At 63.8% G+C, this 48,130-nt stretch carries 47 protein-coding genes, 8 tRNA genes, 1 other RNA gene and 1 pseudogene (1 of these 57 running past the window's edge); 11 read left to right on the plus strand and 46 right to left on the minus strand.

Going from position 1 to position 48,130, the window contains the following annotated elements; all coding sequences use genetic code 11:
• The 40 genes from F4Z81_12060 to F4Z81_12255 form a co-directional block, all read right to left on the minus strand.
• On the minus strand, positions 1-179 hold the 5' portion of the coding sequence (locus F4Z81_12060) for a hypothetical protein (GenBank protein ID MXW05790.1). The gene continues 163 nt to the left of window position 1, outside the view; only the first 179 of its 342 coding nucleotides appear in the window; the start codon lies at positions 177-179; its stop codon lies beyond the left edge, outside the window.
• Positions 180-221: 42 nt separating this feature from the next.
• A complete protein-coding gene (locus tag F4Z81_12065; GenBank protein ID MXW05791.1) occupies positions 222-413 on the minus strand; it encodes a hypothetical protein in 192 nt (63 codons plus the stop codon).
• Between the two features lie 202 nt (positions 414-615).
• On the minus strand, positions 616-1,689 hold the full coding sequence (gene ychF, locus F4Z81_12070) for a redox-regulated ATPase YchF (GenBank protein ID MXW05792.1): 1,074 nt from the start codon (positions 1,687-1,689) through the stop codon (positions 616-618).
• Positions 1,690-1,704: 15 nt separating this feature from the next.
• The gene (locus tag F4Z81_12075; protein ID MXW05793.1) at positions 1,705-2,820 is read right to left on the minus strand and encodes a M20 family metallopeptidase; all 1,116 of its coding nucleotides are present in this window, start codon (positions 2,818-2,820) and stop codon (positions 1,705-1,707) included.
• Positions 2,821-2,865: 45 nt separating this feature from the next.
• Positions 2,866-2,949: transfer RNA gene (locus tag F4Z81_12080), tRNA-Leu, on the minus strand.
• A gap of 59 nt (positions 2,950-3,008) precedes the next feature.
• A tRNA-Asp gene (locus F4Z81_12085) sits at positions 3,009-3,083 on the minus strand.
• Positions 3,084-3,094: 11 nt separating this feature from the next.
• Positions 3,095-3,169: transfer RNA gene (locus F4Z81_12090), tRNA-Val, on the minus strand.
• Between the two features lie 15 nt (positions 3,170-3,184).
• A complete protein-coding gene (locus F4Z81_12095) occupies positions 3,185-3,475 on the minus strand; it encodes a hypothetical protein (GenBank protein MXW05794.1) in 291 nt (96 codons plus the stop codon).
• A gap of 78 nt (positions 3,476-3,553) precedes the next feature.
• Positions 3,554-3,997, minus strand: a complete 444-nt coding sequence (locus F4Z81_12100) for a 50S ribosomal protein L9 (protein ID MXW05795.1) — start codon at positions 3,995-3,997, stop codon at positions 3,554-3,556.
• A 32-nt stretch (positions 3,998-4,029) separates the two neighbouring features.
• Positions 4,030-4,263, minus strand: a complete 234-nt coding sequence (gene rpsR, locus F4Z81_12105; GenBank protein ID MXW05796.1) for a 30S ribosomal protein S18 — start codon at positions 4,261-4,263, stop codon at positions 4,030-4,032.
• Positions 4,260-4,649, minus strand: coding sequence for a 30S ribosomal protein S6 (gene rpsF, locus F4Z81_12110; protein MXW05797.1), 390 nt, complete (start codon positions 4,647-4,649; stop codon positions 4,260-4,262). Before rpsF ends, rpsR begins: the two co-directional genes overlap by 4 nt.
• 104 nt (positions 4,650-4,753) lie before the next feature.
• Positions 4,754-5,380, minus strand: a complete 627-nt coding sequence (locus tag F4Z81_12115) for an aminoacyl-tRNA hydrolase (protein MXW05798.1) — start codon at positions 5,378-5,380, stop codon at positions 4,754-4,756.
• Positions 5,381-5,392: 12 nt separating this feature from the next.
• Entirely contained in the window at positions 5,393-6,064 is a 672-nt protein-coding gene (locus F4Z81_12120; protein ID MXW05799.1) for a 50S ribosomal protein L25, read from the minus strand.
• A 14-nt stretch (positions 6,065-6,078) separates the two neighbouring features.
• Positions 6,079-7,032: a ribose-phosphate pyrophosphokinase gene (locus F4Z81_12125; GenBank protein MXW05800.1), complete on the minus strand. Its 954-nt coding sequence runs from the start codon at positions 7,030-7,032 to the stop codon at positions 6,079-6,081.
• A gap of 25 nt (positions 7,033-7,057) precedes the next feature.
• Positions 7,058-7,933, minus strand: a complete 876-nt coding sequence (ispE, locus tag F4Z81_12130; protein MXW05801.1) for a 4-(cytidine 5'-diphospho)-2-C-methyl-D-erythritol kinase — start codon at positions 7,931-7,933, stop codon at positions 7,058-7,060.
• Positions 7,930-8,496, minus strand: a complete 567-nt coding sequence (locus tag F4Z81_12135; GenBank protein ID MXW05802.1) for an SIS domain-containing protein — start codon at positions 8,494-8,496, stop codon at positions 7,930-7,932. The genes ispE and F4Z81_12135 overlap by 4 nt, the downstream gene beginning before the upstream one ends.
• Positions 8,493-9,479, minus strand: coding sequence for a GHMP kinase (locus F4Z81_12140; protein MXW05803.1), 987 nt, complete (start codon positions 9,477-9,479; stop codon positions 8,493-8,495). Before F4Z81_12140 ends, F4Z81_12135 begins: the two co-directional genes overlap by 4 nt.
• The gene (gene rfbD, locus F4Z81_12145; GenBank protein MXW05804.1) at positions 9,476-10,504 is read right to left on the minus strand and encodes a dTDP-4-dehydrorhamnose reductase; all 1,029 of its coding nucleotides are present in this window, start codon (positions 10,502-10,504) and stop codon (positions 9,476-9,478) included. Before rfbD ends, F4Z81_12140 begins: the two co-directional genes overlap by 4 nt.
• 133 nt (positions 10,505-10,637) lie before the next feature.
• Positions 10,638-13,259 (minus strand): alanine--tRNA ligase, encoded by a 2,622-nt coding sequence (gene alaS, locus F4Z81_12150; GenBank protein ID MXW05805.1) that lies wholly within the window; start codon positions 13,257-13,259, stop codon positions 10,638-10,640.
• Positions 13,256-13,912: a regulatory protein RecX gene (locus F4Z81_12155; protein MXW05806.1), complete on the minus strand. Its 657-nt coding sequence runs from the start codon at positions 13,910-13,912 to the stop codon at positions 13,256-13,258. Before F4Z81_12155 ends, alaS begins: the two co-directional genes overlap by 4 nt.
• Positions 13,913-13,921: 9 nt before the next feature.
• Positions 13,922-14,476: an RNA 2',3'-cyclic phosphodiesterase gene (gene thpR, locus F4Z81_12160; GenBank protein ID MXW05807.1), complete on the minus strand. Its 555-nt coding sequence runs from the start codon at positions 14,474-14,476 to the stop codon at positions 13,922-13,924.
• Between the two features lie 31 nt (positions 14,477-14,507).
• Positions 14,508-15,794, minus strand: coding sequence for a competence/damage-inducible protein A (locus F4Z81_12165; GenBank protein MXW05808.1), 1,287 nt, complete (start codon positions 15,792-15,794; stop codon positions 14,508-14,510).
• Positions 15,791-16,246, minus strand: coding sequence for a phosphatidylglycerophosphatase A (locus F4Z81_12170; GenBank protein ID MXW05809.1), 456 nt, complete (start codon positions 16,244-16,246; stop codon positions 15,791-15,793). Before F4Z81_12170 ends, F4Z81_12165 begins: the two co-directional genes overlap by 4 nt.
• Before the next feature lie 2 nt (positions 16,247-16,248).
• Positions 16,249-16,833 carry a CDP-diacylglycerol--glycerol-3-phosphate 3-phosphatidyltransferase gene (pgsA, locus tag F4Z81_12175; GenBank protein MXW05810.1) on the minus strand — a complete coding sequence of 195 codons (585 nt, stop codon included), beginning with the start codon at positions 16,831-16,833 and terminating at the stop codon, positions 16,249-16,251.
• A 51-nt stretch (positions 16,834-16,884) separates the two neighbouring features.
• Positions 16,885-17,487 (minus strand): recombination protein RecR, encoded by a 603-nt coding sequence (recR, locus tag F4Z81_12180; protein MXW05811.1) that lies wholly within the window; start codon positions 17,485-17,487, stop codon positions 16,885-16,887.
• 82 nt (positions 17,488-17,569) lie between these two features.
• Positions 17,570-17,887 (minus strand): YbaB/EbfC family nucleoid-associated protein, encoded by a 318-nt coding sequence (locus F4Z81_12185; protein ID MXW05812.1) that lies wholly within the window; start codon positions 17,885-17,887, stop codon positions 17,570-17,572.
• A gap of 44 nt (positions 17,888-17,931) precedes the next feature.
• Positions 17,932-20,022, minus strand: coding sequence for a DNA polymerase III subunit gamma/tau (gene dnaX / locus F4Z81_12190; GenBank protein MXW05813.1), 2,091 nt, complete (start codon positions 20,020-20,022; stop codon positions 17,932-17,934).
• Between the two features lie 55 nt (positions 20,023-20,077).
• Positions 20,078-20,345, minus strand: an RNA gene (ffs, locus tag F4Z81_12195) — signal recognition particle sRNA large type.
• An 84-nt stretch (positions 20,346-20,429) separates the two neighbouring features.
• A tRNA-Ala gene (locus F4Z81_12200) sits at positions 20,430-20,502 on the minus strand.
• A 10-nt stretch (positions 20,503-20,512) separates the two neighbouring features.
• Positions 20,513-20,598, minus strand: a tRNA-Ser gene (locus F4Z81_12205).
• Positions 20,599-20,669: 71 nt separating this feature from the next.
• Positions 20,670-20,754 (minus strand) — tRNA-Ser (locus F4Z81_12210).
• The gene (tadA, locus tag F4Z81_12215; GenBank protein MXW05814.1) at positions 20,733-21,248 is read right to left on the minus strand and encodes a tRNA adenosine(34) deaminase TadA; all 516 of its coding nucleotides are present in this window, start codon (positions 21,246-21,248) and stop codon (positions 20,733-20,735) included. The genes F4Z81_12210 and tadA overlap by 22 nt, the downstream gene beginning before the upstream one ends.
• 21 nt (positions 21,249-21,269) lie before the next feature.
• Positions 21,270-21,343: transfer RNA gene (locus F4Z81_12220), tRNA-Arg, on the minus strand.
• Positions 21,344-21,447: 104 nt separating this feature from the next.
• Positions 21,448-21,975, minus strand: coding sequence for a gamma carbonic anhydrase family protein (locus F4Z81_12225; protein ID MXW05815.1), 528 nt, complete (start codon positions 21,973-21,975; stop codon positions 21,448-21,450).
• Positions 21,976-22,015: 40 nt separating this feature from the next.
• On the minus strand, positions 22,016-23,308 hold the full coding sequence (gene larA / locus F4Z81_12230; protein MXW05816.1) for a nickel-dependent lactate racemase: 1,293 nt from the start codon (positions 23,306-23,308) through the stop codon (positions 22,016-22,018).
• 9 nt (positions 23,309-23,317) lie between these two features.
• Positions 23,318-24,301, minus strand: coding sequence for a hypothetical protein (locus F4Z81_12235; protein ID MXW05817.1), 984 nt, complete (start codon positions 24,299-24,301; stop codon positions 23,318-23,320).
• Positions 24,302-24,425: 124 nt separating this feature from the next.
• Positions 24,426-25,472 carry an NTP transferase domain-containing protein gene (locus tag F4Z81_12240; protein MXW05818.1) on the minus strand — a complete coding sequence of 349 codons (1,047 nt, stop codon included), beginning with the start codon at positions 25,470-25,472 and terminating at the stop codon, positions 24,426-24,428.
• Positions 25,397-26,056, minus strand: a complete 660-nt coding sequence (gene eda, locus F4Z81_12245; protein ID MXW05819.1) for a bifunctional 4-hydroxy-2-oxoglutarate aldolase/2-dehydro-3-deoxy-phosphogluconate aldolase — start codon at positions 26,054-26,056, stop codon at positions 25,397-25,399. The genes F4Z81_12240 and eda overlap by 76 nt, the downstream gene beginning before the upstream one ends.
• 19 nt (positions 26,057-26,075) lie before the next feature.
• The gene (locus F4Z81_12250; GenBank protein ID MXW05820.1) at positions 26,076-26,477 is read right to left on the minus strand and encodes a cupin domain-containing protein; all 402 of its coding nucleotides are present in this window, start codon (positions 26,475-26,477) and stop codon (positions 26,076-26,078) included.
• A gap of 26 nt (positions 26,478-26,503) precedes the next feature.
• Entirely contained in the window at positions 26,504-27,619 is a 1,116-nt protein-coding gene (locus tag F4Z81_12255; protein MXW05821.1) for a mandelate racemase/muconate lactonizing enzyme family protein, read from the minus strand.
• Positions 27,620-28,047: 428 nt separating this feature from the next.
• On the opposite strand from F4Z81_12255, the gene F4Z81_12260 reads away from it, so the two are divergent.
• The 5 genes from F4Z81_12260 to F4Z81_12280 all read left to right on the plus strand — a co-directional run bounded on the left by F4Z81_12260 (position 28,048) and on the right by F4Z81_12280 (position 34,031).
• A complete protein-coding gene (locus tag F4Z81_12260) occupies positions 28,048-28,980 on the plus strand; it encodes an ABC transporter permease (GenBank protein ID MXW05822.1) in 933 nt (310 codons plus the stop codon).
• Positions 28,980-29,888 (plus strand): DUF368 domain-containing protein, encoded by a 909-nt coding sequence (locus tag F4Z81_12265; protein ID MXW05823.1) that lies wholly within the window; start codon positions 28,980-28,982, stop codon positions 29,886-29,888. The genes F4Z81_12260 and F4Z81_12265 overlap by 1 nt, the downstream gene beginning before the upstream one ends.
• Before the next feature lie 37 nt (positions 29,889-29,925).
• On the plus strand, positions 29,926-30,801 hold the full coding sequence (locus tag F4Z81_12270) for an ABC transporter permease (GenBank protein MXW05824.1): 876 nt from the start codon (positions 29,926-29,928) through the stop codon (positions 30,799-30,801).
• A gap of 27 nt (positions 30,802-30,828) precedes the next feature.
• Positions 30,829-32,568 (plus strand): peptide ABC transporter substrate-binding protein, encoded by a 1,740-nt coding sequence (locus tag F4Z81_12275; GenBank protein ID MXW05825.1) that lies wholly within the window; start codon positions 30,829-30,831, stop codon positions 32,566-32,568.
• A 68-nt stretch (positions 32,569-32,636) separates the two neighbouring features.
• Positions 32,637-34,031: an MBL fold metallo-hydrolase gene (locus tag F4Z81_12280; protein MXW05826.1), complete on the plus strand. Its 1,395-nt coding sequence runs from the start codon at positions 32,637-32,639 to the stop codon at positions 34,029-34,031.
• 19 nt (positions 34,032-34,050) lie between these two features.
• Here the strand turns inward: F4Z81_12280 and rnz are convergent, their stop codons facing one another.
• The 6 genes from rnz to F4Z81_12310 all read right to left on the minus strand — a co-directional run bounded on the left by rnz (position 34,051) and on the right by F4Z81_12310 (position 40,091).
• Positions 34,051-34,968, minus strand: coding sequence for a ribonuclease Z (rnz, locus tag F4Z81_12285; GenBank protein MXW05827.1), 918 nt, complete (start codon positions 34,966-34,968; stop codon positions 34,051-34,053).
• Between the two features lie 35 nt (positions 34,969-35,003).
• A complete protein-coding gene (gene folP / locus F4Z81_12290; GenBank protein MXW05828.1) occupies positions 35,004-35,792 on the minus strand; it encodes a dihydropteroate synthase in 789 nt (262 codons plus the stop codon).
• Between the two features lie 68 nt (positions 35,793-35,860).
• Positions 35,861-37,795, minus strand: a complete 1,935-nt coding sequence (gene hflB, locus F4Z81_12295) for an ATP-dependent zinc metalloprotease FtsH (protein MXW05829.1) — start codon at positions 37,793-37,795, stop codon at positions 35,861-35,863.
• Between the two features lie 236 nt (positions 37,796-38,031).
• Positions 38,032-38,547 carry a hypoxanthine phosphoribosyltransferase gene (gene hpt, locus F4Z81_12300; protein MXW05830.1) on the minus strand — a complete coding sequence of 172 codons (516 nt, stop codon included), beginning with the start codon at positions 38,545-38,547 and terminating at the stop codon, positions 38,032-38,034.
• Positions 38,547-39,977, minus strand: a complete 1,431-nt coding sequence (tilS, locus tag F4Z81_12305) for a tRNA lysidine(34) synthetase TilS (protein MXW05831.1) — start codon at positions 39,975-39,977, stop codon at positions 38,547-38,549. Before tilS ends, hpt begins: the two co-directional genes overlap by 1 nt.
• Before the next feature lie 40 nt (positions 39,978-40,017).
• Positions 40,018-40,091 (minus strand) — tRNA-Met (locus tag F4Z81_12310).
• Between the two features lie 158 nt (positions 40,092-40,249).
• On the opposite strand from F4Z81_12310, the gene F4Z81_12315 reads away from it, so the two are divergent.
• The 6 genes and pseudogenes from F4Z81_12315 (at position 40,250) to F4Z81_12340 (ending at position 48,005) form a co-directional block, all read left to right on the plus strand.
• Positions 40,250-41,674, plus strand: coding sequence for an amino acid permease (locus F4Z81_12315; GenBank protein ID MXW05832.1), 1,425 nt, complete (start codon positions 40,250-40,252; stop codon positions 41,672-41,674).
• An 8-nt stretch (positions 41,675-41,682) separates the two neighbouring features.
• Positions 41,683-42,615 (plus strand): hypothetical protein, encoded by a 933-nt coding sequence (locus tag F4Z81_12320; protein MXW05833.1) that lies wholly within the window; start codon positions 41,683-41,685, stop codon positions 42,613-42,615.
• 25 nt (positions 42,616-42,640) lie between these two features.
• Complete coding sequence (locus F4Z81_12325; protein ID MXW05834.1) at positions 42,641-44,089, plus strand: extracellular solute-binding protein; 1,449 nt, start codon at positions 42,641-42,643, stop codon at positions 44,087-44,089.
• Between the two features lie 64 nt (positions 44,090-44,153).
• A pseudogene (locus tag F4Z81_12330) lies at positions 44,154-44,867 on the plus strand (ABC transporter ATP-binding protein).
• Between the two features lie 424 nt (positions 44,868-45,291).
• Complete coding sequence (locus F4Z81_12335; protein MXW05835.1) at positions 45,292-46,992, plus strand: iron ABC transporter permease; 1,701 nt, start codon at positions 45,292-45,294, stop codon at positions 46,990-46,992.
• Between the two features lie 176 nt (positions 46,993-47,168).
• Positions 47,169-48,005 carry a DUF502 domain-containing protein gene (locus F4Z81_12340; GenBank protein ID MXW05836.1) on the plus strand — a complete coding sequence of 279 codons (837 nt, stop codon included), beginning with the start codon at positions 47,169-47,171 and terminating at the stop codon, positions 48,003-48,005.
• Positions 48,006-48,130 lie beyond the last annotated feature (125 nt).

Genomic DNA, 48,130 nt, shown 5'->3' on the forward strand with positions numbered 1-48,130 from the left:
AGTTCCCCCGACTTCTTGTACCAGAATCCCAGTGCGTTCGCGGGGTCCCACATCTGGCTGACCCGTTTGTCGCTGAACACCTGCTCCGCCGCGATCTTGGCCGTATTGACCGCGTCGTTTCGGAGTATACGCTGCCAGACCACGTAGACCCGGAGGTCATCGGAGGGAAACTTATTCAATATCTCTTGCTGCACCGCCCCGGCGCCGCTTATGCAGTGGCCTCAGGTAGGCGAGAACATCACGACGAGGCGGACTTTTCCGGTATCGCCGTTGAACGCCTTCTTGAAATCCACGAGGCTGAGCGGTTCCGGGTTGAAGCTAGTGTTGGTGTTGAGTTGAGCGCCGGCCTGCGAAGCCCACGACAGGGCTCCGGCCAGGATCAGCGCGGTGACCAAGCGAATTCGGTTTGTCATTTGCATCGATCCATTTTCAGGTGGTGGACTAAAACCCCGGTCGTCCCGGGCCGGTCGGGTTAACTATGATATCGACTATGCGTATAGATTGACAAGTGAAATCTTAAGCCTTTTGGACGGCGCAACTAGACCGGGACGATGCGACTAGACCGGGACGGCGTGGTCAGATCAGGTCCGCGCAGTCAGACGTTGAAGCGTGCTTTCAGACGCTGAACCGCACGTTGATCACGTCCCCGTCCGCGACGACGTACTGCTTGCCTTCCACGCGAAGCGTGCCTTTCTCCTTCGCGGCCTGCCATCCACCGAGTTCGAGCATCGCCTGCCAGTCCAGCGTTTCCGCCCGGATGAATCCCCGTTCCATGTCCGAGTGCACCGTCCCGGCCGCTTCGGGCGCCGTAACGCCCCTTGTGACGGTCCAGGCCCTGACTTCGTTTTCGCCCACGGTAAAGAACGAGATCAGGTTAAGGAGCCGGTACGATGCGGTGATCATGCGGTTCAGGGCCGATTCCTCGATGCCCAGATCGTCCAAGAAAGCGCCGGCGTCGTCCTCGTCGAGCTGGGCGATCTCCATTTCGACCTTCGCACAGAACGCCAGCGAATCCAGCCCTTCGGTAATTTCATCCAACTCATCCAGTCTGCTCGCTTCCTTGCCCAGATCTTCTTCGGGGATATTCAGCGCAAGTAGCACCGGCTTCTGCGAGAGGAACCGGTAGCCTCGAAGTCTCTTCTCGTCCTCCGGCGAAAACTGGAGATTCCGGATCAACCCACCGCCCTCGATCTCCTGCTTGCACTGTTCGAGCAACTCCCATTCCCGCACCAGGTCGGGCTGTTTCGTGGACCGGGCCTCCTTGGATAGTCGGGTCAGCCGGCGCTCGATGATCTCGAGGTCGGCGATGGCGAGTTCCAACTCAACCGTCTCGAAATCCGCGCCCGGTGTAACGGACGTACCGGCCAGATCCGGGAAGCCACGGAGGACGTGCACGAGTACGTCCATAGTGCGCAGGTCGGCGAGTCCACCGGCACCCTGCTGCTCCTCCTGCCTTCCCGACCCGGACGTGATGCCGCCTATATCGAGGTATTCAACGGTGGCGAAAGTGGTCTTGCGTGGATTGAACAGACTGGAAAGGCGTTCCAGTCGCGGGTCCGGGACCCGGATCGTCCCCCGGTTGGCCGTGTTCTGCCCTCCGTAACCGCCGGTATCCGCGTTGGCCCTGACCAGCGCGTTGAACAACGTGGTCTTCCCGGAACCGGGCAGCCCGACTAGGCCGATCTGCAATTCGGTGTCCTCCCCTCAAACACAAAACGCGCGGATCATCGACTTGTACGCGTCGATCGCAAGGTCGAACTGGTCCAGGGCCATCCATTCGTCCACCGTGTGGGCCTGGCGGATGTCCCCGGGACCGAGCAGGATCAGCTCCATTGTCCTGCCAAAGACCAGTCCGTCGGTGCCGTAGGGAACCGTGTGGGCCTTCTCCGTTCCGGTGATCCCCAGGGCCGTCCGGACAAGCTCCGAGTCCGCGGGCGTACTGAAGGGGTCCCCGATCTTCTGGATCGTCAGTTCAACGCCGTTCCGTTCTGCCGCTTTTCGGGTGCGGTCCAGGAGGGCTTCCTGATCCTGCCCGGGCATCGGCCGGTAGTAGACCGTGCATGTGCTTTTGGGCGCCGTCATGTTCAGGGCGATGCCGCCGTCGTTGACCCCGATGTTCCAGTCGGAAAAGGGCGGATCGAACTCGTCATTCAGATGCCTGGAGTCCGACCTGAGCTCGTCGTGGATGGCCTTCATCTCCACGAGAAAGGGGATCATGGCGTGATGGGCGTTGACGCCTCTGCCGGTGCTACTGTGGGCTGCCCGCCCCTCCGTCTCGCCCCGCATGAAAACCGCGCCCTTGTGCGCTCGTACGACCTCCATGCGCGTCGGCTCGCAGATGATCCCGTAGCGCAGCCCGCTGCCGTTCAGGAGTTCGGACCGCTCGCTGACTTCGGCCGCGCCCCAGCACCCGACTTCCTCGTCGGCGGTGAACACGAGATAGATCGGCGCGGAGAGTTCCGACGCCTCGAAGGCCGCCCCCGCCGCGAGCATGGTGGACAGGGCGCCCTTCATGTCGCAGCTTCCGCGGCCGTATATCCGGTTGTCCCGGATCTCCGCCGTAAAAGGGTCCGTTTCCCAACCGTCTACCGGGACGGTGTCCGAATGGCCCAGCAGCGCGAGGCCGCCCTTCCCCTCGCCCTTGCGGCCGACGAGGTTGACCTTCTCCACGCCGTTGTCGTCATGGTACGTAATGCGTTCGACCTGAAAACCCACGCGGTCGACCTGGTCCTGGAGGTAATCGGATACGGCGGCGTTGCTGTTGGCGCTGATCGAATTGAACGCGATCAACTCCCTGGTGACCTGGAGGGGATCGAACATCGCTTAAAGCCTGCTTTCTTTGGTTGGAGGATGCCAATGGGAGGATGCCGGAGGTCGGACTCGAACCGACACGACCTTGCGGTCAAGGGATTTTGAGTCCCTCGCGTCTACCAATTCCACCACTCCGGCACAATCAAGATAGCCCGCCGGAGACATGCGCGTCAGGCGGGCTATCGGTCAATATAAAACGGGGACGACGGGACTCGAACCCGCAACTTCTGCCGTGACAGGGCAGTGCTCTAACCAGATTGAACTACGCCCCCGATTTGATGCATGGGCGATACTGGATTCGAACCAGTGACCTCATGCTTGTAAGGCATGCGCTCTGAACCAACTGAGCTAATCGCCCGCAGGTGTATCCACGCTACGGTCGACGCGATTCCCGGTCGCTGGCCGAACCGGTCCGCGGGAACTTCCCTCTCCAGATCAGGATCACGGGAATGCCCACGCAGTAACCGGATACCATCAACAGCGGCGCCAGGGTAATCGATTCGTAAGCCAGCGCGATGAAACCCGCCAGTATGACGCCGAGTACGATGGCGAGGAGACGAAGGTGACTTCCACGGAACGGCAGGCCATAGGCCTGGGCCGTCGTGGCGCGCCGCCGTCCGGAAGACCGGTTTGAACCGGACGCTGACTGCGATCTTCTCGCCATTTCTCATCCACCTCCACGACCGGCCAATATAGGTAAAATGGCGCTTCGCGTCAAGTCCAAATCAAGGCGGGAAGGCCGTTATTCCTTGACCACCCAGAGCTTCACGCCGGCCTCTACCTGGGCGTGCAGCGCGATGGGAATCGTGTATATGCCCAGCGCCTTGATGGGCTCGTCGAGATGGATCTTGCGCCGGTCGATATCGTAGCCCTTCTCCTTCAGCAGATCGGCGACGTGCTGATGGGTGACGGAACCGAACATGCGGTCTTCTTCGCCGACCTGGACGACGGCGGTGAGGGAGACCTCTTCCAGGACGCCTGCGAGTTCTTCGGCCTGTTCCCGCGTCCTGGCTTCCAGGGCCAGTTGCCGTTTCAATTTGCCCTGGAGCATCTTCAGGTTTCCGGGCGTTGCCGGAATGGCCTTCTTCGTCAGCATCAGGTAGTTCCTGCCGAACCCGTTGGAAACGTCCACGATTTCACCGACGCTTCCCACGTTCCGCACCGACTCGGTCAAAATGAGCTTCACGTCCGACTCCTCGGCTACTTGTAGGTTTCTGGCTACTTGTAGGTTTCTTCGATAAAGGGGAGCAGGCCGATGGCCCGGGCCCGCTTGATGGCCTTTGCCAGCCGTCGCTGGCAAAGCGCGCTCGCGCCGGAAATCCGGCTCGGCACGATCTTGCCCCGTTCGGTGACGAAGCGCCGGAGCGCCTTCGGGTCCTTGTAATCGATGTTCTTGATGCGGCCCGGTATGCGCTTCTGCTTTCTCCCCCTGGTCATCCTGGATTGGTTCATGCTTCCGCTCCCGTTTTCTTATCGGCCTGTTCCGCCTTCTCGGCCTGCTCGTTTTTTTCGGCCTGTTCCGCCTTCTCGTACACGTGGGCCGGATGCTTCCTGACCCGCTTCGTCATGTGCCTGAGCACGCGATCATTCAACTTGAACGACCGGTCCAGCACGTCCACCAGGGCCGGCTCACCGTCAAAACGGATCAACGTGAAATTGCCCTGGTGGGCGTCGTTGATCTCGTAGCTGAGCTTCCGGCTTCCCCAGCGTTCCGTGTCGACGACTTCCCCCTGGTTCGACGCGATAAGCCCCTCGATGGCGGAGATTTCTTCCTCGAGCGGCTCTTCTTCGAGCTTGGAATCGATAATCACTACAGTTTCATATGACCGCACGTGCATGCTCCTTAGTTGTTTGCGGATTCGTTCGGGCCGGACGGCCTTCGCTCGGGGCCCGGTCGGCCTTCAGTCCGGTCGGCCTTCAGTCCGGTCGGCCTTCAGTCCGGTCACGACGGGCCGTTATACCTGTTCGCCGCCTCGCCGCAACCTTCGCTTACGAACACCTCCAACTGGTCACAGGCCCGGTCGAGGACGATGGGCAGATCCGTTGCTTCCTCTTTGGTAAACACCTCCAGCACATAATCGACCAGCGTATCGGCGTCCCTGGGGACATCGATGCCAATGCGCTGGCGGGCGAATGCTTCCGTGCCTAGCGCATCGATAATGGATTCCAGGCCCCGGTGGCCGCCATGACTGCCCTTCGACCTGAGACGCAACGTACCGAAGGGCAGGTTGACGTCGTCGCAAACGACCACGATACGATCGACGTCGAGTTCGTAATGTCCCACCGCCTCCCGGACCGCGTAACCGCTGCGGTTCATGAAGGTCACCGGCTTGACCAGCGCCACGGGCAGTCCGCCGATCTCCGCGATGGTACCGTGAAACCGCTCGCTGACCGGGGCGAGCGCAAGGTCGAGGCGCCGAAGCCAGGTGTCAATCACGTCGAAACCGGCGTTGTGGCGCGTGTCCGCGTACCGGACACCGGGATTGCCAAGGCCGATGAAGGCATGCATGGACGGATCGTCAGGCCGCTCTGCGGGCCACAAGGAACCGGAATCGGCATGCTGACACATATCCGGGCTGCCTTAGTCTTCTTGCTCGTCCTCGGTCCCGTCTTCTTCCTCGCCGTCTTCCCGGGCCTGGCCGATGATCTCCGGCTCTTCCTGCTCCAGGTCGACTTCCTCTTCCTCCGGCTCCTCCGCCATCGGCGTGAGTACCGATACCACGGCGACCTCTCCGTCGGTTACGATTTCGACGTTCTCGAAGGTAAGATCGCTGATGTGGATCGTATCGCCCATGCTCAATTCGCTGATATCCACTTCCAGATGCTCCGGAATCTCGGAAGCGACGCAGCTGATTTCGACCACCCGCAGGGACTGGTCGAGCACGCCGCCGTCTCTCGTCACGCCGATGGGCTCACCGATCATCACCAGCGAAACCTCCGTGGTGATCCGGTCGCTCATCCTGATCTGCTGGAAATCGGCGTGGAGCAACTGGTTTCTCAGGTAGTCCCGCTGGATATCCCGCAACAGGGCTTTCTTGTCCTCCATGCCTTCGATTTCCAGGTTGATGACGACGCTTTCGCCCCGGGTCTTTCTGAGGAAGCCCTCGAACTCGCGATAGTCGAGGGTCAGCGGCGTGGAGGATTCCCCGCTGCCGTAGACCACGGCGGGCAGCGCGCCGTCCCGCCGAAGCGCCTTGGCGACCTGCTTTCCGGTGTCCGTCCGCTGACGGGCCTTTAACGATACCTGGTTCATCTACTTCTCCTGTTTCAAGTCTGATCCGACGATTCGAAGAGCGAGCTGACGGATTTTTCTTCGTGTATGCGCTTGATCGCCTCGCCGAACAGGGACGCCACGGACAACTGCTCCAGCTTGCCCCGACACATGTCCTCGTTCAGGCGTATCGAGTCCGAGACGATCAGGCAGTCCAGTACGGAATCCTCCACCTTCTGCATGGCGTTTCCGGAGAGCAGGGCGTGGGTACACGCCGCGTAGATCGTCTCCGCGCCGTTCTTCTTCAGGGCCTCGGCCGCGCCGGTCAGGCTCCCTCCGGTGTCGATCATGTCGTCGCGGATGATCACGTTCTTTCCTTCCACTTCGCCGATCACGTTGACGACCTCGGACACGTTGGGTCTCGGCCGACGCTTGTCCACCAGGGCCAGCGGGCAGTTCAGCCGCCTGCCATAGGACCGGGCCATGGCCATGCCCCCGGCGTCCGGGGACGCGATCACCAGGTCATCCGAAGTCCCCAGTTCCCTGAGCCGGCGGGTAAATACCGGCGCCGAATACAGGTGGTCCAGGGGGATGTCGAAGAACCCCTGGATCTGGGGCGCGTGCAGGTCCATGGTGAGCACGCGGTCCGCTCCAGCCGCGGCGATCAGGTTCGCCATGACCTTGGCCGAAATGGGTACCCGGGGCCCCGCCTTGCGGTCCTGGCGGGCGTAGCCGTAGTAGGGGATCACCGCGGTGGCCCTTCGCGCCGATGCCCGTTTGGCCGCGTCCAGCAAAAGCAGCAGTTCGACGAGGTTCTCCGCCGGCGAGTTGGTCGACTGGACCACGAACACGTCGGTGCCGCGGATGTCCTCGTTGATGTGAATCCGGATCTCGTCGTCGCTGAAACGGGAAACGGCGGCGTTGCCCAGGGGTACGCCGAGATATTCGCAGATGTCTTGTGCAAGCGGTGCGTTTGAATTCCCACTCAGAATCTTCAAACCGACCGCCACGAGCAGCCCTCCTCTGGTACCTCGATTAAACCGCGGCATCCCGCCGGGATGACGAGGAGACCGCGAAGACCCGCCAGGACGGTTCGACCCGTCCCCGCAAGTCCTGTGCTATCCGTTCCGCCTCCGCCCTGCCGGGCGCCAGTCCGAAGACCGATGGGCCGCTGCCAGACATCAGCATACCCTTCAGTCCGGCATCCGCAAGCAGGTCCCTCGCCCTGTCGATTTCGGGGTGGGCCGCCCGGACCGCCGGTTCCAGGTCGTTATGCAGACAGGAGGCCAGTCTATCGGCATCCCCGGCCTGCATGACAGAAGAGATTAAGTTAATGCAGGACGCGTCTTTTGTCAATTCCATTTTCCATTGGCTGTAGGCCCATCCGCTCGCGACTTCGAGGGGCGGGCTGACCAGGACGTAGTGGCGCGGTCCGGGCGCATCCAGCCAGGCGACCTTTTCCCCCCGTCCGGAAGCTACGGCCACGCCGCCATGGAGACAGAAGGGCACGTCGGATCCGAGCTCCGCGGCGAGGTCCGCCAGGTCTTCTTCTCCCAACCCCAGCGACCAGAGCGCGTTGAGCCCGTGCAGTGTCATGGCCGCGTTGCCGCTCCCGCCGGCGAGTCCCGCGGCCACGGGGATGCGCTTATCGATGTGGATCCGCGCGCCCCGATCGCCGAGTCCGCAACGCTCACGCACGAGTCCGGCCGCCCTGTGGACCAGGTTGCGCCCGTCCGTCGGCACGGCCGGATCGGAGCAGGTGACGGTCGTTCCCTGCTCCTGTGCGGACACTTTCAGTTCATCGGCCAGGTCCACGGTCTCCATCAGCGTGACGATCTCGTGGTAACCGTCGGTCCGCTTGCCGAGCAGATGAATGGCGAGATTGATCTTGGCAAAGGAACGAAGGGTCATTCGCCATCCGCAACGCGGGAGGTGGTCTGCGTGATGATGATGTGGACGATGATCATGTGCATGTTTTCCGCCATGCCGTAGTCGTCCACGGGGACGTGGACCGAATGCTCCGCCGATGCCTTCATCGCGCCGCCGGAGAACCCCGTCACCGCGACCGTTATCATCCCGGCGGAACGGGCGAACTCCATGGCGCGGATCACGTTGGGGCTGTTCCCCGACGCGCTGATGCCGATGACCACGTCGCCGGGCGCGCCGAGATTGCGCAGCTGCTGCTCGTAGACCAGGTCGTAGTCGAAGTCGTTGGCCCAGGCCGTCACGTAGGGCAGGTTGTCTGTGAGGCTGTTGACCCGGAAGCGGGGCGCGTCCTCCGTGCCTCGGAGCGTGCCCTTGCCCAGGTCCACGGCGAAGTGGGAAGCCGTGGCCGCGCTGCCGCCGTTGCCGATGACGAAGATCCCCCGCCCGTTCTTCCGCGCGTCCATCAGGAGGTCGATGAGCGCCTGCACTTCGCCGGGTTCGATCCGGCCGAGGACCTCCTTCGTCCATTCGAGGTATTCGCGGATCATTTCGATACCTGCCTTCGCATGTTGAAGATCACCTTGGTGCCGTCGCGTTCCAGGTTGAAAGGCAGTTCCCGGTAGTCGGACAGCGCGTCGCGCACCCGGGACCGGGAAGACTCCGGGCAGCACAGGAGCAGGAAGCCGCCGCCGCCCGCGCCGCAGACTTTGCCGCCCGTGGCGCCGGCGTCCCTGGCTTTCCGGTACATGGTGTCGATCTCGTCGTTGCTCACGAGTCCGGACATCTTGTACTTCCAGGTCCAGCCCCGGTCAAGTAGTTCGCCCATGCGGTCGATCTCCCCGGCCGCGAGGGCTGACCGCGCGCTTTGCGCCACGGACTTGATCTCTTTCACCAGGGCGAACTTGCCGGTCATGTTCGCTTTCTGCTCGCGCAGGATGGTCTCCGCCTTGCGGGTCTTGTTGGTGTAGAACAGCATCAGGCTTTCGCTCAACCGTTCCGCGTGGCCGTCGGCGAGGCCGAGGCGTTCCACCTCCACGCCGCCGGGTCGGAACGTAAACCCGCACAGTCCGCCGTAGGCCGCGATGTACTGGTCCTGCTTCCCGATGGGCTGGCCGCACCGTTCGATCTCGATTTCGCAGGCGTCCTGTGCCAGTTTCTCGGTAGGCTGCGGGTTGCCGCAATAGGTATACAGGGCATTCAGCAGGCCGACCGTGATGCTGCTCGAGGACCCCAGGCCCGATCCCTCGGAAGGGATGTCCGTCAGCGTCGTGATTTCCACGCCCCGGGTCACGCCGGTGAGCCGCAGTGCCTCCCGGATCAGGTCGTGCTCGATCTCATCGGGATGATCGACGGCCTCCCGCTTCGAGTAGTTGATGTAGATGCGGTCGTCGAACCGTTCGTTGATGATGACGAAGATGTACTTGTCGATGGCCGCGCTGACGACCAGGCCGTCCTCCCGTTCGTAGAAATCGGTGAAATCCGTGAGGCCGCCGGCGAAGCTGATGCGCAGGGGCGTCTGGGTGATGATCATGGATTCCCGCCGGTGGTTTCGTCGGTGGGGCCTGCCCGCCCTTTGTCGCTGGGGTTCGCCGACCGCGCGTCGGTGGGACCAGCCTTCGGTGCGTCGCCGCGGCCTGCCTGCCCTTTGTCGCTGGGGTGCGCCGCCCGCACGCCGGTGGGGCCTGCCTTTGGTGCGTCGCCGCGGCCGGCCCGCCGCGCCAGGTAGTCGTCCAGGGCGTCCTCCCAGGAAGGCATTTCCGCGATGCCCAGGGACCGGATCCGGTCGTTGTCCAGCACCGTGTACAGGGGCCGGGCGGCGGGTGCGCCGTATGCTTCGGTGGTCGTGGGTTTCACGGCCGCTTCGATGCCTGTCTTACTAAATATGGTCCGTGCAAAGTCATAGTAGGAACACGCGCCGCCGTTGGTCACATGGTACGTCCCGAAGGCATCGGTGGCCACCAGTTCCGCAAGCGCGCTTGCCAAATCGGCCGTCCCCGTGGGCGACATCACCTGGTCGCTCACCACGACCACTTCCCGTCTTTCCGTGCCGGCCCGGATCATGGCCTCGACGAAATTGTATCCTTTCCCGCCCCCGCCGGAGTGGCCGAACAGGCCGGTGGTGCGGATGATGAAATGGCGGTCCCAGGTCGAACGCACCAGGTGTTCGCCGGATAGCTTGGCTGTGCCGTAGACGTTCAGGGGCAAGGGCAGGTCATCCTCCCGGTAAGGCCGGTCCGCCGTGCCGTCGAAGACGAAATTCGTACTGACGTGCACCAGTTTCGCCCCGTACATGCGGCAGGCCATGGCCAGGTGCCAAGGACCGAAGGCATTGACGGCGAAAGTCTGGTCGGGATGGGACTCGCACTCGTCGACCCGGTGGTACGCCGCGGTATTGATCACCGCATCCGGCCGGTGGTCCTTCAGCAGGCCGTAAACGCGGTGTTTCTCGGTGACGTCGAGTTCGCCGTGGGTACACGGAATCAGTTCGTGCTCCGCCAGCGATCGCTGCAGGTCCGTACCCAGTTGGCCCCGGGCCCCGGTTATGAGGATGCGCATCTGATCCTGTTGTTCATCTGGTCCGGGTCGTCGTCGACGGTAACGGCCGGGCTACGCGGAACCCTTGCGGCCGGGCTACGCGGAACCCGGGCGGCCTGAGCGCCCGCAGGCGCCCTCGTCGTCGCCCCCGAGGTTACGCGTTCCGCAGATGTTGCTCGACGACACCCGGTGCCTGGCCCACGGCTTCGTCGATCCGGGACGCGTCCTTCCCACCTGCCTGTGCCATATGGGCCTTCCCACCTCCGCCGCCGCCGATGAAGGCGGCCACATCCCGCGCCAACTTGCCCGCGTGGAGGCCGCGCCCGGAAATTGCGCCGTCGGTCACCACGACGATGCAGACGGGGCGTTCCTCGAAGCTGGCGAACAGCACGCCGACCGCTGCGCCGGAAAGGCGCTCGCGCAGCGTGTCTCCCATGGCGCGGAGGGTGTCCATGTCCGGGCAATCCACCCGGCCCGCGGCGACGGCGACGCCGTCCGCGTCCACGGCGCCGTCTATGAGTTCATCGGCCCAGTTCTGCGACGAGGACCGGCCCATTTCCCGGATGTGCCGTTCCAGCTCGCGGACCCGCGCAGTCAGGTCCCCGGCCCTTTTCGCCAGGTCATCCGGCTCGCTCTTGAGGGCCTCCGCGGCCCCCGCGACGAGTCCTTCGTCCCGCTTGACGGCTTCGTACGCGCCGGCGCCGGTCAGGGCCTCCACCCGCCGCACGCCGGCGGCGATGCCCGATTCACGGACTAGCCGGAACAACCCGATCTCGCCCGTGGCGCCGAGGTGGGTGCCGCCGCACAGCTCCAGGCTCACCTCGCCGATGCGCACCACGCGCACCCGGTCCTCGTACTTTTCGGTGAAAAGCGCCATGGCGCCCTGATGCTTCGCGTCTTCCAGGTCGGTTTCGAACGGCTCGACGCGGATGTTCTCCCATACGAGCTCGTTGACCCGGCGTTCGATCGCGTTCTGTTCTTCGGGCGTGACGGCGCTGAAATGCGAGAAATCGAAACGCAACCGGTCGGGCGCGACCACGGAGCCTCGCTGTTCCACGTGGGCGCCCAGGGTCTCCCGAAGCACGGCGTGCAGGAGGTGGGTCGCCGTATGGTTCCGCATGATGGACTGCCTGCGGTCCGCGTCGACCCGCGCGGTGACGGTCATGCCGGGCTTGAGATCGGCGGCGCTGTCCGGGTCGCAGTGGTGGATGATGGTGTCGCCGTCTCGCGTGGTGTCCAGCACGGCGATCCGCCCGCCCGATTCCGTCTCAAGCCAGCCGGCGTCGCCCACCTGTCCGCCCGATTCGGCGTAGAAGGGGGTTTGGGTGAGGACGACGGCACCGCCCTCGGCCGTTACCACCTCGGCATCTTCGACGGCGAGCGTATCGTATCCGAGGAATACAGTAGGGTTTTCAACCTGAACATCAGTGGTGACTGATGGCGTGCCAGCCGTAACCCTCGCTTTGGTGGATCTTTCCCGCTGCTGCCCCATCTCCACCTCGAAGCCGGCCATATCCACTTTCATGTCCTTCTCACCGGCCATCAACTGCGTCAGATCCACGGGGAAACCGTAGGTATCGTACAGTTTGAAGGCCTCTTCGCCCCGGATTTCATTTCGTCCTTCGGCGCCTGCCCGTTCGACGATATTCTCGAAGAGTTCGATGCCGTGATCGAGCGTGCGCCCGAAGCTCTCCTCTTCGGACCGGATCACCTTCTCCACCTTTTCCTGCGCGGCGGAGAGTTCCGGGTAGGCCGCGCCCATCTCTTCGGTGAGCGTCGGCACGAGCCGGTAGAGGAAGGGATCGGCCAGGCCGAGATTGCGGCCATACCGCGCCGCGCGGCGGAGGATGCGCCTGAGGACGTAGCCCCGTCCTTCGTTGGAAGGCTGGGCGCCGTCGGCTATGGCGAAGGCCAGGGCCCGGACGTGGTCGGCGAGCACGCGGTAGGCCACGGCCGTATCCCCTTCCGCGTAGGGATGTTGCGACAGTTCTCCGATGTGGTCCATCAGCGGGCGAAACACGTCGGTTTCGTAGTTCGAATCCACGCCCTGGAGGATGCTGAGCATCCGTTCGAAGCCCATGCCCGTGTCGACGTGTCGGGAGGGCAGGGGCGTCAACGCGCCGTCGGCGCTCCGGTCGTACTGGATGAAGACCAGGTTCCAGATTTCCACGTATCGTGTGCAGTCTCCGTTGACCCCGCAGACGTGGCCGGGATCATCCTTCCGGCCGCACCGCTCCGGACCCAGGTCGTAGTGGATTTCCGAGTTGGGACCGCAGGGTCCGGTCTCGCCCATTTCCCAGAAGTTGTCCTTCTCGTCGAATCTCAGGACCCGGTCGCCTGCGATGCCGGTATGTTGTTTCCAGATGGACTCGGCCTCGTCATCCTCACGGAACACGGTCGCCCACAGCCGTTCGGCGGGGAGTTCCCACCGTTCCGTGAGCAGCTCCCAGGCCCATCCGATGGCTTCTTCCTTGTAGTAGTCGCCGAAGGACCAGTTCCCGAGCATTTCGAAGAAGGTCTGGTGGACGGGCGATCGGCCCACGTCCTCCAGGTCGTTGTGCTTGCCGCCGGCGCGAATGCACTTCTGGAAATCCGTCGCGCGCACGTATTCGCGGGTGCTTTTCCCCAGGAAAACGTCCTTGAACTGGTTCATCCCCGCGTTGGTGAAGAGCAACGTGGGATCGTCCCAGGGCACGACGCTGGCGCTCGGCACGATCGAGTGATCGCGGTCGGCGAAAAAGCCGGTAAAGGACTTTCGCAGTTCGGCTCCGGTCAATTTCGGAACTCCTCTATCTCGTCCAGTACGCGATGGACGACCTGGTAAATGACGGCCTGCCCGAACCCCCGTCTGCCCAGGAAGGCGACCATGCGGCGGTGCGCCGCGTCGCGGTCGAGCCGGGCATATCGATGGGACTGGCGGCGCAGCACCTCGTAGGCCCGTTCGGTCTCCCCCTCGCCGGATGCACTTTCCTCGAGGGCGGTTTCGACGACTTCGGCGTCAATCCCCTTCTGACGCAACTCGCGGCGCAGCAGGGACAGGCCGGCCGGTCTTCTCCGAAGCCGTTCGTCGATCCACAGCTGGGCGAAACGCCCGTCGTCGATCAGTCCCGCATGCTCCAGCCGGTCCAGCACCTGGTCGATCACCTCGTCCGGCCGGCCCCTGGACTTGAGCTTCACCGCCAGCTCGCGTCGCGTACGCATGCGGTGGTCGATGAGCCGGTGGGCTTCCGTCATGGCCCGGGAGACGCCGTCGGCCAGTTCCACTTCCTGCAGCCGCTCCGGGTCCATCGCCTGTCCGTCGAAGAGTCCGAACCGGAGGAAGGTCTCTTCGGTGATCGTCAGAATGCGCTCGCCGTCGATCGTGACCTTGCGTTCCCGTCGCCCTCCGCTCCCCCGCGGCGTGATATCCGTTATGGTCGGCATGATCATTCCAGTTGGTCAATCCAGTTCGACATGATCGATGACCGTGTACAACGGCCCGTCGGGTTTCAGGTCGCTCTTCACCACGGCCGCGCGTTTCACCGTAAACGGTTCCGTCTCGAAGGCCATGTCCCCGATCAGATCCGTCAGCTTGGCCAGGCCCCGCGGCGATCGTACCCGGCCGATGGTCAGGTGCGGCGAAAAGGGCCTTTCCTCCCGAACGAAGCCGCGGGCGTGCAGTTCGTTCTCGATGCGCTGCTGCATGGCGACCAGTTCGCTCCGTCCTTCTTCGATCGAAATCCAGAAGACGCGCGGGCGGTTCATATCCGGGAACGCGCCGATGCGTCCCAGCTTCAGGTCGAAGGCGCCCGCCGAATCGAGCGCCGCGCCCAGCCCATCGCGAATGACCGCCGGCTGGTCCGTCTCGATGTTGCCGAGGAACTTCAGCGTGACGTGGATGTTGTCCGGTTCGACCCACTTGATGTCGGTGCCCGTCGACTTAAGGTGATTGATCAGTTGTGCGATCCGGTCCCTGGCGGAATCCGGGACTTCCACGGCGATGAACGTACGCATCGAATACCTTTCTACGTGGCCTGTGGGTTGTCTACGTGACCTGTGGGTTGAGGATCCCGGGGACCCGGTTCGTGCCGGACGCGTGGGTGAGTGCCTGCCGCAGCAGGTTCAGGGCGGCCAGCGCGGCCCGGGTCTTGTTGACCTGCCGGTCCGGCCCCAGCATGAGTTTTCGCGTCTCGACACCGTCCGCCGAGGCGAGACCCAGGTAGACCAGTCCCACCGGCTTCTCGGGCGTCCCGCCTCCGGGCCCGGCGACGCCGGTAGTGGACAGTCCGTAGGTGGCGCCGCTGGTATGCCGGATGCCCTGGGCCATGGCTGCCGCGGTTTCCTCGCTCACCGCGCCGTGGCGATCGATCGTGCTCACCGGTACTTCCAGGCGCGCCATTTTCGCGGCGTTGCTGTAGGACACGACCCCTTCCAGCAGGTAGTCGGAACTGCCCGGCACGTCGGTCATGCGGGAGGACACGAGGCCGCCGGTGCAGGATTCGGCGATCGCCACGGTCGCGTCCGCCTCCCGGAGCAGGCGTCCCACCACCTCTTCGAGGGTATCGTCGTCCACGCCGTAGATATGCTCGCCGGCCCGGTCGATCATCCTTGTTTCGACGGCTTCGATGCGCCGCCGGGCTTCCTCCCCGGTGCGGCCCTCGGCCGTAAGCCGCAGGTTTACCCCGGACTCCTGGGGCAGGGAGGCGATCTTGACGTCCTCGGCCGCTTCGATGACATCGCCGATGATCTGGGAGAGATTCGATTCGCCGATGCCCGTGGTGCGGATCCACCGGTGCAGGATGACCCTCCCCGCGCCCTGGTCCTTCAGCCGCGGCAGCACCTGTTCGTTCAGCATCTTCTTCATCTCGCGAGGCACGCCCGGCATGACGAACACGGCGGCGTCGTGGTGGCGTACCAGGAAGCCGGGCGCCGTCCCCACGGGATTGTCGAGCACCTCGGCGTGCCGGGGCATATAGGCCTGGATGCGGTTCGATTCCGGCATGACCATGCCCCGCTGGGTGAACATCCGCTCCACGGTCTCCATGATTTCGGGATGAAAGACCAGGTCCTGTCCAATCGCCTCGGCGATGACGGTCTTGGTCACGTCGTCGTGCGTCGGTCCGAGCCCGCCCGTGACGAGCACCACGTCTGCCTGCCGGCACACGGTTTCCAGGGCCCGGCCGATGCCTGGTCCCTCGTCGCCCACGGTCATGGAACAGACCGGCTCGATACCCGTTTCCGTCAAGCGCCGGCCGATATAGGCGGCGTTGGTATCGACCACGGAACCGTAGAGCAGTTCGTCGCCGATCGTGATGATCGCGGCGGACTTCATGACAAGAACCCCGTTATGATCCGCAGGAGGAGATGGGCGTAGACCGCGGCCACGACATCGTCCATCATGACCCCCAGCCCACCGGGTAGGCGCTGCACCCGGTCGCAGGGAAAGGGTTTCCAGATATCCAGGACGCGAAACAGGACGAACCCCGCGATCACGGTCAACAGGTCGAAGGGCATGCCGGCGAAGACGATCAGGACGCCGGCGATTTCATCGATGACGATCCTGGGCCCGTCGTGGCCGAAGAGGGGTTCCGCCCGGCTTGATACCCAGACGCCGAGGACGAAAAAGAGCACGGTGACCAGCAGGTAATAGGGCAAGCTCAGCCCGAGCGGACCGGTCAGCGCCCAGACCAGCCCCAGCCCCAGAACGCTGCCCGCCGTGCCGGGCGCGTGGGGCGTGTAGCCGACATAACATCCGGTCGACAGCAAGGTGATCAAAGCGCGCATGCCTACCTCAGCAGACTGGTGAATATGGACCGGTTCTTGACCACGTAATCCAGGCCGGAACTGACCGTGAGCACCATGGAGACGAAGACCATGCCGTTGAGGACCCACCAGGCGATATCATCGAATTCCCCGTTCCACTGGCCGAAGGCGATCATGGTCGTCTGGACGTTGATATAGAGCAGGATGATCACGATGACCACCATCTGCGAGGCGGTCTTCCACTTGGCCACCTGGGTCGGCAGGATGAGCAGGCCACGGTACGCCGCGATACACCGCAGGCCGGTCACGATGAAGTCCCTTCCGATGATGACCAGGACCATCCACGTATAGATGTAACCGAGGGACGCGAAGCAGATCAGCGCGGTGGACGTGAGGATCTTGTCCGCGAGAGGGTCCATGAACTTGCCGAAACTGGTGATCACCCCGGTCTTGCGCGCCAGGTAGCCGTCGTAGAGGTCCGTCAGCGCCGCGATCATGAAGATGACCAGCGCGATATATCGTGTATACAATGTATCTACCAAGAAGAAGACCATGAAGATGGGACTCAGGATGATGCGGAATATGGTCAGCTTGTTGGGCAGGTTCATGGCGGCAAGGGGATCGACGGTTCGGTCCGGCGGACTCGATTCGGTTCCGGGTTACAACTCCGTGCGGCCTTCCAGGGCGCGGGCGAGGGTCACTTCGTCGGCGTACTCCAGGTCGCCGCCCATGGGAAGACCCCTGGCGAGACGGGTAACCCGCACGCCCAGGGGCTTAATCAGGCGGCTGAGGTAGAGCGCGGTGGCTTCTCCCTCGATATTGGGATTGGTCGCGATGATGACCTCTTCCACCGAATCGCCCATCCTGTCCACGAGCTCCCGGGCGCGTATGTCGTCCGGAGTGATGTTGTCGAGGGGCGAAAGCGCGCCGTGGAGCACGTGGTACAGGCCGCGGTATTCTCCCGTGCTTTCGAGCGTGATCACATCGCGGGGCTCTTCCACCACGCAGATGGTCTCCGGTTTACGCCGGGCGTCGTGACAGATCTCACACGTTGCGGACTCGGTGATGTTCCAGCACACGCTGCAGTACCGGACCTTCTCCTTCACCGCGCGGATGGCGTCGGACAACGAAAAGGCGCGTTCGGCGGGCCCCTTCAGTATATGGAAGGCCAGCCGCTGGGCCGTCACCCTGCCGATGTTGGGCAGGCGGCTCAACTCGTCCACCAGGATTGCCAGGGCCTCGGAACTGTATTTGCGCACCATGGGTTTACATCCAGTACGACCGGGCAGCAAGACCGGACGGTAAGACCGGACCGGGACCGGCGAAACGTCTCGCGACGGAGTGTTACGGACCCAGGCCGGGGATGTTCAGTCCGCCGGTGATCTGGCCCATTTCCTGGTTCACCAGTTCCTGCGCCTTCTGCTGGCCCTGGTTGACGGCGGCCAGTATGAGATCTTCGAGCATTTCCACGTCATCGGCGTCCACCACGGCCGGATCGATCCTGATCTCCACGACGCTCAGCCTGCCGTCGACCACCGCGGTAACCATCCCGCCGCCCGCAGTGCCTTCGACCCGCTTCCCGGCCATTTCTTCCTGTATCTGCATCATCTTCTTCTGCATCCGCTGGACGCGCTTCATCATGCCCGACATGCCCTTGGCCATGTTATTTTCCTTTCCTGCCCGCCTTCGCTGGCCGCGACCCGGACTCAGTCCGTCACGATCTGGCCGTCGAAGGCCTCCACAATTTTCCGGACGGCCGGATCCTTCGCGGCGCCCGCGCGGGTGTTTGCCGCCTGGCCGCCTGTTTTGCCGGCCGTAGTGGTGTCCGGTGTTTCGCTGACGATTTCTTCGGCCGAACCGGGATATTCGTCCAGACCGGCCCCGGCGTCATCGGCCCCGGCGTCATCGGCCGGGTCGTCGTCACCGGACATACTCGCTGCTGCGTCATCGGTTTTCTGTGTGGTGATTTCCGCCGCCGTGCTTCCGCCTCCACCTGTCATTTCCGCACCGGCGTCATCGGTTTTCGGTTTGGTGACATACGCCGCGGCGCTTTCGTCGATCTCGCATTCGATCCGGACCGGTATGCCCAGTACCCTGGTGCTTTCCGATTGTATCAGCGATTTGTTTTCACGTTTTTCCATCTGCTGCATATGAAACACATGGCCGGATTCGAACCTCAGGGTAAGCCTGAAGGGAGCTTCCGGACCGGCGTCATCGGGAAGCGAGCAGTCCGAAAGCACGGCTTCTGCCAACAGGATGCCCAGGCCGTTTCTTTGCCGGGTGATCTCATCCACGATGGCGGGCCATCGGTTGCGGGCTTCGCGGAGATCCAGTTTCGGGGAAGTCGGTGTGGCCGCCGATGATTCGGTGGATGCCGCCGCCGACTCGGTGGACTCCGGCGATGACTCGGAGGATGCCGCGGGTAACTCGGTGACCGTCGATGGCTCAGTGGATGTCGCGGAGCTTTGGTCCGCATTAGCGTCTGGTGCGGGTGATGGCGCAGGTGCGGTGCCTGCCGTTGAATCGACAGTCTGAGAGGACGGGGTTTCGGGAGCCTCAGTGCCGGAAACCTCTGTCCCGGAAGCCTCTCCACCGTCTCCCGCTCCTCCCTCTTCCGCTCCTCCCTCTTCCGTTTCCACGCGCCGGGCCATTTCGGACAGGCGGGCCATGACGTCGGTCAACTGCACCGATCGGGCTATGCGTATCATGCGCACGACACCGGTCTCGAGCTGCACCCGGGGAAGCGCACTGGTCTTTACCGACTGTTCCATCTGCGTGGCCAGCTGCGAGAGTCTGAGCAGGTCTTCCGTCTCGAATCGTCCGGCCTGTTCCCGGAAGCGGTCCAACGCGAGGGCGGCGTCTCCGATCAGCACTTCCGCTTCGGGCGCCGCCTTGACGACGAGCAGGTTGCGCAGGTGTTCCAGGATGCCCAGGACGATCTCCTCGAGATCGTGTCCCTGGCCGAAGATCCGGTCGACCAGTTCCAGCCCTTTGGGCACGTCCTGTTCCGCCACGATGTCCAGCAACTCGAAGTAGACGTCCTGGTCCACGATGCCCAGGACCTCCGCCGCCTCGCCGGCGGTCAGCGCCTCGCCGCCGAAGGCGACGACCTGGTCCAGCAGGCTTTCGGCGTCCCGCATGCTGCCGTCCACCCGGCGCGCGATGAGGGCGAGGGCCTCGCGCTGGACGTCGTACCCGCTCTTCTCGCTGATCATGGCCAGGTGATCCACGATGGTGGGCCCCGATATGCGCCTGAAGTCGAAGCGCTGGCACCGGGAGAGCACGGTGGGGATTACCTTCCGGGGGTCCGTCGTCGCGAAGATGAAGTACACGTGGGCAGGGGGCTCTTCAAGCGTCTTCAACAGGGCGTTGAAGGCCTCCTTGGTCAGCATGTGCACTTCATCGATGATGTAGATCTTGTGCTTGCCCTGGCTGGGCGTGTACTTGACGCTCTCGAGCAGATGCGTCCGGACCTGTTCGACCCGGTTGTTGGACGCGCCGTCGATTTCCAGCACGTCGACGCTGCGTCCTTCCGAGATTTCCCGGCAGAACGTGCAGACGTTGCAGGGCGTCACCGTGGGACCGTCGACGCAGTTCAGGGCCTTGGCCAGGATGCGGGCCGTGGTCGTCTTGCCCACGCCGCGGGGTCCGGCGAAGAGGTAGGCATGGGCGATCTGGCCCGCCTGAATGGCGTTTTTCAGCGTGGTGGTTACGTGTTCCTGCCCGATCACGCCGTCGAATTCCTGGGGGCGCCATTTTCGGGCGGTGACTTCGTAGGCCAATGCCCAACCCTCCATGCCTGGGTTACTCGGGACAAGAGGCAGGCGGAACGAAGGGGAAAAGATAAAGCGGTCGTGCACCCACCCTCGAATCTACTCGTATCGAGGCATCCGTGCCGCCGGCTCCGGCCAGGCGCTCCCGCGGCACACGCTTCATGCGCTTACCGCTGCTACCTTCCGGTCCTGACGGGGTTGGGCGTTGTCACGTTGCGCGGGACCTGACTTTCAATACCGGATGCAGCGCATACCGGCGACGCAAGTGCGATCCTCGGGATGGGAATTCGATCCCGCTGTAGCGGGTTGCGGGTTACAGGGCACCGCTAACTCCCCATCTAGCACGACCGTAATCGATCCAAGCCTGTAATACGGATGGCGGGGACACCGGCTGCCTTGAACACCGACTGCCTGGCGCCCGGCCTTCCGAGTGGAGCAGAGCGGAATCGAACCGCCGACCTCCAGATTGCGATTCTGGCGCTCTCCCAACTGAGCTACTGCCCCAAAACAATTACGGAGAGGGTGGGATTCGAACCCACGGTCCACATGGTGAACACACGCTCTCCAGGCGTGCCGATTCAACCGCTCTCGCACCTCTCCCAGGTCAATGTCTGAAGCCATTGCCGTGGCCGGTAGCCATCCTCCGGGATTCCGTTCAGCAGGCTGTAGAACGGAGAGGGTGGGATTCGAACCCACGGTGCCCGAAGGCACAACGGTTTTCGAGACCGTCCGATTCAACCACTCTCGCACCTCTCCGGCAACCTCGGTTCGTCAACTGTATCGCCCGCTCCCCTTTTCGCCCTGAAGAATTCTTTCAACAGCCCTGAACAGGTTTCCGCCAGCACCCCTCGCGTTACAGCCACCTGGTGATTCAACCGGGTGTCCCGCACGATATCGCGCAGGGACCCACAGGCCCCGGTCTTGGGATCGTCTGCCCCGTACACGATTTCGTCCAGTCGAGCCAGTACGATCGCGCCCGCGCACATGGCGCAGGGTTCCAGCGTAACGTAGAGCGTGGCACCGGCCAGCCGTTCATAGCCCTGCGTTGAACTGGCTTCCCGGATCGCGAGCATCTCGGCATGAGCCGTGGGATCGCGCAACCGTTCCACGCGATTCTGGCCCCGGCCGATGATCACGCCATCGTGAACGATCACGGCTCCGACGGGCACATCACCGGCGGCTCCCGCCGACCGGGCTTCTTCCAGCGCCAGCCTGAGCCATTCTTCGTGTTCGCCCTCGTTCGTTCTCATGCTCCCGCGTCCCACGGAAAATACGCCCGGAGGGAGTCGAACCCCCAACCTCCTGATCCGTAGTCAGGTGCTCTATCCAATTGAGCTACAGGCGCTCAGGACCAGCATAACAGAGCACCGCAAACTACAGAACAGACCCGTCAAAGTCAAGTGGATTCTGACGCCTGATCCGTAGTCCGGAGCGCCACGAATCAGGCTGTCAGAAAGCGTCGTGAACCCGCCGTTCCAGATAGATTCTTCCCCGTTCGACGTATCCTTCCGCGGTCCGGTGTATGCGTTCGATCTGCTCGTCCGTGACGGAACGTATCACACGTCCGGGAACGCCTACGACCAGGGAGCCCGGAGGTACTTCCGTGTTTTCGAGCACCAGTGCGCCGGCGCCGATGATGCTGTGCCTGCCGATCCGCGCGCCGCTGAGGATCACGGCGCCCATGGAAATCAGCACGTGGTCCTCCACCACCGCGCCGTGGACGATGGCGCGGTGCCCCACGGTTACGCCCTTGCCCAGTTCGGTGGGCATGCCGGCGTCGATGTGGAGGACGCTGCCGTCCTGCACGTTAGTTCCCTCGCCGATGGTTACGGGCTCGTCGTCCGCCCGGATCACCACCTGGAACCAGACGCTCGCGTCCTTGCCGATGTCGACGGCGCCGATCAGGTCGGCGCTTTCTGCCACGAAGACGGACGGATGGATGCGGGGAGCGTGGTGGACGTACTGGTTGGAAGTCATGTGAGGCTCGAAATCTGTCGGCGGCGTGGCCGGCCGTGCGCTAACCGGCTGCGTCCTGTCCGGGCACTACCCTGGGGATCACATAAGGCCCTCTTGGAACGACCGCTATGGTGGCGCCGGCGCCGTGACGCTTCAGTGCCCGTGTAATGCCGGCCTCGACGGACGGTACCGGCTCGACCAGGCAGTCCCGGACGTCGTCGTCACTCAGCCCGTCCGTGTAAAGATACACCCGGCCCTTCTTAAGCGCCTTGACCAGTTCCTCGATCTCCCACTGGTCGATGGTGAACACGCCCGGTTGCTGAATCCAGTGGATGAAGGCGTCGATGTCCGTCGTCTTCCGAAGCAGTTCTTCGAACTCCGCGCTTCCGATCCCGTCGGCGCATCCCGCGGCGATGACGATGGAACCGTCTTCTTTCAGGATGTCGAGCACGCCGACCATGCCCTTCACCGCCTGGTAGAAGGTGGTGTCCAGGGGATAGCCGGCCGACGAGGTCACGACGATGTCCACCGGTTCTTCGACGGAGGCCACGACCATGCCGTCCACGTGGCGGACGCCTTGCCGGTGCGCCCGGTCGAGCTCGCCGGCAAACACCCCGGTGATCTGGCGGTCTTCGTCCATGGCCACGTTGAGGATGAAATCCACCCCGGCCCGCCGGGCGATTTCCAGCGCGGCCTCGTGGAGCGGGTTGCCGTCGAGCACGCCCGTCGTGGCGTTGGGATGCTCCAGGATACCGGGTCCGTGAAGATGCTCGATCGTCTCCACGCCCACGAGTCCGGGCGCGACCAGCTTGCGTCCGCCCGAGTACCCGGCCATGAAGTGCGCCTCGATCAGCCCGGTCAGCACCTTGAGGTCGCTTTCCACGTATCTGCGGTCCACGCGGATAGGGATCCCTGTGCTGGTGGCGCCCAGGTCGGCCTGTTCGTTCCCGTTGCGGGAGACGTGGTTGACGACGGGATACCGGTCCACCACGTCGCCGGTCAGGGTCTCGCGAAGCTGTTCCTCGTCCATGGGGGCGTGCAGTCCCGTGGCGACCAGCAGGGTGACATCCGCCGGTCTGATCCCGCTTTGCTCCAGGCATTCAAGGAGCGGCGGCAGGATAATGTCGTGGGGGACGGGACGCGTTATGTCGGAGACGACCACGCACGCGTCGCGGCGGCCCCGGGCGATTTCCGCAAGGGGCGGACCGGCCACGGGCCGCTGCAGGGCCTCCCGGGTCGAGGTCACCGGATCATCCAGCGGGGGCGTCTCCCGCATATTGAGGACAGCGGCCAGGTTCTCGTCCGGGACGCTTACCTCGAGGCCGGATTTATGGTAGTCGAGGGTGATGTTCACGGGGGCTCCCTACGGATCATCTAGCTCGATTTCGAGTCCGGGTCCCGGCGAAGGTTCGAGTATGCCCGCAGCGCCGGCATCCATCATGACCGGCGCCAGTTCATCGGGGTTGTCGTGGAGCGCCACGATGGCTCCGCTGCTGCCCGCCAGCTTGGCGCCGGACGCGCCTGCACGCCGGGCGAGTTCGATGAACCGGTCGTCCTCGGGATTGGATCCGCCGAGTGACTGCGTCAGCGCCTGGTTCTCGTTCATCAATTCTCCCAGCGCGTCGATCCGGTTATCGAGGATCGCTTTCTTGCCTTCCCGGGCCAGGGCCGCGATGGCGCTATATGCTTCGACCACTTCGGTTTCCCCGGCAAGCCAGCGTTCCCGCAAGGGGGTGTGCACGCCTCCGGAGACGCGCTGGCCTCCCGTGATGACTACGACAAGCGGCAGGGCCGGGTCGGGAGCCATCTGTTCCATGGTGGCGAAAGGATCGGTCCCGTATTCCAGGTGGAATTCCTTTCCCCTGAAATCCATGTAATGAAGCCCGCCGAAGGTGCACATGTAGGCGTCCTGGTACCCGCAGAAAGTCAGGTTCTGGTACTCGATCCCGCGAACGAGCTCCGCCTGGTGGTACGGATTGTGGCGGATACCGCGGTAGGCGAGCAGCCCGGCGACCATCGATACGAGTAGCGCGGTCGATCCCGACAGGCCGGCGCGGAAGGGGATGCCGGTCGACCACGAGATCCTGGCGAGCAGATCCGTAGATTCGGTTCCGGTCAACGCGACCCGGGCGATATCGAAAATGTCCTCACGTAGGGCCAGGTCGTCGGACGACGCAATGACGCGCTGCTCGGTGCCGGCGTCCAGGACCAGGCGGTCCGCCGGCTGGATCCTGACCCGCGCCCGCTCCTTGGTCGAGCACGAAATCACGCTGCCGCCGTACATGTCCGTAGGATTTCCCACTATGCCGACACGGCCGGGTGCGGATGCGGTTAGGGTCCCGTTCATTTGGACTCCACCCGGCGCGTATCTAGCAGACCATGCAGCCCGTGCGGACCATGCAGCCCGTGCGGACCATGCGGACCACCTGATCGACAATCGCGCCGAAACGCACGCAGTATGCACTCGGTAATCATGATTCGTTCAACCGCCCTCGGAGAAGATCGCGGAAAGCCGGTCCGTCGGTCTCGTCCTCCACGGCGTAATCGGCAAAGGCTTCCCAGTAGGTCAAAGGCGTACCGATGTCGTAGCGCCGGTCGGCGGACCCCAGGGGTACGCACCAGACATTTCCACCGGGGCCGGCCGGTCCGCGCGCGCCGACGTCGCCCCCCGGACCGCCCAAGCCACCTGGGTTGCCCGCCCTTAGCAGGCCGCGGATGGCGTCGGCGAGCCAGAGTTCGCCGTTTGTTCCACGCGGCGTCGCCTCGAGCGCGGGGAAGATGCCGGGACCACAGATGTATCGGGCCGATACGGCGTAACGGCTGGGTGCGCTATCCGCAGGCGGTTTCTCCACGATATCGTCGATGGAGAAGGCCGCGTCCGATACGTACCTGGGCTTTACGATACCGTACCGCGACACCTTGTCTTCGGGCACGTGCTCCACCGCGATGGTGCACGCGGCGTCTTCCTTCCCGTGGGTCGCCATCATGCGACGCAGGACGCTGTCTTTCCCCGTCGACCGGATGACAGCGTCGCCCCAGGCCACGACGAAGGCGTCCGATCCCGCAAAGGCCTCACCCAGGCGCACGGCGTCGCCGTTTCCGGCCGGAACCTCCTGGCGCACGAATGAATAGTTCAGTGCGGGCAGCCCGTTCTCATCTACGTTACCCGGCTCCCGCCGTGCATCGGGCGGCCCATCGGAAGGTCCGCCGGGCGATTTTGCCGCCCCGTCCGAAGGTCCACCATGCACGAAGTATTCCTCGATCGCCTTTTTGCGGCTGGAGGTCACGAAGAGGATGCGCTCGATCCCCGCGGCCGCCAGTTCATCCACAACGTGGTGAATGGCCGGTTTGCGCCCGAGGGGCAACATTTCCTTGGGGACAGATCGCGTAAGCGGCAGCATCCGCGTGCCCAGGCCCGCGACGGGCACGACGGCCTTGCGGATCATCCCCCACCTTCCTGTCGCGCGTTCCGAACCGCCTCGACGTATTTCCGGGCCGTATCGGTGAGCACATGCCATTCGCCCGCGGCCACGGCGGCCTTGTCGACCAGGTTTCCGCCCACGGCCACGGCGCAGGCGCCTGCCCGGATGAAGTCGCCCGTGTTGTCCAGGTCCACTCCGCCCGTGGGCATGAGATCGATCTGGGGGAGCGGCGCCTTGACGTCCTTGAAATAGCGGGGTCCCACCGCCGTTGCGGGAAACACCTTCACGATGTCTGCGCCACATTCCCAGGCCGTCAGGATCTCGGTCGGGGTCAATGCACCGGGAATGATGACCTTGTCGTACCGTCGGCAGAGGGTGATGACGTCCGGGTTCAGCGTAGGCGTCACGATGTATTCGGCGCCGGCCAGGATCGCCGCACGGGCCGTTTCGGGGTCCAGCACGGTGCCCGCGCCGAGGAGGATCTCGTCCCCCAGCCGGTTCGCGCATTCGCCGATGGCGTCCAGGGCCCCGGGCGTCGTCATGGTGATCTCGACGGCTCCGATGCCGCCCCTGCCGATGGCCTGGGCGACCTGGACCAGCGCGTCGGGCCGGTCCGCCCTCAGTACCGCGACCACGCCACAGGCCTTGATGGAAGCGAGGTTTTCAGATCTCGAAGACATGGATATTCTCCAACGGATGTTACTCCAGGGTGACCTTCACCTTGCGCTCCGGCCGCTCGTGCAGGTGCCCGTGTCCCGTCAGCGCCACGCCGAGACGGATGGACGGCTTGCCGCCCACTGGGAAAATGTGATGGAACGTCAGGGCCGGTACGAAGATGAAATCTCCCGCCTTCGCGTGGACGGTCTCGTCACGGCCCTCGATCACCCAGTCGATCTCGCCCTCCAGCACCAGCCACCACTCGTCGTAATCGTGGCAGTGATTGTCGTTGATCGTGCCCGATTCCTGCCAGATGAACGCCGCGGTCACGTGGTCCGCGGCAACGACGGCGCAGGAGGCGGGCGGTGGGCCGATCCGTTCCTTGATCTCCTCGATATTGATACGGTTGAGCGTAGCGTGCATGATCGGATTCGGCGGGGCCATCGGGGTGCTCCTTTGGTGAACCGGGCCTACGCGACCCGGTACTTCGATACGGTTTCCTCGTCTACCGTGACGCCCAGCCCGGGTCCGTCGGGCACCGCCACGAATCCTTCGTCATCGATGGCAAAGCGTTCATGGGTCAGTTCGTGTCGCAGCGGCGAATCGGACATGCAGAACTCGAAGACGGACGCGTTGGGCAGGGCAGCCAGGGCGTGCAGCGACGCCGCCATGGTAATGCCGCTCTTGTAACTGTGGTTGACGACCTTGCGGCCGTGCCGGTGGGCGGTCCGGCCGGCTTCGGCCATGGTCGTAATTCCGCAGCGCCCCGGGTCGGGCTGGATCCAGTCGAGCCCGCCCTCGGTGACCAGACGTTCGAAGTCTTCGAGCCGGGACTCCGCTTCCCCGGTGGCGATGGGCACCGGACTCTCCGCGGTCAGCGCGGCATATCCTTCGATGTCGTCCGGATGCAGCGGCTCTTCGATCCAGAAGGGCCGGTACTCGGCGAACTGCCGGGACCGGGTGAGCGCGGTCTTCCAGTCCCATACCTGGCCGGCGTCGATGAGCACGTCCACCTCGTCGCCCGTGCCTCGCCGGGCCTCCCGAACCAGGGCGACGTCCTGCCTTTCGTCCTTCCCCATAGGGCCCCAGCCGAACTTCACAGCCGTGAATCCCTGGTCGGCGAATTTCCGGCCGATCGCCCGGGTCTGCTTCGGCGTGTCTCCGAACAGTACGGAGGCATAGGCCCGGAACCTGAGCCGGTGCGCGCCGCCCAGGAGTTCGTAGACGGGCTGTCCGCTCGCTTTCCCCGCGATGTCCCAGAGCGCCAGGTTGATCCCAGCCATGGCGTGTCGCCCCACGCCGACCCGGCCATAATAGTTTGCCGACGCCATCATCCGATCCGTGCAGGCGTCGATGTCCAGGGGATCGGCGCCGGCCAGCGCGTTGGCCAGGCCGTTGCAGATCTGGTGCGACAGCGGCGCGTCGATGACGGCCTTGACCACGGTGGGACACGAGTCGACTTCGCCCCAGCCCTTGATGCCTTCGTCGGTTTCGATGCTGATCAGGCAGGTATCCTGCGTCCCGTCACAGGCTTCCGTCACCCGGGGCAGCCGCAGGACCAGGGCGGAAACCTCGACGATCCGCACGTAAACGACCTCCTCTACCCTCATCCCGGCGATGTGGAATCACGTCGGTAATGTGTGGAACGGCACGGGGGGTGTCAAGGGGAGATGGCCCTGGATCGGGGGTGGGACGCAGGCCCTCGGGCAACCGGCCCGATCACAGGTTTCATGCGGTCTGAATCCGCTCCCGGAAGCGCCCCGGAACCGCCTCCGGAACCGTGCCGGTGACGCCCCGGAATCGGTAAATAAACCTTGACACCTCCGAGCGTCCGCTTGCACTTTGGAGGCTGGATTGACGGCATTCCCGCTCGTTGCACAGAACGGCGGATTCGCCCGGATTCGCTCCCATTTGCCTGGATTCGCCTGGCCTCAAACGGACTCGACCGGACACGCCTGAATCGGCCCGGACTCGCCCCGTTTTGCCGCCGTGGCGCGTCAGAAAACCCAAATCTATGTTCCGATACATCGTATACCGCATCGTAGGCCTGGTCGGCGTCCTGTTCCTGGTCACGGTCATCACCTTCAGCCTGATGCACGCAGTACCGGGCGGCCCCTTCGACGAGGAGAAGATGCCCCTGTCGGCCGAGGCCAAGGCGAATATCCTACGCAAGTACGGACTGGACCGTCCCCTCTACGAGCAATACGGACGGTACATGTGGAACGCGCTCCAATTCGATTTCGGCATCCCCTTCCAGAGTCCGGGAGAGACGGTGACGGACCTGATTGCGCGGACGTGGCCCATCAGCATGCAGCTGGGCGGCATGGGCCTGGCCGTGGCCTTCTCCTTCGGCATCCTCCTGGGCATCCTGTCCGCAATACGCCAGAACACCTGGGTGGACTACGGGACCACGGTTATCGCCACCCTGGGGATCACTGTGCCCAGTTTCGCCATTTCCATACTGTTCATCGTCCTTTTCGCGACCATCTGGAGGGTCCTGCCCACGGGCGGATGGGGCGGGCCGGAGACCTGGATCATGCCGGTGATCGTCTATGCCCTGGGTCCCATGGCCATCGTCGCCCGGTACACCCGTTCGAGCATCCTCGAGAACCTCCGCATGGACTACGTGCGCACGGCGCGGGCAAAGGGACTTAAGGAGCGCAGCGTCCTGTTCATCCACGTGCTGAAGAACTCGCTGATCCCGCTGCTCACCATCATGGGGCCCATGCTGCCCGGGGTGATGACCGGGTCGCTCTTCGTCGAAGGCATCTTCCGCATCCCCGGCCTTGGGCAGTTCTTCGTCACGAGCATCTTCGAGCGGGACTACCCCATGATCATGGCCCTGACCCTGCTCGTCGCGGTGCTGATCGGTATCGTCTACCTGATAACGGATATCCTGTACGCGCTTGTGGATCCCCGGGTCAGATACGTTCGCGGGAGCAAGTAATGGACCACGGTACCGCGCATACGAAACGGACGTTCCGGGATTACCTGGGCATCTCGGCCCGCGGTTTCTGCATGGGGGTGGCCGATGTCGTGCCCGGCGTGTCCGGGGGCACGATGGCCTTCATACTGGGCGTATACGAAGAGTTGCTCGACGCCGTGCACGCCGTCAACGCGAGGTTTCTGCGTTCGCTGGTGACCTTCCGGTTCGGCGATGCCTTCGACGGTTTCCCCCACCGGTTCCTGATCGCCCTGGTAACTGGCATCTTCGTGGCCATATTCAGCCTGGCCCAGTTCTTCGCATGGGCGCTCGATCACCATCCCGTCCACGTCTGGGCCTTTTTCTTCGGGCTGGTGCTGGCGTCGATCATCACGGTGCGGGGGAAGGTGTCTCGCTGGACCGTGAAGGAAGCACTTGCTTTACTGCTGGCGGCCGCGGGTGCCTTCGTCCTGGTGGGCGCCGTTCCGGTCGAGACGCCCTCGGCAGCCTGGTTCGTCTTCCTGAGCGGAGCGATCGCGATCTGCGCGATGATCCTGCCCGGCATATCGGGCTCGTTCATCCTGGTCATCCTGGGGAAATACCAGTACATGCTCACCGCCGTGGTCGAGCGGAATTTCGTGCCCATCCTCATTTTCGGGTGCGGCGGGATCCTGGGACTGGTCTTCTTCGCGCGAGCGCTCAGGTGGCTGTTGCGCCGCTACCATGACGTGACCGTGGCGGCCCTCATCGGCCTCATGGCCGGCTCGTTGCGCAAGATCTGGCCGTGGAAGGAAGTCGAGGAGAACGTCCTGCCCGCGTCGCTTTCGGGAGAAGTCCTGCTGTCCATCGGCCTTGGTATCGCGGGCTGCGCGATCGTGGTCATCATAGAGCGGCTCGCGTCGAGGCGACCCGCAGGACACACGGTAGACTAGCACAAGGTAGACCAGCACACGGAAGGCCAGCACACGTATGACCAGCACCTTGACCGAAATCACCTCATCTTCCGGCGGCCTCTGGCGCGACGCCCTGCGCCGCTACATGAAGAACAAGCTGTCCGTCGCCGCGGGCATCATCATCATCGTCATCACCTTCATGGCCGTCTTCGCGCCCTGGGTCTCGCCGTCCCACTATTCCGAGGCCAATTTCGACGAAGCCTGGCAGTTCCCGTCCTGGACCCACCCCATGGGCACGGACAGCATCGGCCGGGATTACTTCAGCCGGATCGTGTACGGCGCCCGGATCTCGCTCATCGTGGGATTCGTCGCGCAGATGATTTCCCTGCTGATCGGCGTGCCGCTGGGCGCCATCGCCGGGTTCAAGGGGGGCAAGGCCGATTACATCGTCATGCGCCTGGTGGACGTCATGTCGGTCTTCCCCAGCCTGCTCTTCGCCATACTGATCATGGCCTGGCTGGGAAGCGGGTTGAGCAACGTGCTGTTCGCCATCGGCGTGACCGGCTGGGTGGGCGTATGCCGCCTGGTCCGCGCGCAGTTCCTGTCGCTGCGGGCTTCCGACTTCGTCCGCGCCGCCCGTTCCATGGGCGCCTCCAACGTGCATACCATCGTGCGCCACATGCTGCCCAATGCCCTCAGCCCCATCATCGTCGGCCTGGCCATGGGCATTCCCCAGGCCATATTCGCCGAGGCCGGCCTGAGCTTCCTCGGACTGGGCATCAACCCGCCCACGCCGAGCTGGGGACAGATGGTCAGCAGCCACCTGCCCAACGTGATCTACTACTGGCACCTCGCCCTCTTTCCGGTATTCATGATCGCCCTGGTCATGCTTGGATTCTCGCTCATCGGCGACGGACTCCGCGACGCCCTCGACCCGCGGATGAACGAATAGGGCTTCCCGTCCTATGGCAGGTGTAACATGCGAATCAAGACCGGCATTTCGATTTTTCGGCGTTCGAGCTTTCTGTTCCTTATCGCGGGGTTGGCCTGGTCGGCCTACGGCCTGATCGATACGCTTCTCGCCGACACCGAGCCGCGCTATGTCAATTCCATCGGCGTGCCGCTCCCCGGGGACGCCCTTCCTCCCGGACAGCAGGTCATTCGCGTCTTCTCCGAGTCACGGCCCTATAACGAGTGGTTCCGGACGGTTTACAAAGGCGCCGCCGGGAAGTACATCATCGCCGAGCCCTTGACGCGCACCAACCGGAATTTCGAGTTGCGGGGCGGCGCGGCGGAACGATGGGAGGTGTCGGACGACGGGCTGGACTGGACCTTCCACCTGCGGCCGGGGTTGCAGTGGAGCGACGGCCGGCCGTTGACGGCGCACGACTACGTCTTCTCCCTGCGCCGCGGCGCCGATCCGGAAAACGCCTACGACTTCGGGTGGTATTACCAGCCGATCCGGAACTGGCAGGCCGTCGTCGCCCGCACGGTGCCTGTGGACTCCCTGGGCGTGTGGGCTTCCGACGATCTGACCCTCCACATCGCGACCGAAGAGACCACGCCCCACCTGCCTCTGCTGTTGACCTACTCGTGGGTATCGCCCGAACACACGGTGCGCAAGTATGGCGACACGTGGTCCACCCGGCCGGAAACCTGCGTGTCTTCCGGTCCTTTCATCATGGTGGAATGGATAAAAGGCGAGCGGATGGTCTACGAGGCCAATCCCATGTACCGCGGGGTCGACAAGCCCTACCTGGAAAGGTTGATCTACAAGATGTTCAACCTGACCACGCCGCCTCCGAGGATACCGGCATACGAAGCCGGAGAGATCGATTTCACCGAGGTGGAGAACCAGGCGGAACTCGCCCGCCTCCTTTCCGACGACGCACTGAGCGACCAGGTCCATACCTGGCCCAATTTCTGGACCCATTACCTGTTTTTCGACGTGACGCAACCGCCGTTCAACGACCGGAGGGTCCGGCTCGCGCTGAGTCTCGCCATCGACCGGGACGCCATTTGCCGTTCCGCGCTGAAGGGGTTCGCCATTCCCGGCTACGCCATGCTGCCGCCCGGATTCCCGGCCTACTCCGACGATGCTTACGCGGAAAGCCAGGGTTATGACCCGGAACGCGCCCGGCAGCTGCTTGCGGATGCGGGGTATCCGGATGGCCGCGGCATTCCCGAACTGGACATGTGGCTGCGGAACGAGATCGTCATGCACCGTGACGCGGCGGAGGGGATCCAGGCGATGCTGCAGCGAAACCTGAACATAGAGGTCGAAGTACGCAACGTGGAGAACAAGGTCTTCATGGACGGCCTGAACAACCACACCCTGGCCTTCGGAATGGTACCCTACGAATTTGATTTCGTGGATCCCAGCAATCTCCTGGGACTTTGGCGGTCGAATGGGCGGCACAACTGGAACAACGCCGCTTTCGACGTACTGATGACCGAGGCCGAGGCCGAGGTCAGGGATCCGCACCGCCGGATTTCACTGTACAAGGAAGCCGAGCGGCTGCTGGTGGAAGACGTGGCCGGCGTGTTCCTCTGGCACCGGCAGCGCGCACAAGTTTGGAAGCCCTACCTTAAAGGTTCGGCGCTTGAGCCGAACGCGGCAGGTTACCGGACGTGGCGGGGCGACCAGGTGATGAGTTCCTCCATCACCTTTTACCTGGCGGAAGACGAACCGGGACTTGCCCTGCCTGCTCGGAGATAGTGAGGCCAGGACCGGAGCGCGGAAGGCGCGGCGAATCGCGGCAATCCGGAGCGCGGAAGGAGTCCGACATGATACTCAACCAGTACTACCTGGGCTGTCTCGCCCATGCGTCCTATTTCCTCGGGGACGAATCATCCGGCGTCGCGGCCGTCGTGGATCCGCAGCGCGACATCGGCCAGTACATCGAAGAGGCCGAATCCCGGAACATGACCATCGCCCATGTCTTCCTGACGCACTTCCACGCGGATTTCGCCGCGGGCCACCTGGAACTGAGAGACCGCACGGGCGCCATGATCCACCTCGGGGCGCGCGCCGAGGCGGACTACGCCTTCGAGCCGATGCGGGACGGCGGCGGCATGGATCTGGGCCGGTTACGTCTCGCCTTTCTCGAAACGCCCGGGCATTCTCCCGAGTCCGTCTGTATCCTGGTCTACGATCCGGAAGCGGCGGCCTCGCCCTACGCCGCGCTGACCGGGGACACCCTGTTCATCGGCGACGTGGGCCGACCGGACCTGCGGGCCGCGCTCGGCTGGAAGGCCGAGGACCTCGCCAACCTGCTCTACGACTCCCTCCACGGAAAGCTGATTCCGGCGACCGTCGACGAGACGCTCGTCTATCCCGCGCACGGCGCCGGCTCGTTGTGTGGCAAGAATCTGAGTACGGACACGGTGTCCACCATGGGCGATCAGAAGAAGTACAACTACGCGCTGCAGCCCATGGATCGGGAGACCTTTACCCGTCTCATCACGACGGACCAGCCCGAGGCGCCTTCGTACTTCACCTACGACGCCGCGTTCAACGCGCAGGAACACGAAACGCTGGACCATCTGCTGAAGCGCAACCTGAACCCCCTTTCATTGGAGGAGGTGTTGCGCAAGGCGGAAGACGGCGCCCAGCTGCTCGACACGCGGGACGCCGCGGAATATGAGGGTGCGCACCTGAAGGGGAGCGTCAACATCGGCCTCGGGGGCCAGTACGCCAGCTGGGCGGGCACCCTGCTGCGGCGTGACCGGCCGATCGTGCTGATCACGGGATCAGGCGCCGAGGAGGAATCCGCCCTGCGGCTGGGCCGCATCGGCTTCGACCACATCGCAGGATACCTGAAGGGCGGCATGCACGCGCTGGATAAACGGCCCGACCTGCTTGGCCGGACCGACCGCATCACCGCGGCGGCGCTCAGGGACCGGCTGGACACGGAACGCCCGCCCCTGGTGCTCGACATCCGATCCGGCCAGGAACGCGCCGGCAAATCCATCCTGGGCAGCCTCCACGTTCCCCTGAACCATCTGGAAGAACGCCTTGGCGAGATCCCCACCGGCACCACGGTGGTCGTCCAGTGCGCCGGCGGTTATCGTTCCGCCATGGCGGCCAGCATCCTGAAGCGGAACGGCATCGCGGACGTGATGGACCTGGTCGGGGGCCTGGCGGCCTGGGAGGCCGTCCAGCGTGAGACCGCGGATTGACCCGGGGGATGGACCGGTCTCATTTATACATGGGTACGTTGAATTCCATAAGGTCACGTGCGACGCGGGTGGCGGGAAAGACCTTGCGCGCCTCTGCGGCCAGGGGCCCGTCCTGCATGTAGCGTGAACTGATATGGGTCAGCACGAGGCTGCCGACCTTCGCGCGGCGGGCGATGCGGGCGGCCTGCACGACCGTCGAGTGGTGCTTCTGCCGGGCCTGCGCCCGCAGGTCGTCGCTGAACATGCCGTCGTGGATCAGCACGTCCGCCTCGAGGGCGAGCGACACCACCTGGTCGCACGGCCGGGTATCCGTGGCGTACACGATCTTCCGGCCCCGCCGGGCGGGACCGAGTACCTGGTCGGGCTCGATCACCCGTCCATCCCGCAGCGTCACGGCTTCACCGGCCTGCAGCCGCCCGTAAAGCGGTCCCGGCGGTATGCCCAGCCGCCGCGCTTCCTCGACCTGAAACTGACCGGGACGCTCCCTTTCCTGGAAGGCGAATGCCAGCGTAAAGCAGCTGTGGTCCACGGGTACGGCTTCGACGAAGACCGTGTCGTCCTCGGAGACCAGGCCGCCTTTGGTCTCCGTGACGATCACGGGGAAGGGGCACTGGTGGCCCAGAAAGCGCCGGTTGCCTTCCACGAACTCTGAAATGCCCGGAGGTCCGTGGATGTGCAGTGCCCGTTCCCGCGGTATCTGCCCCATGGTCATCAGCAGGCCGGGCAATCCCATCACGTGGTCGCCGTGCAGATGGGAGATATAGATCCGTTCGATCTTGCTCAGGGGCAACTTCGCCCGCACCATCTGCGTCTGCGTGCCTTCCCCGCAGTCGAAGAGGAACACGCGGCCGTCGCACTGGACGGCCACGGACGGCAGGTTTCGCGTCAGGGTCGGAATGGCGCCTCCGGAGCCCAGGATAACGATGTCTATGGTCATGATGGAAGATGGATGGCCTTGTTTTCGGTGGGCGCCTACGCCTGCCGCGCCTTGCAGATCGCGTCGGTCATGCGGACCACGCGGCTCATTTCCCTGACGTCGTGGACCCTGACGATGCTGGCGCCGTTGGCGACGCTTAGCGCGACCGCGGCCGCCGTGCCCTCCATCCGGTCGTCTTTCTCCGCGTCGAGCACACGGCCGATGAAGGACTTCCGCGACGGGCCGATCAGAATGGGACGATTCAGTCGCTGGAATGACGCCAGGGACCGGATCAGGAGCAGGTTGTCGCTGAGCCGTTTGCCGAAACCGATGCCGGGATCGACAATGATCCGCGATCTCCGGATGCCGTGCGCCACGGCATGGGCTATGCGCGCGTCCAGCCACTCGACGATTTCGCCCACGGTATCCCGATAGCCGGGATTTCGCTGCATGTCCCGTGGTGTTCCCGCCGTATGCATGATTACCACGGGAACTCCTTCAGCGGCGACCGTCCCGGTCATATCCGGATCGGCGGTCAAGCCGCTGACGTCGTTCACCAGCCGGGCACCGGCGCCTATGGCCCTGCGGGCGACTTCCGCCTTCCGTGTATCGATGGACACCGGTTGCTCGATCCGGTCCTTCAATCTCTCAATGACGGGAATGACCCGCCGAATTTCCTCCTCCGGATCGACCGGTTCCGCGCCCGGCCGGGTGGATTCTCCGCCCACGTCGATGACGTCCGCGCCTTCTTCGGCCAATCGCTGACCGTGCCGTACGGCAGTCAAAGGATCCCAGTACCGGCCGCCGTCATAGAAGGAATCCGGCGTGACGTTGAGGACGCCCATGACTCGTGTGCGTTGCGAACAGTCCCAGAGAAACCCGTCACCCTCGATGACACGTTCATCATCCACGATCAGACTCCGGGTGCGGCCAGGGGAGGCTCCTTGAAAGGCGTGGGGGCCGGCGCTTTTTCATCGTCCGTACGGGCCTCCTCCGCCTGCCCCGCTTCATTCTTCGCGTCCTGCCCCGATGCGGCTTCACGCTTTACGGCCGGTTCCAGCGTTTTCCCCGCCAGCAACTGTTCCATCTGGGCCCTGTCCAGCGTTTCATGTTCGAGAAGGGCCTCGGCCATCCGGTGCAGGGCGTCTTCCCGCTTCGAAATGATGGTTTCCGCATGCTGCCGGCAGGCATCCAGGATGCTTCTCATGTCCTCGTCGACCTTCACGGCCGTCTTGTTGCTGTAATCCCGCTTCCGGGTGAGTTCCCGGCCCAGGAAAACTTCACCGTCCTGGTTGCCGAGGGCCAGGGGACCGATTTCGCCCATCCCCCAGCCGCAGACCATGTGACGCGCCAGTTCCGTGGCGCGCTTGATGTCGTCGCCGGCCCCGTTGAACGTGTCGCCGACCCCGATGCGTTCCGCTACCTGTCCGGCCAGCAGGCAGGCGATCTGGCCCCGGCACCAGGCCTCCGAATACAGGTACTGGTCTTCCTCCGGAATAGAGTAGGTGATCCCGAGCGCCTGCCCGCGGGGAATGATGGTGACGCTGTGCGGAGAGTCGATCTCGGGGATCAGAGCGGCGGTCAGGGCGTGGCCGCTTTCGTGGTAGGCCACGGTTCTGCGTTCTTCTTCCGACATGACCAGCTGGTGTTCCGAGCCCATGACGATGCGGTCCCTGGCGCGTTCGAGGTCCGACATGGTGATCTGCTTGTGATCTTCCCGCGCGGCGAGCAGGGCCGCCTCGTTCATGATGTTCTCCAGGTCCGCGCCCGACATGCCCGGCGTGAGCCTGGCCATGGTCTTCAGGTTTACGCACTCCGCCAGCGGCTTGCCCTTCGCCTTGATTTCCAGGATCTGCTCGCGTCCCCGGACGTCCGGCCGGTCCACGGTGACGTGCCGGTCGAACCGTCCGGGCCGGAGCAGCGCCGGGTCCAGCACGTCGGGGCGGTTCGTGGCGGCGATGAGGACGACCCCGCTGTTCGGTTCGAAACCGTCCATTTCCACGAGCAACTGGTTCAGCGTCTGTTCCCGTTCATCGTGCCCGCCGCCCAGGCCCGCGCCCCGGTGGCGGCCCACGGCGTCCAGCTCGTCGATGAAGATGATGCACGGCGCGTTCTCCTTGCCCTGTTTGAACAGGTCCCGCACCCTGGACGCGCCGACCCCCACGAACATCTCCATGAAATCCGCGCCGCTCATGGTAAAGAAGGGAACGCCCGCTTCACCGGAAACCGCGCGGGCCAGGAGGGTCTTTCCCGTGCCGGGCGGACCCAGCAGGAGCACGCCTTTCGGAATGCGCGCGCCGAACCGGCTGAACTTTTCCGGATGCTTGAGAAACGCCACGACCTCCTGCAGGTCGCGCTTCGCCTCTTCGACGCCGGCCACTTCGCTGAACTTCACGCCTTCGCGCTCTCCCGTAAGCCTGGCCTGGCTCTTCCCCATGGAGAAGAGTCCCTTCTGGCCGCCCTGCATCTGGCGGAAGATGAGGATCCCCAGGCCGATGATGAGGAGCAGCGGCAGCCAGGTGACCAGGTGCGCATACCAGGGGCTCGACTTCGGCCGCGCGGTGATGGTTACGTCTCTTCGCACCAGTTCATCGATCAGTTCCGTGTCTTCGAAAGGAATCTCGACCTTGAACCGGGTCTCCATGGATTCCCGGCCGCCGGGCACGGGTGTACTGACCCCGTTTCTGAATTCGCCGACGATGGTCTTTTCGAGTATCGTAACGCTCAGGATGTTCCCGTTGGCCAGGTGGTCCCGGAAAGTGGAGTATCCGATTTCCATCCCGTCGGACCGGTTCCGGCTGAAGAACTGTACCAGCACCACCGACAGCAGGGCCAGGAGTACCCACATGACGATGGTGCGCGTACGGCGAGGAGCTTGCTGCCGGTTGCCGCGGCCCTGGCCTGGAGCTTGCCGCCGGTTGCCGCGGTCCTGACGTGGTTGAGCGGGGCGTCGTCCCCGCGGCTCTTCCTTGTGCTGCCTGGAGTTCGTCATTTGAACTTGCTCGTCCCGAGTGCTTGTGTGTTGCGCCAATAAATAAGCGTGAGGATATGCGAGGCCGTATTCACGCCCGCATGCCCCCACGCTCAGGCATCCCGTTCATCGACCACGGCGACGTACGGCAGGTCCCGATAACGCTCGCCCCAGTCGAGGCCGTACCCTACGACGAAATCGCCCGGTATGTCGAATCCCCGGTAATCGATCGTCACGGTCGCACGGTGCGCCTCCGGTTTGACCAGCAAGGCGCATACCTTCAGAGACAACGGTTCTTGCTTCGTCAACACTTCCGTAAGATAGCCCAGCGTCAGCCCCGTGTCAACGATGTCCTCCACGATCACGGCGTGCCGTCCGCGGATGTTCACATCGAAGATTTCGGCCTTCACGACACCGGCAGAAACCTGCCCCGTCCCATAGGTTGAAGCGCGTACGAAGTCGATGGTGTGAGGTACCGTGATTTCCCGCATAAGGTCGGCGAGGAAGACCACGCACCCCTTGAGGCATCCGATGAGTACCGGGTTCTTCTCCCGGTAGTCCGTGGATAGCCGCGCACCGAGGCTTTTTACCTTCTCCGCGATCTGTTCTTCGGTGAGCAGGATTCTCATCACTTCGGATCTTTCACCATAAGCTCGGCGACCATCACCCGCCGGGTCTTCACGGTGACCAGGCCCTCGTTGCTCTGCCGGTAGCCCGCCACCCACAGGATCTGCGTTCCGTCCGTGACGACCGGCACGCGGTCGCGCAAGAGCCGGGGCACGTCCCACTCGTTGAACAGCTTCTTCAGGGACTTGTGTCCCGCCAGGCCGAAGGGCGTCATGCGGTCACCCCGTTCGCGGGAACGCACGGTCCACGGCCGGCGCACGGCCGCCGCATCGAAAACGGCCCGATTGGCCGTCGCGCCGGGCGCGGTTTCCGCGGACCCTTCCGCGACGTGGATCGACAGGTTCGTGCCCGGTACCTCCACCGTCCCGGGAACTTCCAGATTCAGTAGGAAAGGCGTTAACAAACCTCGACATAAAACCAGTTCGGACCTGCGGCATTCCATGCGGATCCCGCAGGGCAGTTCATGGATCCGGCCGACCGGCCCCCGGCCGATCCATGCACGGGCATCCTCCACCTGGTCGAAACGCAGTCGCTCCTCGTTGCCGCCCACGGTCCGGAACAGGCGCCGGACCAGGACCCGCTGCAGGGCGGGCGCCGCGTTCCCCCAGGCATCGAGGTCCACCCGAAGAATCTTCCCGTCCTCGTGCCGGGCATAATCGGCGAGGAACGTCGTCGCCTCTGCGTCCAGGTACTCCGCCTCGCCGCGCGTCATGTCGGCGAGCCGGGCCAGACCCTGCACGATATGGGGATTGTACTCCCTTTGCAGCAAGGGTACCAGGTGGTGCCGGATCCTGTTTCGGGGTACGTCCTGGTCCTCATTGGTGCGGTCGGTACGGTAGGACAAGCCGTGCTTCCGCGCATATTCGGCGATCTCGCCGGCGGTGACGTCCAGCAGAGGCCGGATGACCCATCCTTCCCTGACCGGCCGGATGGCGGACAGCCCCGAACTGCCGCTGCCGCGCAAGAGCCGCATCAATACCGTCTCGGCCTGATCGTCCGCCGTATGGCCGGTCGCCACGGCATCCGCATCCTGGTCCAGAAGCACCCTTCTCAGGAATCCGTATCGCACCTCGCGCGCGCCCTGCTCGACGGAACAGCCGTTTTCCCGGCAGTAGGCGGGGACGTCCGCCCGTTCCGCGACGCAGGGCAGGCCCAGTGACGCCGCGTAGTCCATGACGAAGGCGGCGTCTTCCCGTCCTTCCCCGCCGCGGAGACCGTGGTCGAGATGCGCCGCCCCCAGTTCCATGTCCAGCTTGCCGCGGAGGCCGTGCAGGACGTGCAGGAGGACCACCGAGTCCGCGCCGCCCGAAACCGCGGCGATCACCCGGTCGCCCGCCTTGACCATCCCGTGGCGCCGGACCGTATGCTCGACTTTATGTTCCAAGTCGTTCGGCATGGGAAATCCCGGCTTGTGGAATAGCGGGGGAGACATAATGAAAATGGCCTTCCGAGTGCAGAAAGGCCATGGAACATAGCGGCGCAGGGATTCGAACCCCGGACACTCGGATTATGATTCCGATGCTCTGACCAACTGAGCTACGCCGCCTCGAATCGAACATCCCAATATAGACCCGGACGGGTAGAGTGTCAAGGCAATTACCGGTTCGTACAGCCGGCTCTAATGTGATTGTTATTGACCTGCGAAAAGGGATGCATTACACATGTTTGTGCTAGATTTCACAGGCATTTCCGTCGAGGTGAGGATTGGCTGAAATCGATTCGAATACCGCCGCTGATCCGGTAGCCGATACCGAAGACGAAGGTCTCGTTCGGGGGCTCGGTCCCCTCGAAGCCACCACCATCATCGTGGGCGGCGTCATCGGTTCCGGCATCTTCCAGGCGCCGAGCGCCATCGCCTCCAACGTAGGCTCGCCGGGCATGAGCCTGCTCGTCTGGCTGGTCTGCGGTCTCCTCGCCCTGTGCGGCGGGCTCTGCATCGCCGAACTCGGCGCCATGCTGCCCCGGACCGGCGGCCAGTACGTCTACGTCCGCGAAGCCTACCGCAGGCGCTGGGTTACCTTCATCTACGGATGGTCCGCCTTCTGGCTCGTGTGGCCGGTTTCCATCGCCGCCGTCGCCAACGTATTCGCCAATTACCTGGCCAGTGTGGTCAACATCATCACCGCCGACACGGGCGGCCAGGGCATCGTCCTGAGCGACGGCGCCCAGGCGGTGATCGCTTCGGCGTGCGTGTTGATCCTGATGATGATCAACGTGGTCGGCGTCCGATGGAGCGGCCGGGTCACCAACCTGTTTACCTTCATCAAGGTTGCCGCGCTTGGCGGACTCATCCTGCTGGGCCTGTTCATGGCCGAGAAGGGATCGATGGCCCATTTCTCGCCGCTGTTCGGCGGTGGCGGGACGGCCGTGAGCGGATTCGCACTGGGCGCTTTCGGCGCGGCCATGGTGACCGGCCTGTTCTCGTACGAAGGATGGACCTTCTCCAGTTACGTCGCCGGGGAGATGCGCGACCCGCGCCGCAATCTCCCGCTGTCGATCATCGTCGGCGTACTCTTCGTAATCGTGATCTACCTGGCGGCGAACTTCGTGTACATGCTGGTCCTGCCCTTCGAGCAGGTCCAGACCTCGCAGTGGATCGCGGCGGACGTGATGAAGGTCCTGCTGGGCGACGGGGGCGCCCTCTTCATCTCGATCGGCGTGATGTGTTCCACCTTCGGCGGGGTTAACGTCCACATGCTGGTGGCTCCCCGCCTGTTTTTCGCCCAAAGCAGGGACGGTCTTTTCTTCAAGGGGCTCAGCCGCGCACACCCGAGGTTCCGCACGCCGGCGGCATCCATTCTCGCCCAGGGCATTCTGGCCGCCCTGTTCGCGCTGACGCCGAGGTTCGAGGATATCATCTCTTATGGCTCCTTCACTTCGTACTTTTTTTCCATCCTCGCGATCGCCGCGGTCATCGTGCTGCGCTTCAGCCGGCCCGACGCGAATCGACCTTACCGGACCTGGGGCTATCCGGTTACGCCCCTGCTTTTCCTCGCCGTCATATCCGGTTACCTGGTGTCTCTGCTGACTAACGTGGCGTTCATCTACAATACGCTCATCGGCCTGGCCATCGTCGCCGCCGGCTTTCCCTTCTACTTCTACTGGGAAAAGAAAAACAAAGGAAACTGAGGGATTTCATGCGGGATTTGCTGATCGTGGAACAGAACAACGTCATCCGCTACGATGACGTGTCACTTTCCCATCTCCAGGAGACCCTGGACGGCTCCAGGGGCCTGTTCTGGCTGGACATCGAGCAGATCACGGACGAAGACGCGGCGTTCTTGAGCGATTTCAAGGAGTTCGGCGTCCACCCCCTGTCGGTGAAAGCCTGCCGGGAGGTCTCCACCCGTCCCTATTCGGCGGTGTTTCCGGGACACCTGTTCATCGTCCTGCACGTGCAGGAGGGTCCGGACGGGCCGCCGGCCAAGTTGGGGTTCTTCCTGGCGCCCGACTACCTGGTTACCGTCCATGCCACCCCGCTGGCCTTTTTGCAGGAAGTCAAGGACCGGATCCAGCGGGATGCCCAGCTGATGCGGTCCACGGACCAGGCGGTCGGCCTGATCATGCAGACCATTGCCGACTGCCAGGACCCGCTGGTTGCCGAGCTTGTCGTGGAAACGATTCCACCGGACCAGGACCTGGAAGCCCGATGGATCTACGACAGGCAGCGCCGCCTGAACGACATGATCCATCTCGTAAGACCACAGTGCGACATCGTCCACTCGCTATACGCCGGCGAGAAACTCTCCCTGCAGCCGGATGCGGTCGTCCAGCTGCAGGACGCGTATCACCGGTTCAGGAATATGGCCGACGCGCTCACGCGCACCTGGGAAATGCTGAACGACGCGGCGATGGCCGCCCAGACGAAAGCCCTCAGGAGAATCGACGCCTCCTCGCGGCGCCTGACCTTCCTGGTCGCCCTGTTGCTTCCCGTGCTCGTCATAGCCGTCCTGCTCGGGATCGACGATCCCCCGATGAGCAACGTGGCCACACCGGCGGTCGTGGGCATCGGCCTGGCGGTTTCGTTGCTGGTCGCCATCGTGCTGGTCCTCACAGCGAGAAAGAGATAACGGACTTAAGCTCCTCGAGGTACCGTTGAACCGTCGTCCAGTCATTCGTTTCTTCCTACGGGGTCTCCTCTTTCGGGGTCTCCTCTTCACGGGCGTCGTATTTCACGCCGGCGACCCGGGCTCCATCTCCGCGCAGGACCGCCTGGTCATCGTCTCTCCGCACTGGGAAGGCATCCGCTACGAATTCACCCGGGGATTCGACGCCTTTTACCGCGATGAAACCGGTCGCGGGGTCGAGATCGAGTGGATGGACGTGGGTGGGACTTCGGAGATCATCCGGTTCATAAAGTCCGAGTTTACCGGCAAGCCGGAAGGCATCGGGATCGACATGATGTACGGCGGGGGCAGCGATCCGTTCGTGGAACTGGCGCGCCTCGACCTCCTGGCGCCGTACCGCCTTCCCGATGACCAGTTGGACGAGCTACCGGCCGAGGCGGGCGGATATCCGATATACGACGCGGAATACCGGTGGTACGGCGCGACAATGGCCGGGTTCGGCATCATGTACAACAAGCGGGTGGCGCAACTCGTGGAACTGCCCGTGCCGGAGACCTGGGAAGACCTGGCCGATCCCCGGCTCTACTCGTGGGTCGGCGCGGCCGATCCCCGTAAGAGCGGCAGCGCGCACGTGCCTTTCGAGATCATGCTGCAGGTCTACGGCTGGGAACGGGGCTGGCAGATCATTACCGCCCTGGGCGCCAACGCCCGGGGGTTCGCGAATTCGGGAAGCCAGGTGCCCAAAGACGTGACGTCCGGCGAAGTGGCCTACGGGATGGCCATCGATTTCTACGCCTGGGCACAGATCAACGCCGTGGGCCCCGAGATGATCGGATATACCATGCCGGACAATCTCACGATCCTGAACCCGGACGGCATATCCATTCTGAAAGGCGCGCCCAATATGGCTGTGGCGCAGTCCTTCCTTCGCTTTGTCCTGTCCGAAGCCGGACAGCGCCTGTGGATGCAGAAACCCGGCACGCCGGGCGGACCGGAGCAGTTCCAGCTGAACCGGTTCACGGTGCTGCCCCGCCTCTACCAGCGCATCGATCCGGCGCATACCTCGGTCACTTTCAATCCCTTTGCGTGGAAATCGTCTTTCGTGTACGATGCCGTGAAAGGCGCCGCTCGGCGTCATATCGTCGACGACATGATCGGCGTCTTCGTCATCGACGCCCACGCTGCCCTGCAACGAACGTGGCGGCGCGCCATCGAAACGGGCGACGTGGAGCGTCTCCTGCCGTCGCTGGGCGCCGTGCCCATCACGGAGGAGGAATCGCTGGCCCTGGACGACCGCTGGCGGGACCAGGCCTTCCGGAACCGGACCCTGCTCTCGTGGAGCCGGCTGGCGGCCGAGAAGTACGGATCGGGCGCGTCCGGCTGGGCCGGCGCCAGGTACCTGCTCTTCTCCGGCAGCGGCCTGGTACTGGCGGGGATGGTGCTTTACCTCTGGAGGTTGAAGCGGAGAAGCGGTTGAGGTACAGACGGATGCGTGATATTTCATACCCTGAATGGTTTTGCATATCTGGGGAGAACGAAGCATGGTCAGTCTGACCCTGCGGGGAGTAACCCGGAAATTCGGTGACGTGACGGCGGTCGACGACGTGTCGGTGGAGATCGCCGGAGGTGAACTGTTCTTTCTCCTGGGCCCATCCGGTTGCGGAAAGACGACGCTCCTTCGATTGATCGCCGGGTTCTACGCGCCCGACGCGGGAAGCATCCTGTTCGACGACAAGGACGTGACGAGGACGCCGCCCCACCGGCGGAACACGGGCATGGTGTTCCAGAACTACGCGCTCTGGCCGCACATGTCCGTCTGGGAGAACGTGGCCTATGGACTCGTCCTGCGCAAGATCCCGTCTTCGGAACAGAACGACCGCGTCTCGGAAGCCCTGGGGATGGTGAGGATGGATCGATACGGTGAGCGGTCGCCGAACCAGATGTCCGGCGGCCAGCAGCAGCGCGTGGCCCTGGCCCGCGCTCTCGTGATCCGGCCCGACGTGGTGCTGCTCGACGAGCCGCTGTCCAACCTCGACGCCCGGCTCCGCCTGGAAATGCGCGATGAGATCCGGCGGATCCACGATGAGACCGGCACGACGATGATCTACGTGACCCACGACCAGAAGGAAGCCCTTTCCATGGCGGACCGCGTGGCCGTGATGGACATGGGGGCCGTGGTCCAGACCGGGGAGCCGCGTTCGATCTACGATCGGCCCGCGAACGCGTTCGTGGCGGATTTCATCGGGGAGACGAATTTCGTGGCCGGCCGGTTGACGCGTTCGGAGCTTCCCCTGGCCGTCGAGACCGCAGTCGGCGTCCTCCATTCGACGGTCGAACCCGTCGAGGACCTGTCGCCAGGCGACGAAGTGGTCTGCTCCGTCCGGCCCGAGGCCATCCATGTTTCGGATCCGGACACCGCCGCAGGCGAAGACGCCGCCACCGTCGAGGACGAGAACGAGGAGGAAAACGTCATGGACGGCGTCGTCCGGCAGACCGTCTACCTCGGCGACCACGAGCAGTATTCGGTCCAGCTGGCCGACGGCACGCCCATGAAGCTGGTGGACCACCGTCCCGGGCGGCGGCTCGCCGGTCCCGGCGCGCCGGTCCGGTTGAAGTGCGACGCGTCACAGGTCGTCGTGCTCGGGAAACCGGGATAGCGGTACCGCGGAGCCTGCCCTCATGCCCAGTACCCGATTCGATCTCTCGGACCTGACCCCCGGCGTCCTCGCCATCCTGGGCATTCTCGTCCTCTTCTTCGGCCTCTTCCTGTTCTACCCGATCCTGCACGTCCTGTTGAACGCCTTCTACACGGACGAACAGTTTTCCGTGGAGTTCTTCGGACTGATGCTGCAGAGCCCGGTGCAGCAGCGGGCGCTGATCAACAGTTTCGAGCTGGGCATCGTCACGACCGCCCTCACGACGATCATCGCCCTGCCCATGGCCGTCGCTCTCGTGCGGTACGATTTCATCGGGAAGGGCCTGCTGGGCGGACTCGCCCTCGTGCCCATGATCATGCCCCCTTTCGTGGGCGCCATCGGGATGAAGCAGATGTTCGCCCGGTTCGGTTCGATCAACCTGTTCCTCCTGGAAACGGGCCTGATCGACGCGCCCATCGACTGGTTCGGAGGCGGCGGATTCTGGGGCGTCGTGATCCTCGAGGCGCTGCACCTGTACCCCATCATGTACCTGAACATCGCCGCCGCGCTGGCCAACGTGGACCCCAGCCTGGAGGAGTCGGCCCGCAACGTGGGCGCGGGCGGCTTCCGCCTGTTCCGCACCGTTACCTTCCCGCTCATGCTGCCCGGATATTTCGCCGGCGCGATCATCGTGTTCATCTGGGCATTTACGGATCTGGGTACGCCCCTGATCTTCGAATTCCGCGAGGTGGTGGCGGTCCAGATTTTCAACATGTCCACCGACGTCCACGCGAATCCCCTGGGCTACGCCCTGGTCGTCTTCGTCGTCCTGGTCACCCTCGCCCTGTTCTACCTCTCCAAGAAGTTCTTCGGCGGCCGCCACTACGAGATGGTCGCCCGCGGCCACGTGGCGTCGGCCTCGAAGCGAGCGACCTCGTTTGAGACCGTATTGATCTGGGGCATGCTCCTCTCCATCACGGGCATTGCGCTGATCCCCCACCTCAGTGTGGTCCTCACCTCCGTGACCGAACGCTGGTTCATGACCGTGCTCCCCTCCGACTACACCGTCGCCTATTACGGGCAGATCTTCGCCCACGACCTGACCCTGCTTTCCATCCAGAACAGCCTGTGGCTGAGCGTGATGAGCACCATCATCGATATCGTCCTCGGCGTCGCCATCGCCTACCTGCTGACCCGAAGGCGCTTCCCGTTCCGGGACGCGCTGGACGCCGTGGCCATGTTGCCCCTGGCGCTGCCGGGCCTGGTACTCGCCTTCGGGTACATCTCCGGTTTTTCGGGGACCTTCCTGGACGTCCGCGTCTCCCCCGTGCCCCTGCTGATCATCGCCTATGCCGTGCGCCGCCTTCCCTACATGGTCCGGGCGGCCTACGCCGGATTCCAGCAGATGAGCGTCACCCTGGAAGAGGCTTCCATGAACATGGGCGCCGGCCCCTTGAGGACGCTCTGGAAAATCACCATGCCCCTCGTGCTCGCCAACATAGCGGCGGGCGCCATACTCTCCTTTTCCTTCGCCATGCTCGAAGTGAGCGACAGCCTGATCCTGGCCATCAAGGAACAGTACTATCCCATTACCAAGGCCATCTACAGCCTGATGGGGCGCATTACCGACGGCCCCTACATGGCGAGCGCCATGGGCATGCTGGGCATGATCCTCCTGGCATGCAGTTTGCTGTTTACTGGTAAAGTGCTCGGCAGAAGAATGGGCCAGCTGTTCAAGGTATAGAACCAACCACACGGAGTCTGCGTCTAACGGACTAGCAGGATTTGTTTGGGAGAGGCCGGAATTTCGGTCGCGGGCTGGATGGAAAGGCATGCGGCCCCGTGAATGTCACGGCCTCGCGGGGTGAAACGGTTTCAGCGTTGTAACGGTTCCCGGTTGCGGAAGACAAGGCGCAAACTATGTCCACCTTCAATATGGATAACCTCCCGAAGCGTCCATCCAGGTTTTCCAGGATCCGTCATAGTCTCAAGCGAACGATGGTGTCCGGGCTGATCGCACTCATACCGCTCACCATCACCATCGCCGTACTGAGCTGGCTGCTGACCTGGCTGGACTCCTTCGCCGCGCCGGTCATTCGCGGGTTGCTGGGACTGGATACCCGCATCCCGGGACTGGGCATCCTGCTCATGCTGATCGTGATTTTCCTGGCTGGCTTCGTGGCTTCGAACGTAGTGGGAAGGAAGCTGATCACGTGGTTCGAAGACCTCATGATGCGGCTTCCCGTCGCGCGAAGGGTGTACCACCCGGTACGGAAGATCCTAGACACCTTCACGATGGCGGGGGAGACCAGGACCTGGAAGACCGTCGTGGTCGAGTACCCTCGCCGCGGCGCGTGGATGATCGCCTTCATCGCGGGAGACATTCCGAGTGAAGAACCACGTGACGATCTGGTGAGCGTTTTCGTGCCCAATACGCCCAATCCCGCCGCGGGTCGCGTGGTCATCGTGCCGCGCCGGGACGTGGTACCCGTGGACCTGTCGGTCGAGGAAGCGCTGGAATTCGTCGTTTCGGGCGGAACGGCCTTCAGCAACGTACTGACCCTGCCCGCGCTGCCGTCGCGCGATCAAACGGTGTCCCGGCAGGCGGAGTTCAGTTCGGCGGAGTCCCGGCAGGATCTTTCGGATTCCGCGTCTCCGGATGGACATCAGGTCTCCCCGTCCCGCGGCAACCGGCTTGCGCCCACATCCATGCGTGGCCGGCGCGTTCCCCTGACCCGGTCCGACGATCCGGTGTAGAGACGGCCGGACCCTGTGTCTCCGGGGTTTTCGCAAAAGTCTTGTGTTTTCTTATCTTTATAGTGATTATTTATCTTCTACCAACCGTATGGTTTGATATAGCCAGCGCCCAAGGACTCCTCGAC

The organism is Gemmatimonadota bacterium (assembly GCA_009835325.1).
Taxonomy (GTDB): Bacteria; JAAXHH01; JAAXHH01; order JAAXHH01; family JAAXHH01; genus JAAXHH01.

Excerpts from the sequence above, each read along its gene's own strand:
- F4Z81_12065 (MXW05791.1), bottom strand. The coding sequence starts at position 413 with ATGACAAACCGAATTCGCTTGGTCACCGCGCTGATCCTGGCCGGAGCC.
- F4Z81_12075 (MXW05793.1), bottom strand. The coding sequence starts at position 2,820 with ATGTTCGATCCCCTCCAGGTCACCAGGGAGTTGATCGCGTTCAATTCG.
- F4Z81_12095 (MXW05794.1), bottom strand. The coding sequence starts at position 3,475 with ATGGCGAGAAGATCGCAGTCAGCGTCCGGTTCAAACCGGTCTTCCGGA.
- rpsR (MXW05796.1), bottom strand. The coding sequence starts at position 4,263 with ATGAACCAATCCAGGATGACCAGGGGGAGAAAGCAGAAGCGCATACCG.
- rpsF (MXW05797.1), bottom strand. The coding sequence starts at position 4,649 with ATGCACGTGCGGTCATATGAAACTGTAGTGATTATCGATTCCAAGCTC.
- F4Z81_12115 (MXW05798.1), bottom strand. The coding sequence starts at position 5,380 with ATGTGTCAGCATGCCGATTCCGGTTCCTTGTGGCCCGCAGAGCGGCCT.
- F4Z81_12120 (MXW05799.1), bottom strand. The coding sequence starts at position 6,064 with ATGAACCAGGTATCGTTAAAGGCCCGTCAGCGGACGGACACCGGAAAG.
- ispE (MXW05801.1), bottom strand. The coding sequence starts at position 7,933 with ATGACCCTTCGTTCCTTTGCCAAGATCAATCTCGCCATTCATCTGCTC.
- F4Z81_12135 (MXW05802.1), bottom strand. The coding sequence starts at position 8,496 with ATGATCCGCGAATACCTCGAATGGACGAAGGAGGTCCTCGGCCGGATC.
- F4Z81_12140 (MXW05803.1), bottom strand. The coding sequence starts at position 9,479 with ATGATCATCACCCAGACGCCCCTGCGCATCAGCTTCGCCGGCGGCCTC.
- rfbD (MXW05804.1), bottom strand. The coding sequence starts at position 10,504 with ATGCGCATCCTCATAACCGGGGCCCGGGGCCAACTGGGTACGGACCTG.
- F4Z81_12155 (MXW05806.1), bottom strand. The coding sequence starts at position 13,912 with ATGATCATGCCGACCATAACGGATATCACGCCGCGGGGGAGCGGAGGG.
- thpR (MXW05807.1), bottom strand. The coding sequence starts at position 14,476 with ATGCGTACGTTCATCGCCGTGGAAGTCCCGGATTCCGCCAGGGACCGG.
- F4Z81_12165 (MXW05808.1), bottom strand. The coding sequence starts at position 15,794 with ATGAAGTCCGCCGCGATCATCACGATCGGCGACGAACTGCTCTACGGT.
- F4Z81_12170 (MXW05809.1), bottom strand. The coding sequence starts at position 16,246 with ATGCGCGCTTTGATCACCTTGCTGTCGACCGGATGTTATGTCGGCTAC.
- pgsA (MXW05810.1), bottom strand. The coding sequence starts at position 16,833 with ATGAACCTGCCCAACAAGCTGACCATATTCCGCATCATCCTGAGTCCC.
- recR (MXW05811.1), bottom strand. The coding sequence starts at position 17,487 with ATGGTGCGCAAATACAGTTCCGAGGCCCTGGCAATCCTGGTGGACGAG.
- F4Z81_12185 (MXW05812.1), bottom strand. The coding sequence starts at position 17,887 with ATGGCCAAGGGCATGTCGGGCATGATGAAGCGCGTCCAGCGGATGCAG.
- dnaX (MXW05813.1), bottom strand. The coding sequence starts at position 20,022 with ATGGAGGGTTGGGCATTGGCCTACGAAGTCACCGCCCGAAAATGGCGC.
- tadA (MXW05814.1), bottom strand. The coding sequence starts at position 21,248 with ATGAGAACGAACGAGGGCGAACACGAAGAATGGCTCAGGCTGGCGCTG.
- F4Z81_12225 (MXW05815.1), bottom strand. The coding sequence starts at position 21,975 with ATGACTTCCAACCAGTACGTCCACCACGCTCCCCGCATCCATCCGTCC.
- F4Z81_12235 (MXW05817.1), bottom strand. The coding sequence starts at position 24,301 with ATGAACGGGACCCTAACCGCATCCGCACCCGGCCGTGTCGGCATAGTG.
- F4Z81_12240 (MXW05818.1), bottom strand. The coding sequence starts at position 25,472 with ATGGCATGTGCTCACCGATACGGCCCGGAAATACGTCGAGGCGGTTCG.
- eda (MXW05819.1), bottom strand. The coding sequence starts at position 26,056 with ATGTCTTCGAGATCTGAAAACCTCGCTTCCATCAAGGCCTGTGGCGTG.
- F4Z81_12250 (MXW05820.1), bottom strand. The coding sequence starts at position 26,477 with ATGGCCCCGCCGAATCCGATCATGCACGCTACGCTCAACCGTATCAAT.
- F4Z81_12260 (MXW05822.1), top strand. The coding sequence starts at position 28,048 with ATGTTCCGATACATCGTATACCGCATCGTAGGCCTGGTCGGCGTCCTG.
- F4Z81_12265 (MXW05823.1), top strand. The coding sequence starts at position 28,980 with ATGGACCACGGTACCGCGCATACGAAACGGACGTTCCGGGATTACCTG.
- F4Z81_12270 (MXW05824.1), top strand. The coding sequence starts at position 29,926 with ATGACCAGCACCTTGACCGAAATCACCTCATCTTCCGGCGGCCTCTGG.
- F4Z81_12275 (MXW05825.1), top strand. The coding sequence starts at position 30,829 with ATGCGAATCAAGACCGGCATTTCGATTTTTCGGCGTTCGAGCTTTCTG.
- F4Z81_12280 (MXW05826.1), top strand. The coding sequence starts at position 32,637 with ATGATACTCAACCAGTACTACCTGGGCTGTCTCGCCCATGCGTCCTAT.
- rnz (MXW05827.1), bottom strand. The coding sequence starts at position 34,968 with ATGACCATAGACATCGTTATCCTGGGCTCCGGAGGCGCCATTCCGACC.
- folP (MXW05828.1), bottom strand. The coding sequence starts at position 35,792 with ATGGGCGTCCTCAACGTCACGCCGGATTCCTTCTATGACGGCGGCCGG.
- hflB (MXW05829.1), bottom strand. The coding sequence starts at position 37,795 with ATGTGGGTACTCCTGGCCCTGCTGTCGGTGGTGCTGGTACAGTTCTTC.
- hpt (MXW05830.1), bottom strand. The coding sequence starts at position 38,547 with ATGAGAATCCTGCTCACCGAAGAACAGATCGCGGAGAAGGTAAAAAGC.
- tilS (MXW05831.1), bottom strand. The coding sequence starts at position 39,977 with ATGTCTCCCCCGCTATTCCACAAGCCGGGATTTCCCATGCCGAACGAC.
- F4Z81_12320 (MXW05833.1), top strand. The coding sequence starts at position 41,683 with ATGCGGGATTTGCTGATCGTGGAACAGAACAACGTCATCCGCTACGAT.
- F4Z81_12335 (MXW05835.1), top strand. The coding sequence starts at position 45,292 with ATGCCCAGTACCCGATTCGATCTCTCGGACCTGACCCCCGGCGTCCTC.
- F4Z81_12340 (MXW05836.1), top strand. The coding sequence starts at position 47,169 with ATGTCCACCTTCAATATGGATAACCTCCCGAAGCGTCCATCCAGGTTT.